This is a genomic window from Sulfurisphaera sp. (assembly GCF_059755235.1).
Genome location: NZ_DBPRYF010000020.1, coordinates 1 through 57,671, shown reverse-complemented (window position 1 = coordinate 57,671; position 57,671 = coordinate 1). Strand labels below are relative to the sequence as shown.

Annotated in this window: 55 protein-coding genes, 1 tRNA gene and 1 pseudogene; 28 read left to right on the top strand and 29 right to left on the bottom strand. The window is 33.8% G+C overall.

Going from position 1 to position 57,671, the window contains the following annotated elements:
- The first annotated feature begins 87 nt into the window (after positions 1-87).
- The 3 genes from AC3OCB_RS02460 to AC3OCB_RS02450 are packed head-to-tail and all read left to right on the top strand — an operon-like array spanning position 88 to position 4,922.
- Positions 88-948 (top strand): heterodisulfide reductase-related iron-sulfur binding cluster, encoded by an 861-nt coding sequence (locus tag AC3OCB_RS02460; protein ID WP_498340611.1) that lies wholly within the window; start codon positions 88-90, stop codon positions 946-948.
- Positions 945-2,081, top strand: coding sequence for an LUD domain-containing protein (locus tag AC3OCB_RS02455; protein WP_498340610.1), 1,137 nt, complete (start codon positions 945-947; stop codon positions 2,079-2,081). Before AC3OCB_RS02460 ends, AC3OCB_RS02455 begins: the two co-directional genes overlap by 4 nt.
- A 30-nt stretch (positions 2,082-2,111) precedes the next feature.
- Positions 2,112-4,922: a hypothetical protein gene (locus AC3OCB_RS02450; protein WP_498340609.1), complete on the top strand. Its 2,811-nt coding sequence runs from the start codon at positions 2,112-2,114 to the stop codon at positions 4,920-4,922.
- Between the two features lie 137 nt (positions 4,923-5,059).
- On the opposite strand, the gene AC3OCB_RS02445 is transcribed toward AC3OCB_RS02450, so the two are convergent.
- Genes AC3OCB_RS02445 through AC3OCB_RS02435 form a run of 3 tightly spaced genes read right to left on the bottom strand, consistent with a single transcriptional unit; the run spans position 5,060 to position 7,107 of the window.
- Entirely contained in the window at positions 5,060-5,530 is a 471-nt protein-coding gene (locus AC3OCB_RS02445; protein ID WP_498340608.1) for a DUF973 family protein, read from the bottom strand.
- A 28-nt stretch (positions 5,531-5,558) separates the two neighbouring features.
- Complete coding sequence (locus AC3OCB_RS02440; RefSeq protein ID WP_498340607.1) at positions 5,559-6,188, bottom strand: DUF973 family protein; 630 nt, start codon at positions 6,186-6,188, stop codon at positions 5,559-5,561.
- Positions 6,189-6,222: 34 nt separating this feature from the next.
- Complete coding sequence (locus tag AC3OCB_RS02435; protein WP_498340606.1) at positions 6,223-7,107, bottom strand: DUF973 family protein; 885 nt, start codon at positions 7,105-7,107, stop codon at positions 6,223-6,225.
- A 115-nt stretch (positions 7,108-7,222) separates the two neighbouring features.
- On the opposite strand from AC3OCB_RS02435, the gene AC3OCB_RS02430 reads away from it, so the two are divergent.
- The gene (locus tag AC3OCB_RS02430; RefSeq protein WP_498340605.1) at positions 7,223-8,734 is read left to right on the top strand and encodes a 4-hydroxyphenylacetate 3-hydroxylase N-terminal domain-containing protein; all 1,512 of its coding nucleotides are present in this window, start codon (positions 7,223-7,225) and stop codon (positions 8,732-8,734) included.
- 34 nt (positions 8,735-8,768) lie between these two features.
- Positions 8,769-10,208, top strand: coding sequence for a hypothetical protein (locus tag AC3OCB_RS02425; protein WP_498340604.1), 1,440 nt, complete (start codon positions 8,769-8,771; stop codon positions 10,206-10,208).
- Here AC3OCB_RS02425 and AC3OCB_RS02420 read toward each other — a convergent pair.
- Positions 10,186-10,473: a hypothetical protein gene (locus AC3OCB_RS02420; protein ID WP_498340603.1), complete on the bottom strand. Its 288-nt coding sequence runs from the start codon at positions 10,471-10,473 to the stop codon at positions 10,186-10,188. The genes AC3OCB_RS02425 and AC3OCB_RS02420 overlap by 23 nt on opposite strands.
- A gap of 111 nt (positions 10,474-10,584) precedes the next feature.
- On the opposite strand from AC3OCB_RS02420, the gene AC3OCB_RS02415 reads away from it, so the two are divergent.
- Positions 10,585-11,991 (top strand): MFS transporter, encoded by a 1,407-nt coding sequence (locus AC3OCB_RS02415; RefSeq protein WP_498340602.1) that lies wholly within the window; start codon positions 10,585-10,587, stop codon positions 11,989-11,991.
- Between the two features lie 349 nt (positions 11,992-12,340).
- A complete protein-coding gene (locus AC3OCB_RS02410) occupies positions 12,341-12,610 on the top strand; it encodes a transposase (protein ID WP_498340621.1) in 270 nt (89 codons plus the stop codon).
- A gap of 204 nt (positions 12,611-12,814) precedes the next feature.
- Here the strand turns inward: AC3OCB_RS02410 and AC3OCB_RS02405 are convergent, their stop codons facing one another.
- Entirely contained in the window at positions 12,815-13,432 is a 618-nt protein-coding gene (locus AC3OCB_RS02405) for a PaREP1 family protein (RefSeq protein WP_498340600.1), read from the bottom strand.
- Between the two features lie 665 nt (positions 13,433-14,097).
- Entirely contained in the window at positions 14,098-14,319 is a 222-nt protein-coding gene (locus AC3OCB_RS02400) for a hypothetical protein (protein WP_498340599.1), read from the bottom strand.
- Positions 14,320-15,520: 1,201 nt separating this feature from the next.
- Here AC3OCB_RS02400 and AC3OCB_RS02395 point away from each other — a divergent pair.
- On the top strand, positions 15,521-15,748 hold the full coding sequence (locus AC3OCB_RS02395) for a zinc ribbon domain-containing protein (protein WP_498340598.1): 228 nt from the start codon (positions 15,521-15,523) through the stop codon (positions 15,746-15,748).
- A 97-nt stretch (positions 15,749-15,845) separates the two neighbouring features.
- Here the strand turns inward: AC3OCB_RS02395 and AC3OCB_RS02390 are convergent, their stop codons facing one another.
- Entirely contained in the window at positions 15,846-16,172 is a 327-nt protein-coding gene (locus AC3OCB_RS02390) for a hypothetical protein (RefSeq protein ID WP_498340597.1), read from the bottom strand.
- Between the two features lie 37 nt (positions 16,173-16,209).
- Between AC3OCB_RS02390 and AC3OCB_RS02385 the strand changes: the two genes are divergently transcribed.
- Positions 16,210-16,605, top strand: a complete 396-nt coding sequence (locus AC3OCB_RS02385; RefSeq protein ID WP_498340596.1) for a hypothetical protein — start codon at positions 16,210-16,212, stop codon at positions 16,603-16,605.
- Positions 16,605-17,339, top strand: coding sequence for a zinc ribbon domain-containing protein (locus AC3OCB_RS02380; RefSeq protein ID WP_498340595.1), 735 nt, complete (start codon positions 16,605-16,607; stop codon positions 17,337-17,339). The genes AC3OCB_RS02385 and AC3OCB_RS02380 overlap by 1 nt, the downstream gene beginning before the upstream one ends.
- On the opposite strand, the gene AC3OCB_RS02375 is transcribed toward AC3OCB_RS02380, so the two are convergent.
- Complete coding sequence (locus AC3OCB_RS02375) at positions 17,325-19,088, bottom strand: hypothetical protein (protein WP_498340594.1); 1,764 nt, start codon at positions 19,086-19,088, stop codon at positions 17,325-17,327. The two genes, AC3OCB_RS02380 and AC3OCB_RS02375, sit on opposite strands and share 15 nt — an antisense overlap.
- Positions 19,089-19,161: 73 nt before the next feature.
- On the bottom strand, positions 19,162-21,672 hold the full coding sequence (locus tag AC3OCB_RS02370; RefSeq protein ID WP_498340592.1) for an MMPL family transporter: 2,511 nt from the start codon (positions 21,670-21,672) through the stop codon (positions 19,162-19,164).
- 186 nt (positions 21,673-21,858) lie between these two features.
- Between AC3OCB_RS02370 and AC3OCB_RS02365 the strand changes: the two genes are divergently transcribed.
- Positions 21,859-22,071 carry a hypothetical protein gene (locus AC3OCB_RS02365; protein ID WP_498340591.1) on the top strand — a complete coding sequence of 71 codons (213 nt, stop codon included), beginning with the start codon at positions 21,859-21,861 and terminating at the stop codon, positions 22,069-22,071.
- 14 nt (positions 22,072-22,085) lie between these two features.
- Positions 22,086-22,373, top strand: a complete 288-nt coding sequence (locus AC3OCB_RS02360) for a hypothetical protein (protein ID WP_498340590.1) — start codon at positions 22,086-22,088, stop codon at positions 22,371-22,373.
- Here AC3OCB_RS02360 and AC3OCB_RS02355 read toward each other — a convergent pair.
- Positions 22,345-25,866, bottom strand: coding sequence for a S53 family peptidase (locus AC3OCB_RS02355; RefSeq protein WP_498340589.1), 3,522 nt, complete (start codon positions 25,864-25,866; stop codon positions 22,345-22,347). The two genes, AC3OCB_RS02360 and AC3OCB_RS02355, sit on opposite strands and share 29 nt — an antisense overlap.
- 25 nt (positions 25,867-25,891) lie before the next feature.
- Complete coding sequence (locus tag AC3OCB_RS02350; protein WP_498340587.1) at positions 25,892-26,332, bottom strand: phosphate-starvation-inducible PsiE family protein; 441 nt, start codon at positions 26,330-26,332, stop codon at positions 25,892-25,894.
- A 29-nt stretch (positions 26,333-26,361) separates the two neighbouring features.
- Here AC3OCB_RS02350 and AC3OCB_RS02345 point away from each other — a divergent pair, with 29 nt between their 5' ends.
- Positions 26,362-26,889 (top strand): class I SAM-dependent methyltransferase, encoded by a 528-nt coding sequence (locus AC3OCB_RS02345; RefSeq protein ID WP_498340586.1) that lies wholly within the window; start codon positions 26,362-26,364, stop codon positions 26,887-26,889.
- Here the strand turns inward: AC3OCB_RS02345 and AC3OCB_RS02340 are convergent.
- From AC3OCB_RS02340 to AC3OCB_RS02325, 4 genes are all read right to left on the bottom strand, one after another.
- The gene (locus tag AC3OCB_RS02340; protein WP_498340585.1) at positions 26,884-27,186 is read right to left on the bottom strand and encodes a hypothetical protein; all 303 of its coding nucleotides are present in this window, start codon (positions 27,184-27,186) and stop codon (positions 26,884-26,886) included. The genes AC3OCB_RS02345 and AC3OCB_RS02340 overlap by 6 nt on opposite strands.
- Positions 27,187-27,197: 11 nt before the next feature.
- The gene (locus tag AC3OCB_RS02335; protein WP_498340584.1) at positions 27,198-27,353 is read right to left on the bottom strand and encodes a hypothetical protein; all 156 of its coding nucleotides are present in this window, start codon (positions 27,351-27,353) and stop codon (positions 27,198-27,200) included.
- Positions 27,354-27,383: 30 nt separating this feature from the next.
- Positions 27,384-27,665: a hypothetical protein gene (locus AC3OCB_RS02330; protein WP_498340583.1), complete on the bottom strand. Its 282-nt coding sequence runs from the start codon at positions 27,663-27,665 to the stop codon at positions 27,384-27,386.
- Positions 27,666-27,728: 63 nt separating this feature from the next.
- Complete coding sequence (locus AC3OCB_RS02325) at positions 27,729-28,331, bottom strand: hypothetical protein (RefSeq protein ID WP_498340582.1); 603 nt, start codon at positions 28,329-28,331, stop codon at positions 27,729-27,731.
- A 121-nt stretch (positions 28,332-28,452) separates the two neighbouring features.
- Between AC3OCB_RS02325 and AC3OCB_RS02320 the strand changes: the two genes are divergently transcribed.
- Positions 28,453-29,346 (top strand): DUF929 domain-containing protein, encoded by an 894-nt coding sequence (locus AC3OCB_RS02320; protein ID WP_498340581.1) that lies wholly within the window; start codon positions 28,453-28,455, stop codon positions 29,344-29,346.
- Positions 29,347-29,746: 400 nt separating this feature from the next.
- A complete protein-coding gene (locus AC3OCB_RS02315) occupies positions 29,747-30,631 on the top strand; it encodes a DUF929 family protein (RefSeq protein ID WP_498340580.1) in 885 nt (294 codons plus the stop codon).
- 37 nt (positions 30,632-30,668) lie between these two features.
- Here AC3OCB_RS02315 and AC3OCB_RS02310 read toward each other — a convergent pair.
- The 4 genes and pseudogenes from AC3OCB_RS02310 to AC3OCB_RS02295 form a co-directional block, all read right to left on the bottom strand.
- Positions 30,669-32,635: pseudogene (locus AC3OCB_RS02310) on the bottom strand (4Fe-4S binding protein).
- Positions 32,636-32,759: 124 nt separating this feature from the next.
- Positions 32,760-33,971, bottom strand: coding sequence for a hypothetical protein (locus AC3OCB_RS02305; RefSeq protein WP_498340579.1), 1,212 nt, complete (start codon positions 33,969-33,971; stop codon positions 32,760-32,762).
- 213 nt (positions 33,972-34,184) lie between these two features.
- Positions 34,185-34,274, bottom strand: a complete 90-nt coding sequence (locus AC3OCB_RS02300; RefSeq protein ID WP_498340620.1) for a hypothetical protein — start codon at positions 34,272-34,274, stop codon at positions 34,185-34,187.
- On the bottom strand, positions 34,259-34,741 hold the full coding sequence (locus AC3OCB_RS02295; RefSeq protein ID WP_498340578.1) for a DUF1404 domain-containing protein: 483 nt from the start codon (positions 34,739-34,741) through the stop codon (positions 34,259-34,261). Before AC3OCB_RS02295 ends, AC3OCB_RS02300 begins: the two co-directional genes overlap by 16 nt.
- 58 nt (positions 34,742-34,799) lie before the next feature.
- On the opposite strand from AC3OCB_RS02295, the gene AC3OCB_RS02290 reads away from it, so the two are divergent.
- Complete coding sequence (locus AC3OCB_RS02290) at positions 34,800-35,879, top strand: glucose 1-dehydrogenase (RefSeq protein ID WP_498340577.1); 1,080 nt, start codon at positions 34,800-34,802, stop codon at positions 35,877-35,879.
- Between the two features lie 205 nt (positions 35,880-36,084).
- On the opposite strand, the gene AC3OCB_RS02285 is transcribed toward AC3OCB_RS02290, so the two are convergent.
- Together AC3OCB_RS02285 and AC3OCB_RS02280 are read right to left on the bottom strand one after the other, a co-directional pair.
- Positions 36,085-36,324 (bottom strand): hypothetical protein, encoded by a 240-nt coding sequence (locus tag AC3OCB_RS02285; protein WP_498340576.1) that lies wholly within the window; start codon positions 36,322-36,324, stop codon positions 36,085-36,087.
- A gap of 7 nt (positions 36,325-36,331) precedes the next feature.
- Positions 36,332-36,757, bottom strand: a complete 426-nt coding sequence (locus AC3OCB_RS02280; protein ID WP_498340574.1) for a transposase — start codon at positions 36,755-36,757, stop codon at positions 36,332-36,334.
- A 417-nt stretch (positions 36,758-37,174) separates the two neighbouring features.
- On the opposite strand from AC3OCB_RS02280, the gene AC3OCB_RS02275 reads away from it, so the two are divergent.
- Together AC3OCB_RS02275 and AC3OCB_RS02270 are read left to right on the top strand one after the other, a co-directional pair.
- Complete coding sequence (locus tag AC3OCB_RS02275) at positions 37,175-37,909, top strand: STK_08120 family protein (protein WP_498340572.1); 735 nt, start codon at positions 37,175-37,177, stop codon at positions 37,907-37,909.
- Between the two features lie 146 nt (positions 37,910-38,055).
- Positions 38,056-39,156, top strand: coding sequence for an ABC transporter ATP-binding protein (locus AC3OCB_RS02270; RefSeq protein ID WP_498340571.1), 1,101 nt, complete (start codon positions 38,056-38,058; stop codon positions 39,154-39,156).
- Positions 39,157-39,185: 29 nt separating this feature from the next.
- Here AC3OCB_RS02270 and AC3OCB_RS02265 read toward each other — a convergent pair whose 3' ends face one another.
- The gene (locus tag AC3OCB_RS02265; protein ID WP_498340570.1) at positions 39,186-39,761 is read right to left on the bottom strand and encodes a hypothetical protein; all 576 of its coding nucleotides are present in this window, start codon (positions 39,759-39,761) and stop codon (positions 39,186-39,188) included.
- Positions 39,762-39,764: 3 nt separating this feature from the next.
- On the bottom strand, positions 39,765-40,295 hold the full coding sequence (locus AC3OCB_RS02260) for a hypothetical protein (RefSeq protein ID WP_498340569.1): 531 nt from the start codon (positions 40,293-40,295) through the stop codon (positions 39,765-39,767).
- Between the two features lie 131 nt (positions 40,296-40,426).
- Here AC3OCB_RS02260 and AC3OCB_RS02255 point away from each other — a divergent pair, with 131 nt between their 5' ends.
- From AC3OCB_RS02255 to AC3OCB_RS02235, 5 genes are all read left to right on the top strand, one after another.
- Entirely contained in the window at positions 40,427-42,079 is a 1,653-nt protein-coding gene (locus tag AC3OCB_RS02255) for an MFS transporter (protein WP_498340568.1), read from the top strand.
- Complete coding sequence (locus AC3OCB_RS02250; protein ID WP_498340567.1) at positions 42,066-42,500, top strand: MarR family winged helix-turn-helix transcriptional regulator; 435 nt, start codon at positions 42,066-42,068, stop codon at positions 42,498-42,500. Before AC3OCB_RS02255 ends, AC3OCB_RS02250 begins: the two co-directional genes overlap by 14 nt.
- Positions 42,501-42,881: 381 nt before the next feature.
- Entirely contained in the window at positions 42,882-44,657 is a 1,776-nt protein-coding gene (locus AC3OCB_RS02245) for an AAA family ATPase (protein WP_498340566.1), read from the top strand.
- Positions 44,658-44,801: 144 nt separating this feature from the next.
- Positions 44,802-44,903 (top strand): TRASH domain-containing protein, encoded by a 102-nt coding sequence (locus AC3OCB_RS02240; RefSeq protein ID WP_498340565.1) that lies wholly within the window; start codon positions 44,802-44,804, stop codon positions 44,901-44,903.
- Between the two features lie 23 nt (positions 44,904-44,926).
- A tRNA-Gly gene (locus AC3OCB_RS02235) sits at positions 44,927-45,002 on the top strand.
- Between the two features lie 650 nt (positions 45,003-45,652).
- Here the strand turns inward: AC3OCB_RS02235 and AC3OCB_RS02230 are convergent.
- The 5 genes from AC3OCB_RS02230 to AC3OCB_RS02210 form a co-directional block, all read right to left on the bottom strand.
- Complete coding sequence (locus AC3OCB_RS02230) at positions 45,653-46,222, bottom strand: PaREP1 family protein (RefSeq protein WP_498340564.1); 570 nt, start codon at positions 46,220-46,222, stop codon at positions 45,653-45,655.
- Between the two features lie 119 nt (positions 46,223-46,341).
- Complete coding sequence (locus tag AC3OCB_RS02225) at positions 46,342-46,545, bottom strand: hypothetical protein (protein ID WP_498340563.1); 204 nt, start codon at positions 46,543-46,545, stop codon at positions 46,342-46,344.
- 285 nt (positions 46,546-46,830) lie between these two features.
- Entirely contained in the window at positions 46,831-47,985 is a 1,155-nt protein-coding gene (locus AC3OCB_RS02220; RefSeq protein ID WP_498340562.1) for an AAA family ATPase, read from the bottom strand.
- An 83-nt stretch (positions 47,986-48,068) separates the two neighbouring features.
- On the bottom strand, positions 48,069-48,230 hold the full coding sequence (locus tag AC3OCB_RS02215; RefSeq protein ID WP_498340561.1) for a hypothetical protein: 162 nt from the start codon (positions 48,228-48,230) through the stop codon (positions 48,069-48,071).
- 73 nt (positions 48,231-48,303) lie between these two features.
- A complete protein-coding gene (locus tag AC3OCB_RS02210; RefSeq protein WP_498340560.1) occupies positions 48,304-48,912 on the bottom strand; it encodes a hypothetical protein in 609 nt (202 codons plus the stop codon).
- A gap of 419 nt (positions 48,913-49,331) precedes the next feature.
- On the opposite strand from AC3OCB_RS02210, the gene AC3OCB_RS02205 reads away from it, so the two are divergent.
- Positions 49,332-49,757 carry a nucleotidyltransferase family protein gene (locus AC3OCB_RS02205; RefSeq protein ID WP_498340619.1) on the top strand — a complete coding sequence of 142 codons (426 nt, stop codon included), beginning with the start codon at positions 49,332-49,334 and terminating at the stop codon, positions 49,755-49,757.
- Positions 49,741-50,145, top strand: a complete 405-nt coding sequence (hepT, locus tag AC3OCB_RS02200) for a type VII toxin-antitoxin system HepT family RNase toxin (protein ID WP_498340559.1) — start codon at positions 49,741-49,743, stop codon at positions 50,143-50,145. Before AC3OCB_RS02205 ends, hepT begins: the two co-directional genes overlap by 17 nt.
- 315 nt (positions 50,146-50,460) lie before the next feature.
- Here hepT and AC3OCB_RS02195 read toward each other — a convergent pair whose 3' ends face one another.
- The gene (locus tag AC3OCB_RS02195; protein ID WP_498340558.1) at positions 50,461-51,561 is read right to left on the bottom strand and encodes an AAA family ATPase; all 1,101 of its coding nucleotides are present in this window, start codon (positions 51,559-51,561) and stop codon (positions 50,461-50,463) included.
- Between the two features lie 415 nt (positions 51,562-51,976).
- Between AC3OCB_RS02195 and AC3OCB_RS02190 the strand changes: the two genes are divergently transcribed.
- The 3 genes from AC3OCB_RS02190 to AC3OCB_RS02180 form a co-directional block, all read left to right on the top strand.
- The gene (locus tag AC3OCB_RS02190; protein WP_498340557.1) at positions 51,977-53,422 is read left to right on the top strand and encodes a hypothetical protein; all 1,446 of its coding nucleotides are present in this window, start codon (positions 51,977-51,979) and stop codon (positions 53,420-53,422) included.
- Positions 53,401-56,454: a DEAD/DEAH box helicase gene (locus tag AC3OCB_RS02185; protein WP_498340556.1), complete on the top strand. Its 3,054-nt coding sequence runs from the start codon at positions 53,401-53,403 to the stop codon at positions 56,452-56,454. Before AC3OCB_RS02190 ends, AC3OCB_RS02185 begins: the two co-directional genes overlap by 22 nt.
- A partial coding sequence (locus AC3OCB_RS02180) for a hypothetical protein (RefSeq protein ID WP_498340554.1) occupies positions 56,447-57,671 on the top strand: 1,225 nt, incomplete at its 3' end. The genes AC3OCB_RS02185 and AC3OCB_RS02180, both read left to right, overlap by 8 nt.

Below are 57,671 nucleotides of genomic sequence, written 5' to 3'. Positions count from 1 at the left end.
CTTATCCACGTTAATATATTTTTGTACTAAAAGTAACGGTGTACTATGATGTTGTAAGTATATTTACCTAAAAGTGATAATTAAATTATGTTAGGCAAACTCATCTACGAAAACCTCCAAAAGTACGATTTTCCTTACCCTTTAGATAAGAAGATCTGTTCTGGTTGGGCTAAGGATATTCCAAAGAACGGCTCTACAATAATTTATACCTCTTGTATGCATCAAACTGCATCGTTAAGTGATGTTTACTCAAAATTCATTCCTTATGCCGAAAAACTTTCTTCACTCTCCTTTCTAGGTAAATTTGTAAAACCAAAAAAGGAAGAACTAGATAGAGCCTATTTAGTTTTAAATAAGATAGCTAATTTATTGAAAAAGAATGGCATAGAGTTTGGATATCTTTATGAAGATGAACCTTATAGTGGCGCTATTTTACTAGAACTTGGATATCTAGATGAGTTTAAGATCCATGCTAAACATGTTTATGAATTTTTCAAAAATAGGGGGGTAAAGAAAATAATTACAGTAGATCCTCATACTCATAACGCTCTAACGAGGTACTCTGAATTCATAAACTTTGATATAGAGGTTGTGAATTACCTTGAGCTGATCAAAGATGCTAAAGGCTTGACAAATGATACTTTTGTAATTCATGATTCTTGTCTCTATTCCCGCTTCCTTAATTTAAGAGACACTTATAGAAACATAATAAATAAGAGCGGTATAAAAACAGTTGAAGATGAGCTTGTGACTGGGAAAGATACTTCATACTGTTGTGGTTCACCAATAAAACCGGTAAATCCAGAGCTAAGTGATAAGATTGCTAAAGCTAGGGCAGAGCAACTCACACGTTTAAGTAAGAATGTCGTAGTTGTTTGCCCAATGTGTTATGCGAATCTTTCAAAACACGTAGAAAATGTAAAAGATTTAGCAGAGGTGATTGAATGAGTTGGGATATAGCAATTCAAAGGACAATAAACAACAACGTCCCTAGAGTTTATAAAATTTTGAAAGAACATCCTTACATACTTGATTTAGCCAAAAGCCTCAGAGAAGCTAAGATGAAAGTCTTATCTAACTTAGAGGAGTATGTAGAACAGACGTTAGAATCAGTGAAGAGAACTGGCGGAAATGCATATTTTGTTAAAGACGCAAATGAAGCTAGGGAAATTGTTGGAAAGATAGTAGGAAAAGGAAAGACCGTTGTGATGGGTAAGTCAATGGTCGCTTATGAACTAGGAATTAGGAAGTACTTGGCAAGTTTAGGGAATGAGGTGTGGGAAACTGACCTTGGCGAATTTTTAATTCAGCTTTCAGATGAGCCTCCATCTCACATAATAGCCCCTGCAATTCACCTTACGAAAGAGAGAGTAGCTAAACTGTTGAAAGAGAAGTTAGGGTTTGATGTTTCAGAGAATTCTACTCACGAGGAGTTAGTACAAAAAGTCAGAGAATTTCTAAGGACGAAGTTTCTTTCAGCTGATGTAGGTATTACTGGGGCTAATGCTGTTGCAGCTGATGTAGGTTCTATAGTTCTTGTAGAAAATGAGGGAAACATAAGGATGAGCACTGTTGTTCCCCCTACTCATATTGCAATTGCTGGAGTTGAGAAAATTGTTCCTACCTTGCAAGATGCCATGAATGAGGCTTTAGTTCAAGCAGCTTATGCTGGTCTTTATCCGCCAACTTATGTTAATGTAACATCTGGCCCTAGTTCCACTGGGGATATAGAAATGAAAAGAGTCTCCCCTGCACATGGTCCTAAGGAGTTTCACTTAATCCTTGTAGATAACGGGAGGATTAATGCTAGTAAAGACGAATCTCTCAAAGAAGCTTTACTTTGTATAAGATGTGGAAGATGTCATCTTCACTGTCCAGTCTATAGGGTTTTAGACGGTTCTTGGGGTGATCCTCCTTATTCCGGCCCAATGGGTGCTATGTGGTCTTATATTATTAACAAGGACTCAAAACCCGCGATGTATTGTACTCATTCTGGAAACTGCAAAGAAGTATGCCCAATGAAGATAAATATACCTAAGGTGTTAGAATATATAAAGTATTTAGGGAATAAATCAGCTTAGCTTTTATTGCTCCTTTTTATCTCAAATATAATGAAAATTGGAGTCTTGCTTTTACTAGCTCTAGTACTTTTATCATTTTTATCTCAATCCACCTTTGTAATTAATCAAGTCTCAAGTCCAAGTGTTTTTGCAGTACAACCACTTGGAATTTCTGCGAGTGGCAACTACTTGTATGTAACGACCTTAAATGGAGTATTAACGTTATCATTAAACCTTACACTGCTTAATTTTACTGAGGATTATGGTGCTGTCATTCCTTTAGCTGTAGGCAACACGGTTTTTGTAACAAACTATGTTAATGATACACTAGAAGTTATAAGCAACGGAGTTATTACACAAACTATAACTTTAGGAGGAAATTTTGAGCCAATTTCTTCTGCTCCTTCATTGCCAAGGATGTTTTATGGATACAGTATGGCTTATGATCCTCAGAATAATTTGCTATACGTTACAGATAGTTACCTTGGTTATGTGGTTGTAATAAATTTAGCTACTGGAGAAAAGACTACAGTTTACGGTTTTTATGCTCCAACGGATGCAATTTATGATCCTAATAATGGCAATGTGTTCATACTAAGCTATTACAGCAATAACATAACAGTAATGAAAGGAACATCAATAAATAAGGTTCTATCGGCAAATTTCCCTCCCTCTATGGGTGTAGTTGCAGGAGACCTTCTTTATATAGCTTCCTTTAACTACAACTTGATCGATGTTTATAATCTAACTTCTAATACACAAAAGGTGATACAAACTGGTAATGATCCTTATTTTTTAACTTATGACCCAGAAAATAATGAGGTTTATGTAACCGAGTTTGGTTCAAATAGCATTCTTGTGCTTAGCAACGGTAATGTGGTGGGAAATTACACAATAGGTTCTCAGCCAGCTGGTATTTTATATTATAATGGTCTTCTTTACGTAGCGCTTTATGGCGAAGATAAAATAATAGCTTTAAACCCCAACACTATGCAAACTGTTTACAGCTTGACTTTGGACAATTACTACACTGGAATTATATCGTCTTCTGGGAACCTCTACGTTACAGAGTATTACAACAACAAAATAGTAGAACTAAACTCTAATGGAGAAATAATCAGATCATTGACTTTGATTAATCCCTATGCAATCGCCTCTGGAAATAATGAGATCTTTGTAACTTGTCCTACAAATAACAGAATTGCTATAATTTCATCGAATTTATCTGTGATTAGTTATATAAAAATACCAGATCCTAGCCACGTAATTTACTATAATGGCTTAGTTTACGTTACCAGCTTTAGCACGAACAGACTTTATATAATTTCTCCTAATGGATATATAATAAATAATATATCAGTTAATGGTAAAGGTCCTTCTTCGATTGCAGTGTATGGTAATAGTATTGTTATTTCTGATACAATTTCTAAACAACTCTCCATATATAACGGCTCTGTGTACGAGTATAACTTGACATTCTCACCGTTGGCTGTGTTTAGTTATAATGACTTTCTTTACGTGATAGGAAACGGAACTGTGACAATTTTCAAAGATTTTCAGCTAGTAAATGAGACGTATTCTAACTATTTACCGAACATGTATCTACTTCCAATCATAAACGGCATGGTCTACAACGACTTAGTTTATATTCCCTATGGAAATCAAATCTACATATTTAATGGCTCCACCTTGAGTAATTCAATTAAACTGAATAAAACTATCATTGGCTTAGCTGAGTTAAATGGACATATATATGCAATTTCTCCTTTCTCTTCAATATTTAATCTTCAACAAGAGTTTACTGTGACTTTTGAAGAACATGGTTTGCCCAACGGTACTAAGTGGGGAGTTGTAGTTAATGGTAGCGTATATTATTCAAATTCGTCAAGCTTAACACTAAATTTAGTTCAAGGGGTATACAACTTTTCTATCTTGAGTGTTACCGGTTACAACTCTAATATAACGTCAAGGGTTTTTAATGTCACCAAGAACTTGATAGTGCCCGTTAACTTCACTCCCATTATGCATTCAATAATCTTTCATGAAGTGGGATTACCTAAAGTCACTAGATGGGGAATCATTGTTAATGGATCAACTTATTACTCAACAAATAGTAGCTTAACAATAACTTTACCTTATGGAACATACAAATTTTCAGTGCTGAATATTTCTGGTTATTACTCAAATATCTCTGAAGGCATATTGGTTATTCCAAATACCTCCACAATATATATCAAATTTACTCCGATTACACATATTGTGACTTTTGAAGAACATGGTTTGCCCAACGGTACTAAGTGGGGAGTTGTAGTTAATGGCTCGACTTATTTAACTAATACTAATATTCTGACGCTAAATCTCACACAAGGTGTTTATACACTCTCAATATCTAATGTTTCTGGTTATAATTCTAATATATCCCATGAAATCTTAATAGTAAACTCCAGTAAGATAGTGTATATTAATTTCTCTCCAATTTTATATTCAGTCAAAATAGAACTGATAGGCTTACCGAATGGAGTTATATGGGAAATCTTGATTGGTAATCATACCCAAACTTTTAACTCTTCTACAGCTACTATCAAATTACCTTATGGTAATTACACATATGAGATAGAGTTACCTAAAGGATATAACTCTTCTCAAAGTAAAGGGACTATCACAGTCGATAAAAACCTAACTATTACTGTTTCTGTAAATAAAGTGGCTATCTCAACATTAAGCTCAACATTTAGTGAAACTTCTACTTCCTCAGTTATTTCTTCGTCGCCTAAATCTGCTATTTTATATAGAGAAATTGGTGTTATTATCATAATAGTAATAGCTATAGTATTAGCAATATTTATAGTAAAAAAGAGATAGTTGTAGAAGACTCGATTAAATAGATTTTATTTTTCTTCTCTTATTTATCGGTTAAATGCGCAAGAAACTAAAATAAGAAAAAACACAATTAATGGTTAATCTCACATGGGATATATAAACATGGAAAAGAAAGTGATTCAACTGGGTTCGTATCTTATTTTTATTATTTGGTCTGGAGCAGAATTATTTTCTACCTTTACGGTTAGATAAAAATCGTATTCCTTTCCCTTAAGAAGTCCTAGTAAGGCTATTTTATCGAACTTAATAATAACTTGTTGATTTGCATTAGCTTGTAAATTCTGGAGTTGTATGCTTACTGGGGGATAGGGAAGGCTATCAATTTTAGCAGATACTATTGTACAAGGTAGATTAGTTGTTATGTTTAGATATACTGTCCCATCACCCTTTAAAATTCCGTTACCTAAAACCTTAACTGAGTGAACGGGTTGATAACTTGGCTGAATATATGGTTTAGGTAGCGGAGTATATATACTTGGTTTCTGTTCGTTAGTTTGTTGTGGATTATATATTTGGTTATTTTTAGGTACTTCAAGTGATGGATCAGGATTTAGAGTTTTATTAGTTTCAATAGGTTGTTTACTGCTCATAACTTGTGAATTTTGTTGTAAAGGATTATTAATTACTTGTGGTGGAAGGTAATTCTTCTTGTTTAGGATTTTTCAATTTATTCGTTTTTCTTATACCAATGTATGCTAGTATATAACCAATATAGGAAAGTATAACTGATATTATGAGTATGGCTCCATTTTTTATTTGGTTATTTTGGTATAGGTTTCCCAAGTTTCGAAATTCTAGTCCTAACAGCAAGGTACCAGCTATTCCAAAGACTATAGAAACACTCATGAATGCTACCCATGCCAAAACTACTATATTAGTTATGGAAGATAAAAACCCTGACAAAAGTAACCCGACATTTCCAAAAAGTAAGAATACCGAAGAGATTATTAATAGCGATAAGCCTGCTGTACCATAATGAGATTCTAGGTTTAACATCCTAAATCCATCTCTTAATCTATAAAATGCTGAAAGATCTAAAATACTTATAAATATAAAACTTAATGTCAACGGGGAAAATTCATAAAGAGGAATTGTAACAAGGTTATTTATGACAATCTCTATATCAGAAGGAGGATAAGCTTTCGTTAATAGTGACACAAAATAGACCAGTATGCCGAGAATTAAAGACAGAATTATAGCTAATAAACTAACTTCAAAATCCCTAAGTACCCTATTTTCAATAGACATAGTAATGCTCTAGTAAGAAAAGATAAAAAACTTTTCACGTGAAGGTTACATATACCTTTATAGATTGCCCATTCGATAAGGTTAAGGTTATAGTATATATATTTTGCTTTATAAAACCTAAATTGGTCAGTGGTGGAAATTGTATTGTGACGTTATTGTTACCCTGAATCAAGGTTTGAGGCATAATTTTATCTGGAGCGACGGCGATAGTTGTATTGTCAATACTAGCACTCAATATTTGTATTTGTCCAGTTGAGTATAAGCTAAATACTGCTCTACCGTCTTCTGTCAATTGACCACTTCCAGTTTGATATACAGTCACAAACTGTTGTGGAGTTGGTTGCGGAGAGTACTGATAAGGTTGCGGATACGCTGGTTGCATAGGCATAAACCCTCCTCTAATCTTGTTAACTACGTCATCAATACTAATATAAAGCAAAATCCAGCCTATGAAGTTTATACCAGGGATCATGATAAGGATTCCGCTTATCCACATCATATCTGAGCTGTAAAATCTGCCCAAATTATATACTGCTAAACCTATTAGGATTCCTGCAACAAGCTCTAATAACCCTGCTAATAGTAGTACAATACCTCCAAGTTCCGCTAAAACAAAATTTCGTACAAAAAATCCTGCGATAGCGATTATTCCACCAATAAATACTAATAGATATGCCCACGGTAAGATATTTGCTCCAGTTATACCATTACCTACATTTTTACCAGTTTGCAAGAAGCCTTGAAATGCACTTCTTAATTGAGGCAAAGCCAAAAATAAGATTAATATAAATGAAACTATTGCTATTACCGCGGCTAGCTCAGACACAATTCCTACAAAACCTAATAATGCTGCTATAATAAACCATAGCGATGCTTGTTTTAGGGCGTTGAATGAATAAATATCTGGATTAGTACTCATATGCTCTTAATTAGTAACCTAATATAAAAGGTTTATCTTCTAGTGATTACCTTGAAATTAATGACAAACTGAAACATATACTAAAGTTTAAAAACTTTAAACACTATTTAACCATATGACAATTAGAACTGGGGAGCAGTACCTAGATTCAATAAGAAACAGAAGTAAAGTTGAAATTTATGTAATGGGGAAAGAAGTAAAAGACGTAACAACACACCCATTTTTGAAACCTTCTGTTATGGCATTTAAAGCTACCTATGACGCTGCTTGGGAGGAAGACACTAAAGATTTAGCTAGGGCTTGGAGCCCCTTCATAAATGATGAAGTAAATAGATTTACTCATATACATAGGTCGCCAGAAGATTTAGCTGCAAAAGTAAAATTACTTAGAAAATTAAGTCACAAAACTGGTGCATGTTTCCAAAGATGTGTAGGCTGGGATTCATTAAACACATTATGGATTATAACAAATATAATGGCACAAAAAGGTAAGACAGAATACAGGGATAGGTTTGTCGAGTATCTAAAGTATGCACAGAAAAATGATCTGGCACTAGCAGGGGCCATGACAGATGCTAGGGGTGTTAGGTCGTTAAGACCACATCAGCAACCCAACAAAAACGCTTATGTGAGGATTGAAGAAGTTATAAAAGATGGTATTTATGTTTCAGGTGCTAAAGCCAACATTACTGGAGTTGCTGCAACAGAGGAAATGATAGTACTACCAACAAGAGCTATGGGACCGGAAGATAAGGATTATGCAGTAGCTTTTTCACTTCCTACCGATAGCGAAGGAGTTAAAATAGTGGTAGGCAGACAATTAAATGATTCTAGAAGATTAGAAGGTGGTGACATAGACGCTCTGCCTTATTTCTATAATCATGAAGGTTTAATTATATTTGACCACGTATTTGTACCAATGGAAAGAGTGTTCTTAATGGGTGAATATCAATATGCCGCTTCATTGGTCGAAGTATTTTCAGCTTTCCATAGACAAGGGTATGGAGGTTGTAAAGCAGGATTAGGAGATGTTATTATAGGAGCATCACAAAACTTAGCTAAGCAAATTGGCGTTGAGAAGGCACCCCATATTCAAGACAAACTTACTGAGATGATATTCCTTACAGAAACAATGTATTCAGCTGGAATAGCAGCAAGTTTAAACGGAATACAAGTGTGTGAAAATTGCTGGTGGGTAAATCCTATGCATGCTAATGTAACTAAGCACTTAGTAGCAAGGTTCCCATCACAGATTTCACAATTAGCAATTGATATAGCAGGTGGGATAATTGGTACTGCACCAAGCGAGTGGGACTTGAAGAATCCAAAACTTAAGGAATATATTGCAAAATATTTGCAAGGAGTAGAAGATTATACGGCAGAAGATAGATTAAGAATGGTAAGATTAGTTGAAAACGTAAGCCTGGGTGTTGCGTTCCAGATAGAGTCTGTACACGGAGCAGGGAGTCCTGCTACGCAACGTATAGTAATTTCAAGGCTCTATGACTTGAACTATACTGAAGAGATTGCAAAAAGATTGGTAGGAAAGAAAACTGATTTGAAGTTTAAACCGCAAGCAGAACCGTGGAGAGAGAGTGAAACACAAAAATTGGCTAAAGGAAGCTAAAGCTTTTTATAATCTTTTTAATTCTCTTTCCTTTGTGTTTATCAGAAAAACTAGCGGTCTATTAAAGGAACTCGGTCCTTTAGATACAACTTTATTAAACTTATCTTTTATGGGTGCTATAGCAGGATTAGATTATCCTCTTTTTATAGCCTCAACAATCCCTAATGCTAGTTGGCTATTATCGGTCTTGTTAGGTGCTCTCTTCACATTACCTTTGGTTATAATATATTACATTCTCTCTGTGGAATATAAGAGAGCCTCCGCTGATTACGTCTTTGTCTCCAGAAATTTAAACGGTTTTAGTGGAGTATTAATGGCGATATCACTTTTTGTAAGCTTTTCAATGGGTTTCCCGGTTCTAAGCATGTTAGAAATAATCTATGTTATAGTACCTGGATTGCAGAGTATAGGATATGTAGCAGGGAATCAAAATCTAATAAATATTGCAACACAGATACTTAACTCTCCTTTAGATTTATTTCTTCTCTCTCTACTTTTCTCGTTTATAACTTTGCTTCTCTCGCTTTCAGTCAAAGTTTACTTTAAGGCTATAAGATATCTGACGATTGCTGAAATTATAAGTACTTTTCTTATCGTCTTTTCTTTATTTCACTTTAGACACACGGTAGATCCATTACCTCACATAGATACTTTACAAACTTTAGCCTTATCGCAAATAATGATCTTAAGTTACTTTGCATTTGTAAACTCACCAGCTTATTTCGCCGGCGAAGTAAAGAAACCTAAAAAGTCGATGCTTTATGGATATTTTGGTGGCTGGACATTAAACCTCCTTCTTAGCTTAATTATTGTCTTAACAATTGAGTTTACTGTTGGTAAATTAAGTTATATAAGCATAGAGCAATCAGGCTGGAATTACCCAATAATACCAAACAGTTTAATCTCGTTTGCAGCAGTAGCCTTCCCTAATTCTTACGTGGTCTATCTTATATTTGCAACGTCATTGAGCTGGTACTTACTATATGCTATGCAGAATTTTGTGATGTCTTCCCGTCTTCTTTTTTCACTTTCATTTGATAGAATTTTACCATCGTTTTTTGCTGATGTGTGGAAGGGTACTCCCATAAAAGCCCTTCTTTTTTCCTTTTCTCTTTCCATTTTCTTTGCATTGATTGAGGTCTACCAAGGTCTTTCCATAAGCTTTGCGATTGACGGTATTTGGTTTATATTATGGAGTTATCTCCTTGTAAGCATTGCAATGATTAAAAAACATAAGGTCTTAGGATTTATTTCCACGATTACAATGTTATTTACTGCTGTTTTTACTTTGTTCTATGGTTTTATAAATCCTCAATTTGGTAACTTAATTTTTGCAGGTAACCAGTTTTTTGATGTAACAACTATTATGATACCACCAATTGTTGCTACAGTAATTTATCTTTTCTCTAAAAAGTATAGAATGAAGGAAGGTATAAACATATCAGAGATTTTTAAAGAGATTCCACCAGAATAAAGAACAAGGATATCAAGTAAATAACATCTCCAATACCCTTCAGCAAAGCAAAGCTAAGTATTAATCCTATAAGGAAAAGTACTGCTAATATGTTATACCTCGAATCATTAAACAATTTGGATAGCTGATAATTTCCTAAAACTAAGGCGGTAAGTATTCCAATATCTACAAACAACGCGCCAATTAGAACTAACGTCAGACCCAATAGATGAACAAAAGAGAGAAACGATAACGGTATGCCAATTATTATTCCCAGATAAGGCACTTAATTAAAATCTTTTTTGACTCTACGTTGTTTCTATCCAATTTATCATTATCAATTCTAAAAGTGTTTAATAATAAATTTTTTAGCAGCCGAACTAAACTCTTATCCGCAATGAATACTAAATTAATACTCTTAGTCTTGTCCTTAGGTACTCTAATGGCAGCAGTCGACACTACAATAGTCCTCTTAGCATTACCAACAATTACTTTGGATTTGCACACTAATCTATTAGATTCGATATGGGTACTTTTATCGTATCTCCTTGTCTTAGCAGTTTTAACAACGCAGACTGGTAGAATTGGTGATATAGTGGGGAGAAGCAGGATTTACAATTCGGGCTTTATTATTTTTACTCTAGCCTCAGCTTTAGCAGGAGCTTCGACTAACGTGTATGAATTAATTAGTTTTAGAATACTTCAAGCTATTGGAGGTGCAATGCTAACAGCAAACAGCAACGCAATTATTGCTGACGTTTTTCCGCCAAACGAAAGAGGAAAAGCTTACGGGATAACGGCTTTAGGATGGAATATAGGAGCACTCTTAGGCATAGTGTTAGGAGGTATTTTAACAACTTTCTTCGGCTGGAGGTTTATCTTTTACATCAATGTACCTATCGGCATAGTCGCTGTTATACTTGGGCTAAAACAGTTAAAAGATATGAATAAAGTTAAGGCATCTTTAGATGTATCTGGTGCTGTTCTTTTAGGCATTTCCTTAACTTTAATTTCAATTTCTGTAATGTTTATGGCTGCTGATGGAATAACTATGGAATATTTGGCTGAACTTATAATAGGTTTGTTGTTCTTACCAGCTTTTATCGTTAATGAAATGAAAGTTAAAATGCCAATAATTAATCTATCAATATTTAAGATAAGACTTCTATCATTTTCTTTAATTTCAAGTTTTCTGCAAGGTGTTGGGGCATTGGCAATATCATTCCTTTTGATTATGTACTTACAAGGAGTTAGAGGTCTGTCTCCTTTAGACTCATCTTTGTTGTTAACTCCAAGTTATATAATAGCTAGTGTACTAGCACCACTCATGGGGAGAAGAGCAGACAGAGGTTCTCCCGGAGTAATTGCGGGTATTGGTCTGCTTTTCATCTTTGCGTCTCTTATGTTATATTATGCCCTACTTACGCCTTCTACTCCGTTATATGATATTCTCTGGATTTCAGCAATTACTGGGATAGGTTCATCGATGTTTTGGCCTTCTAATGCTGCTGCAATAATGTTTCTCGCTCCTAAACAATATTATGGTGCAGTATCTGGAATATCAAGGACATTAGGAAGCATAGGAACTGTGTTAAGTTATGTATTAAGTATTTCAGTAGCAACTTTAAGTATACCAAGGTATGTTGCATTTGAGATTCTTTTAGGTACAAATGCTTTAGACCCAAAAACTGGAGCCGTTTTCGTAAACGGTTTACATTTTGCTTTTCTCATTTCGGCAGCAATTATAGTAGTAGCAGCGATATTCTCATTTATGAGCGGAATGAAGAGTAGAGTTAAAGAGTAAGAGAAAACATTTTTACTCGTTAAACTTAGAACAGCTCTATGGAAAATCCTTAGTCATGCATTTATTTAAAGAAACTTTGCTGAATTTAAGACTTGCCAAATTATGGCAAAATTCTCTAAATACGTTATTGAATTAGAAGGGTACAAGTTGGTCAAACAAGCAGGAATTATATCAAAAAGGATTATTCTTCCTTATTCCTCCAAGTTCTTAAAAAAGTATAAGTAGATATCAGCTCCTTGTTTATAACCATAATTGACACTGGTTTTTCCATTCAATTATCACTCATTACGGTAAAAGAGCTTAATGATTCGGGAAGAGGGTAAGAAAGAAATACGTATAAACAACTACAATTGTTGATGAGAAATCACAGATAATCGTTGCATTCAGTGTTCATTTCGGCAAAGTTCACGATTCAAAGGAGTTAAAGAAGACGTTGGAAAACATGGATAGGGAAATAGTTGGTAAATTCAAAATTATAGTTAGTGACAAGGGGTATGACTCAGAGGAAAATCACGTTATTGCCAAAAGATATGACCTCTTTGCAATAATATCTGCTAGCAAAAAGGATGTCACAATATATATAAGGGTAAACAGAAAGAGGATAAAAAGACATTACTGAAGAGAACAAAAGAGGGTCAATAGTTAAAACAACACATTCAGTAATAAAAAGAAGAATTTGCCATTGTTAGGTCGGGGATTCCAGAATTAGTTGAAAAGCAAATTGCATTAGAGATAATAGCATAAAACATAAGGATAATAATAATCATGAATAATTCTAATTTTATTTTCATCATTTTAAGTTTTTACAGGTCATTTACAAAGATTATTTTTCAACAACGATTTTCTTAATCGCATCTATTAACTCTGTAGCGGTTCCAAAATATTCATTAAAAGATTTCTCATCTAGATCGTTCTCATAAAAGTTTTTATGTAGCATATTTCCGTTGGAAAGTAAATTGTAAAAGGCTTTTCTAAGAGAGGTTTTTGATCCATCTGGGAGTATAATTGGTTCGTCACTTACATTATTACTAATAAACTTAAACAACTTTGCATGATCCCAAACTTCTATAGGAATCTCTTTTTTAGCAACGTATAGCTTAATTAAAGCTGTAATAGCACCCCAGAGTTTCTCTCCTGCTTGTTTATAGTCTTTTTTCTCCTTAAGTTGTTTCGCTTCCTTATAATATTCTTCAAAGATTTTCCGATATTTTTCAACACGGCTTGATGGCTCCTTATCAAAGTTTTTGATTTCATCCATGACTGCATCAGGGCTCCAGCCAATTTCTTTAGAAAGCTCATCAATCCATTCCATATCAAGAGTATTAAGAGTTTCGCCTCTATTCAACTTCTCATAAATTCTGAAAATTTCTGGCCATTCTCTTTTTAGCTCAGACAAATGATCCTCGGCCTCTAATTTTCTTTGGTGATTTACTTGTTCCATTTTTTTGCTACTGTTATACTTTTAGCTAAAGTGTTATTTAAACTTTATAGTCTACTAGAATTGAAGGTGTAATGTATCTTAAATAAAAAGAGTTATCCTATATAATCTACTGTGAAATTGAAAGCTAACCTATAATGAAAGTAGTAATACTGAATAAGACTTCCATGTTAATCCCATATAACATAGAAAGCTGAGAAATTAATTTTTCCTCATAAATGTTTGTCAGATGAATAAGTAGGCACAAAGATGTTTTAAAACAAAGATAAGAGGAAAATACCATACTTTCTGAAAGAGAACAAAGAAGAACGTAATAGGGAACGATAAAGATTCCGGTACAATTTTAATGAGGAGATTGTGTTAAAGATAGTAGTATCCAACATAAGGTGGATAATAAGTCTAAATTTTTCTATATTTATTTATTATTTTTAGGTTTACTGCAGAGCTACTTAGAACTCAAACTCTTTCAGTCAGATAAATAAAATTTCAAAGCCATCCTCTTATATATTAGCTAGATAAAAATGAGATTTATTCAAGCCCTTAATGGGCTTATGATTAACTCGCGTTTAATAATAATTGTTCTTATAGTAGCAATCATAGGTGCAATAGTTACTGGAATTATATCTTTCTTTTTAGGAGTAGGTGTTTCCATTTCCTCTATTGTTGGCTTAAATTCTCATGTCTACAAACTCTTCATCTTCTTCCTTTTCGTTAAATCTTGGTAGATCTTCAACTTTTACATCTAATTTGTCATAGAATTCACTGAGTAAACTCTTAGCATGGAAAGCTAGCTCATGCATTTGTATCATCTTAATGTTGTTAATGCTAAATACAGCATTGACTAAATTTGCTATTTTTTGATATGTCTTTATTATTACTAGGTATACCATTTAATTCAGCAAGCCCTTTACAAATCTCTTCATTAAGTATAAAAAGTATCCATATTTCACTATTAATTTCTTTCTTTTTAGCAGAATATCTGATTGATGTAAGATGTGATTTGCGGAAATCAATAGATATCCTCTTCGAATTTAAATCTTCCTTTATGTTTAATTCAATATACAAGTCCTGGGATTGATAGTCTTTTATTTCTTTATTTCTATACACTCTTATTATGTCCTTGTTAGTACAAAATCTTATTATTTTGTGTTTGGTTTTGTTTCCATCCTTCTTTCTCATCTTGAAGCTTTTCACATATTTTTCTCTATTTTTGAACAGCTTTTCTCTTTTAAATCCTCTGCTGTTGCCAAGGCTAGCACGAAGTTCTTTCGGCTTCTCTTTACTTTCTTTTTAAAAGAATTCTGTATTCATCTTCTGAAACTTATATCTCTATGTGTCTTAGTTCTGTTTTCGACTCTTTACCACCCATCCACCGATTCACAAACTTATAACCGTATACTCCTGGTTTAAAATCCCTCAGCTGTAAAATCTTACGATAGCTGTATATAACAAAGTCGAAAGTACTCTTAGTTGTTTGGATCTTTACAAAGGGTGATTTCTGTCAATCACATTTATTTTGTAAATTGATAGCCCTTCCATTTCCGTCAAAGCCATAAATGCTTCAGGGTAATCCTAATGTGATCATTAGATCAGCTCTGTAGAAATCCTTAATGAAATATTTGCTCGATTAGTCTATATTACTTTGATTTCATAACGACTTGGGGGATTCTGTCATATTATAGTAAGTCATAAATCCGACAAAACTTCCATAAATTAATGTTATACTGAAGATTTCTACAGAGCTTATTAGATCTTCTAACAATAAATAGAAACGCTTATTAGAGCAAATTGACAAAGAATAAATTGATGGAGCGGGGGATTCAGAAGAGCGGACTCGCATCACCTTCAGCTTGACAACCATTCAACATGTCCCCCGCCCCAGCTACTATTTTGTTGTCTCAGATTTAAAAACCTTTGCTCCTTCTATAATTCCTAGATGATAATTTATAAAAACAAGATTTTATTAGCTATGTTACTTATAGCAAATGTTTTAGTGCTAGAAGAATTGAATAGTATGATTTATAACGTTAATTAGCTAAGAAAAAACTATAGGTTGAAGTTGTATCTGATGCAATATAGCAGAATACAAAAGTGGTAGAATGGCAGGCTAAACAATATAGTTTGAAGGTAATTAAGGTTAATCCAGGATACTCTTCAATCAGTTGTCCTAAGTGTGGAACATTAATGAAAGAGAGTGATTATAAAACTTTCTGTTGTCCAAATTGTAGCTTTGAGGAAAACCGTGATTATATTGCAGTCCTCAATTTGTATGGGAGGGGGTACTCTGCACCTCTAGACTGCTCACGGAGTGAAGGGTAGAAGAAACCACTCAGATTGTGGGAACTCCCGCTCGTGAGAGCGAGGAGAAGTCAGACCAATACTCAACATATTTATAATCCCATATGTTGCTATACTTTCAAGGATGTTGACCTGACAAGACTCTATTTATTTTTTCATATAGTTCCATGTTTTTAGCTTTAATTACTTCTTCGTTTATTTTTCTTTTCTGATTTATAATTTCCTCTGGTTTAGCTAATTCATGTTGCCCTATCGGGGTTTCTACATATACTTTTCCTCCCTTTATTACTAGCTGTATTTTACCTAATTGGCTTCCAATTGCTACTTCATAGCTTATCTCTTCTGCAATTCTTATTTCGTCTTGTTTCACATTCATTACTATCCAACTTCCTTGATAGCAGAAACCTATCCCGTCCTTTCTTACCTCAACTCTCTGAAAAGACATAATTTAATTTATTTTTTCTTGGTTAAAATATTTTTCAATGACAAAGTCAGTAATTAAAAATGATGATGGAACAATCTTAATAGAATTAAACAAGAAAGGAATTAACGCGATACTTGTTAAGGGTAATGATATAAAGATTGGTGAGTATGATGGCGTTGATTTTATAGAGAGAAATATGAAAAAAGAAGACTTCGTTATTAGAATTGTTGATGAGGTTAAACAGCTACTTTCTTCATGTTCTTTTGTCTCTTCCATAATTATGTCCGATATGTTTTATGTGAAGTTTAGCTATCAAGGCGAATATGTCATAGCTTTTATCTCCGAAGACGGAATGATAACTTTTGATAAAGATTTAGATATACCAGAAGAAATAAAGAAAGAATTACTTTTGTGTGTGAAAAGATTTAAGGATATATTCCTATTAAATGGTTAATGAAAATTTGCCCTAGATGTGGTTACGAGAACCCGGATGATGCTCAGTTTTGTCTTAAATGCCATTATCCTTTGTTTATGCTATCTAATCAGAGTAACGTGAATAGTAATGCTTCAGTAAAAATTTGTCCTAGATGTGGATATCAAAATCCTCCTAATGCATTTTTCTGTGAAAAATGCCATTATCCCTTATTTCAAATAAGGGAGACCAATGTCACCTTAGAGGAAAGGAAGGAAACGGTAAAGCAAGAAAGGAAGGAAACTAAAATAGATACGATAGTTTTTGAGTATCTTCTAACATCTTCAATAATTTACATAATAAGCTTCAACTTCTTTTCATTTTTCCCAATCTATATGGCGGTTTTGAACGCTTTAGCTACTATGTTTCTCTCTCTAGGTATAGATAAGGTAAAAATAAAATGGTACTATCATTTAGTCAATTTATCACCTATAGGATTATTTCTAGTGACTATAAATCCCTCTATCGGTTTTCTAATATTTTCAGCGTCTGGTATTTTTATAAGTGATTTAATGAGGATATTTTTCCTAATAGAAAAGGATGAAATATTTAGGGTCGCTTATATTATCTTTATAATCGGCTATATTGGTGGTATACTATTTTCCGTCGCATATGAAATGATCTCAGTAGGCTATCTTGTTTTAATAATGGAAAGCATAATGAGAATAAATGAGGATAGAAAGAAAAGAAAAAATGATGTGTTACTTTCTTCTTAAAGCGACTACTAGACCTACAACAATAATGATAACTGCTATGGCTATTCCTATATATAATGTGTTACTTGATGAAGAGGTAGACGAAGTTTCAGAAGATAATAGTGGCGTTACTGTTGCATTAATAGATGAGGTTTGAGGTGAACTCGTTGTCGAAGAAGATTGTGAGACTGCGGATTGTGATGTCGATGTTGTGGACGATGTAATTTGTGAAGAAGTGGTAGTAGAGGTTGCTGTTTGTGAAGAAGACGATGTAGTAGTACTTGTTTGTGTTGTAGTAGTAGTTTGTACAGTTTCATTTGGATATACAATATAGTATACAGTTGATGGATCATCAAACACCACTACCTTGCCATTAACAATGAAGTAATTTGAGGAATTCAATTGAACCAACTGACCATCAACTACCTTATATACCGTTACTGCACTGTTATTGACAAGGACACTAACGTTGAATAGTATATATTGTGAAGCATTAACATTAACAACTACTTTCTGTGAAACGTAAGCCTTTCCTTGAATTTGTACTGTAGCATTACTAACATTTTCCGGTTTTACTGTAGTAACATTTACTGTTTCATTATCACTTGCTACGGCTATGAACTTTGAAGTTGAGTTAATCGAAATTTGAACTAGGACACCAGTTCTATGATGCACATCAACTACGTGAGTGAAGTTAACATAAGCAGTGGATGTAACATTCCCAGTGCTATTTCCTGCTACTATAACCTCTTGTCCATTTACATACGCTTTTCCCACAAACTGTGGGTGTATAGGCTTAACACCTTTAACTGTAACAATCTTTACCTCAGAGAACTGCATATCTGCTTTGTGCTGTGAGCTACCCATAAAGCTGTTTGACATACTTCTTTCTACACTAACGATATGGACGTATCCTAATACTGTACCATTTACACCATAAAACTCAATTGTCTCTGCACTTATGTTCATTCCACCGCCACCAAAAGGTCCTTGAACGCCTATAACTCCTAGTCCTTTCCATACAAGTGCTGGAGTAAATGTACCATTGAAGTAAGCCATGGTAACATTGTAGCCACTTGAATTTGTCCAAGAGGTTCCATTATAATTTACATTAAACATGAAGGGAGCATATCTTCTCGGTATTTGGTTTTGAATGCTAATTTGTCCTTCTTGTGTTGCCTGTATTTTAACATTAGTTATTTCCTCAAGATTTAAACTCTCTTGAACAGTCGCAGTTGAGTTCACTTTTACATTTAATGTGACGTTTGATATGCTACTGCCATTAGCAAATTCAAGTATCACTTTTCCAGTGCCGTTGATGTAAGCTAAAGCGTTTATAGTTGTTGTGTTAGAGGAGCTGTAGCCAGCCCATACTAATTCATTTTCATTTGCACTTTCAACAACGACTCTAATGAGGTTTGGAATTGTTGAATAGACTGTTATTGTATTGTTTGTATGAGCTGTAACTTTTATTTCGCCAGAGTATGTTTTAATGTTACCAAAAGTAAATAAGTAAATGGTTCTGTTATAAGTAGCATGTAAGGCTTGGTTATTTCCACTAACTGTATTATTATATATGGTGGAAGTGACAGAATATATAGTAGCATTAGAAGATAGCATCCCAAATGAAGGGAATGCAGAAGTTGAATACACACTATCGTACCTCGAATAGTATATATTTATAGTTGTAGGCGTATTATTATTTGCAAAAGGAATTATTGAAAAAATTGGTATTAATAATGTTATTAGTAAGATTATTCCCTTTTTCATCAAAGGAAAGATGTCGTTTCATTTATAAAAACTTAATCCGAAACAAACGAGATTGTTCTGAAAAAAATTGAATTTATCTTGCTGTTTCACGCTTTTTTACTATTGATAACTTCAAAATTGCCGGATAAGCTATAGTTCTAACTATAAAAGTATCTATAATAGCTGCTAGAGCTATTGCTATACCAATCTCTTGAATACTCTTTATTGGGGTTATTGCTAGAGCTCCGAAAGAGAAAGCTAAAATAAGACCAAGAGCAGTTACTGTTCCCGCAGACATTGACAGACCTTTAACAATGGGGTTTTCACCCCCCTTTTCGATTTCTTCTTTAACTCTAGATAGTATGAAAATACTGTAGTCATTACCTAATCCCATCATTAAGACATATACAATTATTGGTATTAGAAAGAGTATACCTATGTCTCTTGAAACGCCAAAGAGTATGTAAACAATTGAGAGAGAAGAGACTACACTAAATACTATTGTTAAAGCAACCCCTAAACCAACTCTTATAGACCTCATAAATATTGAGACTACAACAGCCAAGACTAAAGGTAAGACAATCAATAGAGTGTAATAGTAAGGGAATAAGTAGTCTATGAAAGCCAAATAGCTAGCAGTAGTCCCACCAACATAGCCGTTAGTTAACTCTTGAATTTCTTTAACTAAGTTGTAAGCTTGAACAGAGTCGTACTTATAAGAGGGAATTATTGTAACTAATAACGTCCTGTTATTTTCTCCTACGTTTGCCTTGTACATGCTAAGTACTGAAGGAGTTATAGTACCGTTAAAATCAAGTGGTACTGGGCCAAATATCTCATCAATACCAGATAAATTATCAACTCTTGCCTCAAACTGAGCTACAGCTTCAAGATCTTTTACGGTAATTGGATGGCTGTAATTAAATACAACAAGGATGGGGTTAAGGTAGTTCTCACCGAACGCTTTATAAATCGCATTTAACCCTTGTACCGACGGGGTATTTGGTAGGTAAGACTCGAAGTTCAAGTTAAGTGGGGTTGAAAAAACGTAAATCCCTGCTACAATACCTACGATTAGAAAGGCAGTAAGTACAATACCGGGTTTTGAAGTAGAGAACTTAGCAAATTTTTCAAAGCTTGGTTTAGCCTTGAAGTTTTTAGATGGCCAGAACGTTTTTTCCCCTAAAGCTCCGTAGATTAACGGGAGCAAAGTGGTAGCTATTGCTACAGTAAAGGGAATTGAGAGACCTATTATTAGTCCCCATTGACTTGCGAATGGTATAAAGGCTAGAGACAAAAACACAAGCGTAACTGAAGTACCGCTTATCAGAATAGCCTTCCCCGAAGTCCTAACTGAAATTTCCATAGCCTTCCATTTTTCGATGCCATTACCGAGTTCTTCTCTATAACGTGAAAGAAGGAATATACTGTAGTCTGTTCCCACTCCCATAATTACAGCTATGAGTGGTTCTACAACTTGAAAGTTAATCTGCTGTTTTGTAACTATGCTTACTAGAGTAATAAGAGAAAAGCTCGAAAGCAAAGAAAGACTAATTGTGACCAGTGTTACTAAAGGCGCTATAATACTCCTAAAGTAAATTGCTGTTACTGCAAAGAGAAAGACAAAAATTAACAAAAAGGTAATTGCATCGTATTCATTCTGAAGGTTGGAGAGGTCAACAAAGAGTGGTGTCTCTCCAGTAACGTAAAATTTACCATGAAAAACATGTGATATTTCACTCTTTATTTGAGGTAAAATCACTTCATCTGCAAATGTACCGTTTGGATAAACGTAAGTTGCTTGATACTTTGTATAAACCAGTATTACGTCAGTATGGTTTTTGGAGTAGACCGCTAATAGCGAAGATGGAGGATTGATTAAAGAAAAGAAAGACTGTGAAGAGGTGTTTAAAGCCTCGTTTATGCTGTGGAAAAGAAGCAATGAAGTTAGCTGACTCGAGATGTTTAGAAGCTTAGAAGTCGCGTTAGGAAGTTGGGCAGTTATATTTCCAGGCTTAATATAGGCTAGAGCTATTAGCTGAGATTTATTTAGCGTTTGCTCACCTGCTAGGAAAGCTAACGTAGAGTTGTGAGTTTCAGAAAATACCTCTGAATACTTTGTATAGAAAGAGGAATATGAAAGTGGCATTCCTTTTTCTGCTTCATGAAGCGATAAAGTAGCGTTGTGAGTTTGGTTATAGAAGAAATTAAACTTTGCTGGGAAAACATAAAGCGCATAGGCACTTTGGTTTAGGAGTTCTCCAGTCTCATTAACTATCTTTCCTAGGAAGTTAGCGTAAGTTATGTAAACGTTTGGAACTCCACTTACGTTAGTTATTAAAGGTATTTTAAGGAGTATTTGCTCAACTAGATAGTCTTGATAAGGAGTTGAATTCACTAGAACGATGTCAATAGAGTTGTTTCCACTCCCAGAAGGAAAATATTTAGAAAGCAATTCATTTGCTATATAGGCCTTACTATTGGATGGAAGTGTGTAGTTCTCATTGTAGGAAAGGTGAGCAAAGGACTGGGATGCAGAAAATAAAGAGAAGAGAATAATGAAAGCCCAAATAACTACAGTAACAATGATCCTTTTCTTGTCCATAAATGAAATTAAATGTTGGAGTTAAAAAACGTAATTCAATAGTGAATTATTACAAATCCGTTTTCTTTTAGAAATTAATACGGTTTAATTTATCTTTAAAAATATATAGACATATAAAGTAGCTTGTTTATCTTAAAAAAAAATATATAGAAAAGAATATAAATATTAGTTAAAATATACTAATTGATGCAATCAACTGTAATGGTCAAAGTTGGAAGACGAGAAATTATGGGAATGTTTGCTGATCCTTTTAAGCTTTCTGGTATTATTAACCATATAGACATTTTACAAGTTTATGATGAAAATAATAATAGCTACGTTACCTTAGATAAAATTGAAAAATTCCCTAAAAAATTAGAGTATTATACATATTCGGTACACCAGATACAAAGCTCATAACCTTCCCCGGCTATATGGAGGGCCTACAAATCATACCCTCTGGAGTTAAATACACGGGCAATAGCGATGATGAGACGTTTTATTGGGTTTTAGAAATCTTTGTTAAAGAAAGGCAAGAAGGTTCTGAAATATTCTTTAACATGAACAGTTTATATAAACCTTCGTTTACTCAAAAAATCCTGGGGAAAGAAGTGAAAATGCTAAAAGATTTTTCATTTGTTGAACACGTACTTAGCGCCCATATTCTCCCTTACTTTAAGTTTTACGGATATATTAGCGACGAAGGTATTTCAGAGCAATAAGAACTAAAGCGATAATAGCAATCAATAAAGCTACTAATCCTAATGTCTGTTGTTGCTCTTCTACGTAAGCTGAAAACTCTTTAGTGTAAACTTCGCCATCATATTGATATACCTTAATGAGAATTTGATTATAGCCAAAGTTTAACTTTAAAGGAATCATAACAGAACTTCCGTTATAAATCATTTTTCCATTTAGATAAACTTCTACTTTTTCAATTTGACTTCCGTTTACTAAAACATCCTTTCCATTAAAGGAAACAGAAGGAAGAGGCGGAGCAAGATACTGAATCACCGAAGAAGCATTATGTATTTTTGAGTTAGAAAGAAACACGTTATTTACTTTAGAATTTATAAGCGTAATTGTAGAGTTTATCGCTTCAATCTCGTTACCATCGACATTTATTAATGTCACATTAGAATTTTCTATTACAACTTTGTCAAACTGAGAGTTAGAAATAGTTAGTTCACTATTAGCTATTTCATCATTAATAAAGACATCTGAAGTTAAGTTCCCATTCATTTCTATTAGATCGTTCTTGAAAATGGAGTAAAACTGTTGAGCAAAAGTAACAGTTTGATTGCTTATTAAAGTGTAAGGTTGAACTATGAATTCTCTTTGCGCATTTAAGTTATTTGTAGTTGGGTAACCATCAGCAGAAACACCAGCAATAAATACCCCAAAAGGTCCATAATAGGTTCCGGATAAGAAAGTGAGGTTCCCTTGAGTGTAAGTCGAAGGCAAAGTAAAATTACCCACCCAAACTGTCCCGTTAAACCATAGTGGTATTTCAAATATTTCTGTATAATATTCGTAATTTGATTGAAGTTGAATAGGGTAGACTGTTGCAGAAAACATCCCAAACTTTACCTCACTCCCATTAGGATAAGTAATATTTGCGATGACTTTCACATTATTTCCTCCTGCCAATAATCCAGAAAGTTTAACAGAATATGTCAAATTATTAGGCACTACGTATATTTGAGAATAATATCTGCCTTCAAGAATGCTTGAGTTACCGAATTCGGAATACTCGTTTAGTATAATTGTATAATAACCAGGGCTTACTTGATTCGGTATTTTTAAATATCCTATATATGCATAAGCCAACAACCCGTCCTCTGGTACTAGAATCCATGATAAGTTTGCATAAGAGACTGCTCTACCCTCTTGATTATACAGAACTGCTGAAATATTGATATTCCCTATAGGTAAATTAGAAGGTTCAATGAAAAGCAGTGAACCCGGCGTTACAACTCCAGGTTCAACAACTACTGGTGGTATTATTAATGTGTTTAAAAGTAATGAACTCCCTACAAAAGTTGGAATATAACCATAAACGTTATTGCCGACAAGCAGAATTGATCCTGCTGTCAAGTTTCTGTCCAAAAGTGCAAATCCGTTCCTCAAAATTACGTCTTGGATTTTGACATAAGAATTGTTCAAGGGATCATACTGATAAAGGGTTATGTTCGCGTCACTAAGATTAATGCTCTCTCCATACAAGTTATAAAATTGAGCTCTTATTATAGGTAAAATCACGTTAAGATTTCCTTTAATTTGCATTATATATCCTATAAAAGCTGTCGTAAACCCTTCTGAGTTATTCCCTTTTACCATCACCTCTATTGGTCCGTTAATATCTGGAGGTACTATGTAATTTGCTGTCCATTTACTTCCATTAAAGTGGAGTTCAATATCAGCAACTTCTCCTTGGAAAGTATAAACATATGCAAAGAACTGACCGGAAGTTACCTCTTTTCCTCCATTACTTATATTAGCTACTATTGTCATTGTCTCTAAGGGTAAGAAGTAAAAAGTAGAATTCCCAGTCGAATTATACAAAGAAACGGTAATTTCTGTCTTTGAAGTTTCTTTGACATATTGAACTAGTTTTGATATTTCTCCTATGTTTGGTGCTCCTAAACCAGTAACCAAGTTATAGCCATAGTGGGCTGTCCAAGGAATGTTGTAACCAAAGGTTATCGGGTAATAAGCCTCATTGTAGTACTTTTGCCCAAAGTAATAAAGGAGTGGATTAATAAGTCCAAAGGTAGTGTTGTCTTTTTGCATAATTAATGTAAGAAGACCAGCAAATAGAGGCGAAGACTCGCTAGTCCCTCCAGTCACATATGTTACATTACCCGGAAAAATAACCTGAATGCCGGGAAAAACGTTAGCGTTCAAGGAAACATCTGGCACCATTCTTCCTTCAGGGTAAGATGGAGGAGTTTGCAAGTAAGACTGATACCATGGTTTTACAAAGACTACACTAACACCTCCAGTAGAACCTCCGTAATTAATATAATATGGAATGAAACCGTAGTTTGACCATGCGGTTTGATAACTCTCATTTCCACTTATGTAAGTGGTTGTTCCACCTACTGCAGTTACGAAAGGAGAGGATGAAGGAAAATTAACAGAACCAATTGGAGAAGTACTATATCCGCTACCTCCAGTATCACCAGAAGAGGCTAAGAAAGTAATTCCCTCAAGCGAGCCTAAAGCATAATACAAGTTCGCCTCATATACTGTAAGTAAGTTAGAAGGATTATCAACGATTCCAGATTCTGGTATTCCCCAACTTTGAGATAAAACATTTACTTTATCCTCTTGAACAATTTTTGCCAAGACGTAAGGTAATGGAACGTTAGGATTAGTCATATAAAGTATTATGTTAGCTCCAGGTGCAACTGCGTGAGAGACTTCAACATCTAAACTAATTTCCAAGTTCCACCCTGTTAAAATACCATCAAATGGATCAGGCTGTCCAATATACTCTATCTTGAAAGACGGTGGCGGAGGGATATGATATACCTTGTCAAAATAAGCTAATTGTTGAACTATTGACGGATCCCCATAAAAGTCCAAAATGCCTATCGTATAACCTTTTCCAGTCGTATTTAATACAGTTGCATTATATGCCTTTAACAACTCTGTAACTGGGTAAGATTCATCAGCATATGTAAAGTTCAAAGTTATTGCCTTATTTTCCATCTGTGAGATTAGGTTTGGAGTTACTAAATCCGTAGGCTTATTTAATATGGCAGAGGTAAAATTGCTTGCAATTACGAGATTGCCTTCAAATGTTCCAACGCCTTGATAGTACGTATAATTGTTGTAATTATTGAACGAAACAGTAGTGTTCAAAAGTTCCTCAAGTTGTAAAATACTTGTATTTATTACAATTATTGAATCTAAAGCAGTGCCCACAATCTGAATATTATTAGATCTTAGATAGTTAATAACTTCTTCATATTTATAAGTATTAAAAAATTTTTGAATTTCAGTATAATTCAGAAAGTGGTGATATAAAGGAGATTGAGGGTTTGAGATGGAATAAGCCAAGGAGTAGATCTCTCCTATGTTTTTAGGTGGGATAAAAATAGTAGAGATCACATATTTGTTTTCAGCTGATGAGGAAATGGAAGGGGATGTAATACCTACGAGAATAGAAATCAAAAGAAGAAATATAAAGAGTAATACTTTCTTCATGGTTGAAAGTAGTACTGTCTGTTATTTAAAATTGCTCGTATCCTTTTCTTTCAACCTTTCTCTCAGAAGTAATTAAGAATCTACCAACTGCGATCGCTAGTATTATCCCGGCATAAGTTAATAGTGTCTGGTAATTTGAAGTCCCCGTAAATATCTCAATTATTATTTCCCTCAAAAGAAAAGAAATGGTAGCATCCATAACGTAGATAACACTTCTTCCTCTTCCCTTCCCGAAATCCACAATGCTTTGGAAGATCTCTAGAAGTACTATAAGAAGGAAAGCGTTACCTACTAAACCCACTACCTCTACTATAAAGCCTTGAGAAATTGTAACAATAAGTTCATAAATTGTATAAATAATTATAGCTACAATAGAAATAAATAAAATTGCTTCAATAACCTTAATTGTGGTAGAAACAATTTTCTCCTCTTTTAATTCCTTTCTTATAAACTCTAAAAATTTCATTTAAATAATAGTAGGATAACAAAGAAATTATGATTAACGAAAATGACTTTCAACCAATCTTAAGAATGGGTATAACAGTAGATGAGGAAGTATTTTTAGCAAAAAAGATTGCTAACATTTTGAAAAATGTAAATAGCAGAATATTGGATTATGCTTGCGGAAATTGTTTAATTCCTATTTATATCTCTTTAACTAACAACAAAGAGATATTTGCCGTTGATGACTGGAAATATACAAAAAAGGATGAAATGCAAAGTATAATTCAGAAATATAACGCAAAAGTGACACTTTTTGATAATTTAGAGAAACTCCCATTTGAGGATAGATATTTTGACTATATTTACTCAGTAATGTATTTTTACAATTTGAAAAAAGAAAAGCTGAGAGAAAATCTAAATGAAGTAGTCAGAGTGCTAAAAAATGATGGGAGACTACTAATAGTTGATATGATAATGATAAGAGGAAAAATAAAGAAAGAAATGGAAGAAAGAAAATATTCCCTTGAACACTATGAACAAACAAACGGACTTTTTGTTTCAATTTGGAAAAAATCATAGTCTATATGCCATAGTCGACTTAGAAGAAAAGAGGAATGCTATACCAGCAATTATTAACATTGTTGGTATGAAATACCTCGGTTCCGGTGCCAACCAATTCATATAAGGTGTGAAAGCTAGACCATACAACACTATAGAAATAGCAGTGATCACAATACCAATAATAGGCAGGCTTAAAGAGTATGTATAATATGTAAATAACTCTTGCCAATCAGCTTCTTTTGTATTCACCATAACTCCTAAATCTTTCATAAATGCTAATGAGTAGTTGCTACCAAACATAGCGAATCCGTTCATCCTACTAAATCCTAGTTCCTTAGCTTCTTCATTCCTTTTTTCAAGTTAGAAAAGATAACCTTTGCCCACTCCTCCTTGTTTTCCACGTTTTCAGCTTGTACTGCATTACCTTGTTCGTCAATCTTGACATAACCGTAATATCCTTTTAGTTCCTTAACTTCTTTCATACACTCTCACTTCCCTTAAGAGAGTTTTTATTAAAAACTCCAATTAGTTTTTTTAGCTTCAGTAAAAACCACGTATCCATTTATATATGTTAATCCCATATCATCTACAATCATTGAGAAACCTAAAAAGGGTTGTATCAGCTTTAATTTCTCAGCCTCTTCTTCTCCTATTCTCATGTTTTCCATTATCATATCCCTTAGTTTATTGAGATCGACTTTGACATCTTTTCCATAAACTTTCGTCATTTGACTATCTGTAATCCTATATACAGCAATTAAACCAGGTATTCTATCAAAATTTATTTGTGACATCAAATTAATTATCTTTTAGCTAATTAATAAACTTTTTACCATTTACTTTAAAAATAATGAAATTTAAGTAAATCGGACTAATATATCTAGCAATTCTTTTATTATATTTTTCACAATTTCGGAATTTTGAAAATCTGAAAGAGAATCGAAAATTGGAATAGAAAAGATTTTCACAAATAAGCCTTCGTTATATACATAATCCAAAAGATCACTTACTATACTCTCATTAGAGAAGTTAACAATCAAAACTCTAGGGCCTTCCCACTTTCTTGCGTAATTTATTGTTTCGTTTACAGTAATTTTATCAGTAAGAAAGACGTTCAAATTTTTGTCTGTAATCTTATTTTGAAATATTATTGCTTCATTGTCAGGACTTATATTCGTGTAAGTATCTGAAATAGCTATTAGCCATCTTCCTAAATATTGTCTTTCTAATTTTTTCTCATCTATTTTTAGCCTATTATATAAGAAATCATTCGTGCTATAGTATTTGATTATCCAGTAGTCTTCACTGCATGAGGTAAGAACACAAATTGTTTCAAGAGGATCTAACTCCTCAATAACAAAAGGAAGTTCAATTTCTTTTAGATAATTAGCTATTTGTAAGGCTAATACAGATTTTCCAACACCTCCTTTTACGCTTAGAAGTCTAATCCGTTTTTGCAAGCTTAATCACACTTAAACCTTGTTACGTTTATGTAATTATAGAATTTTAAATTTAGCTGACCCTTTGAGATATAATTTAGTTCGGAAAAAGATTATATCTTAATTCATCATAGTTACCACAATGACTTCAAAAAAGAAAAAGAAACAGTCGAATGAGAGCAAACTTATTTATATTCCGTTTATTGCATTAGTTGTAGTAGCCGTTGTATTTTTCACTCTTCCCTTACTACATTCTTCAAACAATTCAACAAATTCGCCAAATAATTCTTCTACAAATCAACCATCCCCTTTTTTCCAATTAGCTAAAGTTTCCGATACCAATTACGCTGGAAATAATACAGTTCAAGTCTATTTCATCAGTTGGTATGGGTGTCCTTACGGAGCTTCAGATTCATGGGGACTATATATCGCACTAACAAAATATGGAATACTAAATGTAACACCGAACTATTCTGATTTTGAAGCTATTCGAATTTCACAAAGTAACTCAATTCAAGGAGAAGTACCTGGACTGATATTTAATTCATTTATACCAAAGTCCAACGTATACTTTCATCCAATTTACCTACTTGGAAGGATATTTAATTCTAATTCGACAGCTTCTTTGCCGAATGGGACAATTGTATCTTACAGTGGAAATAGCCTAGTTAACTTGGAATTAAACGAGCTACAAAAGGAAGCTCCAAGCTGGGTATATAACCTTATTTATCAGTACCAAATACAGACACCTTTTGAACAAGGAGAAGGAATAGCTTATCTTGGAAATCCTCCTCATATAGCATCTACGATTATAATTACTGGTCCCAACGGAACTTGGATGATGATTGGTTATGACCAACAAGTAAACTCTGGGGCTCCAGGGTTGTTAGCTCAGTATGCCTCGACATCAAATTATAGTCCTAATGTTCCCGAGCAATTACTTCAAAACATACAAGCAGGAATTATTCCTCCTAGCTTAGAATTCATTAAAGAAGAAGGTATTCAAATATCAACTATAATTCAAGAAGCAATGTAACAACTTTTTATGACCACTTTACAGAATAACTATTAAGTTTTAAATTCTATTGTTTATTATCTTACTTGTCATATCCTGAATTGACTGCTAGTAAATACTTTTAATTTTAATTGTGATTAGAGGGTATTAATGTTTAATTAATAAGATTAAAATTTTTAAAACTTTTAGTTTGTTAAACACTGTTTGATTAAATATTATAAAAAACTTAACATAATTATTTTTCTTTATAATTTATTTACTTAATCATAGATATTATTATCTTTTTTTTATTTATAGTATTATTAAGGTATTACACAAGACTTAAAATAGAGTAATTTCTATTAGAAAAACCTAGAGGTGAAGAGATCTGAGTAAAGCTCTAAAGGGTGTCTCAACTTCCGTTGTAGCAATAATAGCAGTTTTGATTATAGTAATAGCTATTCTAGGAGTATATGCAGCCATGGAATCACATCAGAAAACAACTGTTGTAACCTCAACCTACACAACTACTACAACTTCAACTTATACAATGACATATACAGCTCCAGTCCCACAGACTGCAAATATATCATATCCTTTCCATCATTTCGTTAAAATTTCCAATGTTGATTATGCCGGAAATAATAGCGTTGAAATATACTTTATCAGCTGGTATGGATGCCTAGACGGAGCAACTAATTCATGGGCTTTATATATGGTGTTAAGCCATTATGGAACCTTAAATGTTTCGCCAAACTACTCTGACTATAAACCACAACCTTTAACTCCAACAAAGAAAATAATGGGTATGGTACCTGGGTTAATCTTTAATTCATTTAAACCGAATTCTACCATCTTGTTCCATCCGATATACTTAATGGGCAAGTTTTATCCTAACAAGACAATGACACTAATTAATGGGACAATGTTGAACTATACTAAGATTAATCTTGTTGAACTAGAACTGCATGAGTTAAAGAATGAGGCACTAAGCTGGGTATATAATATAATCTATGAATACGAGGTAAATATGACATTCGAAGATGGAAAAGCTCTAGTGTGGTTTAAGGCTCCAGCTCCTCATATACCTACTACTACTATTATAACTGGACCTAATGGTACTTGGATGATGATAGGATATCCAGAATACATATGCTATGGCGCACCAGGGTTATTAGCAGAGTATGCTGCACATTATAACTACAGTATGAGTGTTCCAATGAATATACTGAATGATATTAAAACAAATAACTTACCTTCGAACCTAGACTTCCTTGAGCTATTCGGGATATACTTCCAAGTAATAATTCAAGAAGCAATGGGATAAAAAACAAGTTTTTCTTTTTTCTTTCTTTTTTAGATTTTTATAACTTTACTCCCTTTTTACCTAGATAACTTGTTATATCAACAATCTCTAAATTGTTGTAAGTACAGCCTTCCACACAGTCTCCACATCCTACACAGCTAATCCTATTTGTAAATCCTTTCTTTAATATATCAGAGCTTATTGGTATTTTGACTGGACAAGCAGACTCACAAGCCTTAGTTTCACAAGTCCTGCAAGTATCAACGCTCTTTGCTTTAACCTTGAAGAGCACTTTATTAAATATCCCAGTGAATGTACCAAACCCACACCATCCTTGTCTTGCACAGCTGTAAGCGCCAAATACTGGGGTTAGGAAGTAAAATATCACCATATGTAGTTAAGTGTGAACATTCCGTAGAAGTTTAATGGGTCTATTGTGGTCATTCCTATCTTTGGTGGCATCCACATTTTCAGCTCCATTGCTACATATAGTGAAAACGCTATAACCATGAAAGCTACAAACACCCATCTTAGATAGTCCCACACCTTACTGCTCTTTTTAGGTTTAAATTGATCATAAAACACGTTAGTCCACATGTGGGCTGACATACATACAGTGTTGCAGTAAGCTCTTCTTCCGAATAGCGTTGATGCTACCACTATAGCTATAAGAGATAGTATAAATGGAACAAGCGTAACTTTGAATATCATTCCGCTCATTCCAAATACGTAGAAATTAGTGTAGTATGGAATTAGTACTACAAAAATTGGAATTCCAATAAGTATCACTAAAGCCCATCTCTTCACTCCTAAGTTCTTTGCATGTTTATATCTTTCGTAAACTAGGTAGCTCATCTCTGCCCCCATCATAATAACGTAGAAAGGTGCCATTGTTGTTCCCATAACAAACATGTATGGGGTCATGATCAAGTTTGTTAATAAGGAAGTATGGGTGAACATCATTCCCATAGCTAAAGGATTATACGGGAACAACCACCATAATGGATTGGTAAAAGGACTCCTCATCATCATGTGCATTGATGACATTCCCTTCATTCCGGAAGACATACTACCACTCATAGGATCTGACATACTGTGCATTGACGACATGCCACTACCCATATTACTCATGTGAGTCATTGTGTGAGGAACCAATACCGAATTACTTATTATAAAACCTAAGACTGATTCTCCAAATCCCATTGTTAGTTCTGTTAAGTTAATCAAGACTAAGAAGAGGAAAGGATACCTTAGTTTCATCTCAATCCTAGTATTTGGAAATTCATGTAAAATTAACAGGAAGTACCAGACCATTGATACTACTATAGAAATCGAAATTAACCACATATCATTAAACGAAGCAAAAGTCGTTAGACCAAGCATCATAAAGAAATCGAAGAAAGCTAGAGATATAGAAAACAGCTGACCGTGAAAGGTGACTCTTCTCATCTCAATTAAATACAAGGTAATGATGTTGACTACCATGATGATAGTGGAAATTAATGATGCTGTAAGCTCAGTTATTTTTCCTAATTCCATATAAAGTGATGGTAGAAAGGCCATAGAAACTGCGAATGTTGCTAATGACCATTCTACAATATCCTTAACACGTGATATAGCAAGGAAGAAAATCCCATCTGCTAACATCATTAATCCAAAAGCTATGTTGCTTACGGCATCAATAAACGGGTTAAACATATGAGGTCCGAATGCCGCTGCATATAAATATCCCATAGCGACCTCATCAAACACTACTGAAAATGCTAACAAAAGCGAAGAAATGTTGTCTTTCTTTACTTTTACAACTTCACTTTTCACAGTAACAGACAGTATCAGCGGAATAGAGGCAATTAACAAGAGCAATGGTTCTGCAAATATATCACCATGATAGTATATTATATAACCAAACGCTAGGCTCTCTACTCCCATGTAGAGTATAATCGACGTAAAGAAAAATACTGCCCTCTTATTGACATATTCCTTTCTTAAAATAAAGCCTAGAATAAAAAAGTCTATGACCATCATTAATACTATATACGTTAGAGCCCGTAGTCAACTATACTTATCATGATTAATTATTCTAACATGAAGTTTAAAAACTTTGTAATTATAGTAAACAATTAAGCAAAAAAAGATGTTAAAGTTATTTTTATAATAAAAATTCTCTGTAAAAGTTCTTAATTATTCGGTTCCAAAGATTAACTTTATCTTTAACATCACAAGTATCACAAGGTTTGACTTCCTCTCCTTTACTCTTATAGTACCAGAAAGAGATAGGATCTACTATTGAAATTGAGTTACCAGAAACACTTCTAACAAGTTGGATATCATATATTAAGTTCTCTAGTTCAAATATGTCTTTGACGTACTTCGCTCCTACACCTTTAGAAATTACGGTGTTTACAAAATTGCTTAATACTCTATCAAAAGCTTGATAGTCAACAACAAAGTCTTTTTGAGCCACTGTGAACGAGGAAAACAAGTAAGCGTTTATACTGAATAAATTCTTTTCATGATATCCTAGTAAGTCAATTGAGTTAAGTTTAATGAACTTCTCTCCATCATGAACAAAATAGCCAACATTCAAGCCTTTCTTTAGTTCCTTATTTAAATCAAGGTACTCTAGAGGAAGAGGTTTTAGAGAGCCTTTTGGAGTTGTTGTATAAAACTTTCCTTGTTTTTTATACATTTTTCGACTCAAGAACTCCCCTTCTCCAATATTATTCATATCAATGTAAAGCGCTGTAAAGAATGTGTATTTGTCATAGGACGAGAATGGATTTCCTTTTTGTAAGTCAAATTTTAACGTGGAAAGAACGTAGAGTAAGGTAGTTGGGTCAACATTTATTGGAGATACATTTTCGCCAGAAACTCTCGATATTGTCTTTACAACTCTGTCAAATGCTATAAGGGAGAGATTTTCTAAAACTAGAGAGATAAGCTTTCCATTATCAGTAAAGAGTGGTATTAATTCGTACTGAGGAGGTAGTTTTTTCATCTCCTCTATTAATGATTTAAAGTTTTCAGCAGATCTCTTTTTCGGAGGAGCTTGTTTCTTTTCCTGCTTTTTAGGAAGACATTCCTCAAACTTCACGTTATTGCTAATATTTAGTTCCTCAATATTTTCCCCTAAATACTCAGAGATGTTTCGAAGAAGTTCTAGTACAGCTCTATGTATAGTCGGTTTATCAAATATTATATGAAACTTTTTAACATTTTCATCTTTACAAACATACACTGATATTTCATAATCTGAATCTTTGGATAACATAAGGGGTATATTCCCAGCTGTAATTAGCCCAGCGATTGAGCCTGCTTCTAGATGTTCAAACATGTATGCTAGGAGGTCAAAGGCTTTCATTTTATTGTTTTATGTATTTGGGGTTTATACATCTTAGCGTTTCCTAGATCATGGAAAAGAGAATAACCGGGATAGCATGAGCTAGGTCAAGGCTAACTCCATGAGCCTCCCATTTGAGTTTAGACATATTATTGCCCCTCTCAAAGCAGAGTGAATCACATAGGGATTTTACTTCTTGACTGTCAATTTCCAAGGATATATGATACACTAGGATTAGCCAAAAATATGAAGGTTCTTAAACGCCTTGAAAATAAAGAAACCAAGGATAATAGTCATTGCAATTATCATCACATACCCGGTAATTGGCTCTTCGTAAGCAGGATAAGGGAAAAAGGCAAGGGTGGAGATGTATAGAATGGATAAGCAATAACTAAAACAACTGCTAAAGTGGTGTCTCCCAACATCCATAGTACGAAAAGAAGTATTTTCTCAATCAACTTCATATTTTGAACTGCTGTACCTATTAAAAAACCACCAGCAAATATTGAAATTTCGTCTAATGCTCTGAAAAGAATATCCCCTCCACCTAAAACATAGAGTTCTGGAAGATGCCAAAGGACAATTAAAAGCGCTCCTATATAAGCAAAGTAGTTTTTCCCGGAGAAATAATAATAACCTATAAGTCCTCCAGCAAAAGCTAATGCGTAATGTGATGCCATAAAGACTCCTTCTTGGTTAAACATTATTTCTTCAACAACGGGGTTAACAAAAGCTAAAATGAGGATTATTGGTGGTATTAAGTAAGTTTTAGAATTATTAACTCTCTTCATAAATGTGAATATAAGGAAGTACAATAAAAAATTTTATTCTGAACAGCAATAGAAAGCTATGAAAGCTGTAGTAGTAGTTCCTAAGAAAGTTGGAGTCGAAGTTAAGGATGTAGATTTAAAAGAGGAATTGGGAAAAGGGCAAGTGAGGGTGAAAACACTATACACTGGAATTTGTGGTACTGATAGAGGGATAGCAAATGCTAAATTAACTTTTTCATACCCTCAGAGAGGTTTTGATTTTCTGATTTTAGGTCATGAAGGACTAGGAGTAGTGGAAGAAGTTGGTGAAGGGGTAAATACTCTAAAAAGAGGTGACTATGTAGTTCCAGTTGTGAGAAGAGGTTGCGGAGTCTGCCTTAACTGTAAGATAGGAAGACAAGACTTCTGTGAGACCGGAAAATTTGTTGAAGCTGGGATTAGAGGTAAAAACGGTTTCATGAGGGAAGAATTCGTTGATGACGAAATGTGGTTGGTTAAAGTACCAGACAGCTTAAAGGACTTTGCAGTACTAACAGAACCATTGTCAAACGTCGTAAAAGCTATTGATGAGCTAGTTTTTGTTCAAAGGAGAATGATCTGGACCTGTGAGGATTCGACATTTGGGTGTAGAAATGCGGTTATAATAGGCAGTGGGCCTATAGGGACATTCTTTTCTTTACTTCTTACTACTTTAGGCTTTAATGTCTACATAGTTAATAAGAGAGAGCCAAACACCTTTGAAGCTTATATTGCTGAAAGAATAGGAGCGACTTTCATAGACTCTTCTAAAGAGAAGGATAGAATCCCAGAGGCTGACTTAATAGTAGATACAAGTGGTTATCCATCAGCGTTTATTCCTTTATTGCCGAAGATGAAGCATAATTCGGCCTTAGTTTTATTTGGTACAGTTGGCGGAGAAAAAGATGAGATCACCTCAGACTTAATAACTTCAATTGTTGAAAAGAACATCTTAATCGTGGGTACTGTAAATGCAAGTAAAAGAGATTTTGAAGGAGCCTTAAACTATCTTAGCATTTGGAAGGACAGATATCATAGTGTCTTAGATAAAATAATTACATCAAAAGTACCAGTTGAAAAAGCACCTGAAGTTATTCTCAAAAAACCTGCTAATGAAATAAAAACAGTTATACAATGGTAATAAGGAGGGAAAGTTTAGATATTTATAATCAAGTTTTAGAGGATAAAACTGGTCATCATAGTCATAATAAAAATAGAAATAACATAATAATTTAATTTTCTATATTTTATTTTATTTTTTTTTCATCAATTTTTATATTAGACTTATTGGAAGCTATCTTCCTTTACTTTTTTTTTTTAAAAAAAAAAAGAAACGTATTGTACATTTATATAAATGCTTTTACCAAATAGCTTTGTAGAAAATCTATAATAACAATAATAAATATAGAATTATTTAGGATTACTGCTCTCCTTATATTGTACGTTATTATCTTTAACACAATCTCCTTTTCAGCTAGCTCTGGAGTCCTTGACGTATCAAACGAACCGCTCTTCCTCTTTATTACTGAATGCATAGTTTCAACTATTGACCTCCTTTTGTACTCTTCTGGCAAGTGCTTTTTCATCCTCTTCCTATACTCCCCTTTTGTTTGGTATATCGGGACGTCCTTTTCCCTGGCAGGTATTATTGGAAAAAGACCATATTTTGGCAATAACATGGTTCTTCTCTGAGTCATATCCATTATTACAAATTATGATATTGAACTTGTTAATTATCTTCCTGTCCATTTTTTCAAACGTCTTCTTAAACTCCTTTGAGTAGTGGATCTCATCAAAATGAACGTCGTATGCAATGATTATCTGCGATTTATCATCAACAATTACTGTTGCTTTAACGTACTTCTTCCTCACCCTCCTACCAAAATCGTTAAGCCTTTTGTCGTAATAAAACGAGTGATAATTCAAGGAGAAACCGGTGCTGTCGATTAACGTTATGTTACCCAGTAAACCTAGGAAAGACTTCACAACTTTGTTAAAGACAGAAGCAACGAGTTTCACGCTAACCCTCTTACAAAACTTCTGTATCGTTGTAAAGTGAGGTATTTCTGAAAGGGGCAAAAGGGCAATGAACGAGGGATAAAAAGATATTACTTAAATGACGTAACGATAACTTATATTAACCAGACCCTGTGTAGAGGAATGGAAAAGAGCTGACACCGCTTGTACTTCCCCTTTGAGAATTCAGAGGAATAAGCGGGAAGAATCCTTTTGGAAATAATTACACCTTGTTTTACCAGCTTGTACCCTTCTGATTCAATGAAAAATTGGGGTATTTTGCTACAATACGGTAGATCACAAATTCAGCAAAATTTTCCCTAAATAAATGCTTTACCGAGGATGTATACAGAGCTTAATGATTTCTATAGAATTATTTATAATGATAGATTTAAATACTAATTTGGCCCATATGTTCATATGGAAATTATACGTGAATTTGAAATAGATGTTCCGGAATCTGTGGCTATGGAATACTTCTCTAATCCTCAAAATCTATTACGTCACATTCCTGCTTTTAGAGGCATAAAACAGATAGACGAAAATACATGGGAAATGGATCTGAAATGGTTAATCAATCTAAAACTTATCGTAAAAAGAGAGATATTTAGTGATGAAGTAAACTACACTATAAAGAAAACTGAAGGAAGAATTAAAATTTCCGGTTATCTAAGACATATATTACTTCAAAAGGGACCCAACAAAACGTTAGTAAGAATTAACTACCTCTATCACGGCCCATTTGAAAACAGTATAGCAAAGAGACAAGCAGAAGAATACTTTGAGAAAGGAATGATATTTTTTGAACAAGATTTAAAGAAAATGAAAGAAAAACTACAGAACGCTCAAGAATATGGGAAGGGAGGGAATAGAATAGAGATAAAAGAAGATTTTCTAAAAATGGAAACAATAATGGCAAAGGAAGTAGATAAAAGTGAACTAGATAATATAATAGCAAAAGCAATGATAGAAAGTGTAAATTACGAGATATTACTTTTAGTTAGTGACGGAGAAAATATAGTCCAACTAAAATTTAAAGACGGTTCATTGGAAGAATCAAAAGGAAATATAAATGAGCTAGGAAATAGAGTAAAAGTGTTAATGAAACGTAAAGCTATCAAGGCTGTTACCACCAATGATGACTCGAAAACTTAGTTACTTTAAATTAAGTGAAAACTCACGACTTAGAATATTCTATTTTATTATTTTAATTAAGTCAATTTTATTCTGACAATGGACGTTAAAGTATACCGAGCATATATAGAGTAAAAGCTATTTTCAATTGTTCCTCAATTTTATTTGTGTTAATAATAAACGATAAACTGAAGGTTTATGATGATGAAATAGTAGGCTTAATCGGGAAAAACGGCAGTGGAAAGACTACTTTAATAAAATCTGCTCTCTGCCTTTATGACAATTCTAACACCGTTCTTGATGGAGAAGATTTCTGTAAAAGCAAGGACTATTCGAAGCTCTCCGCAGTATTTCAAGAGTCTTCAACACAAATTCTTTCGTTAACTTGCAAAGACGAACTAAAACTACAATCCCTTTTTCATCCAGTTGACGAAAAAATAGCAAAGGATATTATGGGAGAGTATTATGATAAGGATTTTTACATACTCTCTGACGGTTATAAAAAGAGGTTTGTTATTTCAAGTGTTTTAGCCTCTAAGCCTAAACACATCCTCTTTGATGAACCTTTTGCGAATCTTGACAAGTACGCTGTTAAACTTGTGAAAAGCGTAATACCTAAAGGTAGCCTAATAGCTGAACACAGAATAAGAGAGATCAGAGAGCTAGTAGATAGAGTTTATCTAATAAACAAGGAAGATATGAAAGAGATTGAAAAAGAAAAACTGTATGACGAGGATTTTTTAAAAAAGGAGGGATTAAGAGGATTTTCTTTACCTAAAATTGAAACTGAGTTAGGGAGAGAGTTATTGAATTATAAAGGGATTAAAGTTAGGGAGAGCGAAATACTTTGCTTAGTTGGTAGAAATGGAGTTGGCAAAACTACAAAGCTTAAGAGTTTAGTAGGGAAAGTCTATCTAGTCCTCCAAAACCCAGATTTACAGTTCTTTGAAGAAACGGTGGAAAAGGAGATTAAAGACGAGACCGTTCTTTCCCTTTTTAAATTGCAAGATAAAAAAGACAAGAGTCCCTTTACCTTGAGTTATGGGCAAAAAATGAGGGTTTTAATAGCTTCAGCTTTTGCTTCCCCTTACAAAGTTATTGCATTAGATGAGCCTTCTGTTGGCATGGACGGAGAAGCACTTCTCTCTTTTTATGAAGCTTTAAAGATACTAAAAGAGGAGAAGAGAGGAATAATAATTGCTACTCACGATGAAGACTTAATCCCTGTTTGTGACTCCATAATTAATATGGATCAGAATCCTGCGTGATCCTCATCTTTCAGTAGCAAGGTTAATCATCACGGGAAAAAGAAATTTAAAACTACAAGAATAAATGAAAGGGTGAGGAGTATTAAATCCATCTTTGTGGGTCTAAAATCCCTTCTGCCTTGAAATTTTCCATAGAGCTTTATTGTGTAAGCCGTATACAAGTCTTCAGCTACTTTAACCATTTGTACAACTAGAGGTAAAACCAATTTGCCTAAATGAAAGCCTATCTTTCTTGCTCTAGCGTTGAAACTTATTTCAGAACCTATTCTATAAAAAAGAGGGTAATAAGCAAAACCTACAACTAAAGGAACACCTTTTTCACCAAAGAGGTTTAAGATTGAAGAGTAATCAACATATTCGCTCATAATAAAATAAAGGTTAATATATGTAAGGGTTCTTAGTGTATAAATAAAGAGGTATTCCTTGTTAAATAAGTGCAAAACTAGAAAAGAGGCTATTACAATTGCTGCTTCAATTACCAATATTTTCCATCTTTTGTATATCAAGCCAGCAGTAAGCACAAGTGAATAAAAAGTAGAGTATAGTGTCGTTTCTACAACTGTAATTGCAAGAAAAATCAAGGAATAAAGAAAAGTTGACTTCAATTTTTATCCCTTAATAATTCCGCTCTTTATTAAATATGAGCCTAGTTTGTAAGATATATAGCCCATGATAGCACTTTCAACCAAGTATATCACGGTAAATATTATGCCTGCTAAAATTAGATTATTAAATGGAATTGTTTTAGGCATGCCTAGCATAAGTATACCAAAAATAACACTACCTACCCCAGTTATTGTACCTACTACGGTAGTATTTGTCATCACTGCCTTAAAACTTCTATAACCAATAAACCATGTTATTAATTCATCGACTACTCCTGCAATAATTAGCGTTGGTACCATAAAAGGAATTGGTATGTAAAGCACAGCACTTATTAAAGCAAGGAGTAAGACACTATATTTTTCGTTCATCGCTTGTAATCCAATAGATATTATAATAAGAGGAATTGTTAGAGTCACTATAGGATCGGTAAATACGTTAATGGCATAAGCTGCTGTTCCAAGGGCTAGAGCTGCTGCTGTTGCATAAGAAGCTATTGAAAAAACTACTCCATAAATTATTGTTCTCCTTTTCATGTATTGATTCTCTCATTTTTCTTTTTTAAAGTTGAGTTGTAATTTTTTCTTGATAAGTTAATTCTTTAAAAATTGGGCGTTGATCATTTTAGATCGAAAAAGTTAAAAAGTAAAAAGTTAAGCTACTATACATGCAGTACAAATGGATTGCATTGAGTAACACCACAGTAGGAATATTAATGGCATCCATAAATGGTACAATAACAATTATATCTTTACCTGCAATCTTTCGAGGTATTAATATCAATCCCTTTACGTCTTTTCAATATCTCTTATGGATATTGATGAGTTACAACATTGTTACTGCTACTCTCTTAGTTTCATTTGGTAAACTTTCAGATATATACGGCAGGGTAAGGCTTTACAACCTTGGGTTCCTGATTTTCACAATTGGATCAATACTTCTCTCAATAACACCTAATACTGGTGACCTAGGTGCAATGGAATTAATTATATTCCGTGTAGTTCAAGGAATAGGCGGAGCCTTCTTGATGGCTAACAGTACTGCAATCTTAACTGACGCATTTCCACCTAACGAAAGAGGAAAAGCGTTGGGAATAAATCAAGTATCTGCGTTAGCTGGTTCTCTAATAGGTTTAATCCTAGGAGGAATATTAGCTACAATAAATTGGAGGTATGTGTTTCTAGTTAGTGTGCCAGTAGGCATTTTTGGTACAATCTGGAGCTACGCAAAGCTAAGAGAACTCTCGACTCCAAGTAGGACAGAAAAGATCGACTGGATAGGGAATGCACTTTTCGCATCTGGCTTGATCCTAGTTTTAATAGGAATAACCTACGGTCTTATGCCTTATGGTTCTTCTCAATTAGGATGGGGGAATCCATACGTAATAGCCTCATTGGTCTCTGGAACTGGTTTACTAGCAGCTTTTGTTTATGCTGAGACTAAGGTTAAGTATCCTATGTTCAGGCTCGAACTTTTTAAGATAAGAGTGTTTGCAGCAGCTAATATAGCAAGCTTCTTGAGGTCAATTGCCTACGGTGGACTTATGATAATGTTAGTCATATTTCTTCAAGGCATTTGGTTACCGTTACACGGAGTTCCATATTCAGAAACACCATTCTGGGCTGGAGTTTATACCACTCCGCTGATGTTGGGGTTTGTAACCATGGGGCCAATAAGCGGTTGGCTATCTGACAGATATGGTAGCAGAATACTTGCAACTTTAGGTATGGTGATAGTTGGTGTTGGATTTCTCTTGCTAACTACTTTACCTTACGATTTCAATTACTTAGAGTTCGCTTTAATGATATTTCTCATTGGTATGGGGAACGGAATGTTTGCTTCACCCAATACTGCGTCAATAATGAACAGTGTCCCTCCACAGCATAGAGGTGTTGCATCTGGAATGAGAGCAACGTTGCAAAATGCTGGACAAACCATGAGTATAGCTATATTCTTTACAATAGTAATAATCTCTTTAACTTCTTCATTACCTTCGGCTCTTCAAAACGCATTTATACAAGCAGGAGCACCACAGTTAGCACCATTAGCCCAACACATCCCAGTTACTGGGGCACTGTTTGCAGCGTTTTTAGGTTATGATCCAGTAAAGACAATGTTATCATCATTACCTCCCGGAGTTACTGTGCCGCCTAGTGTTGTAGCTGTTATGGAACAGAGGGCATGGTTCCCTACTGCTATTGCACCGGCTTTCATGTATGCTTTAAGAAATGCATTTTATATAAGTGTTGTATTAGTATTCATAGCTGCAATCGCTTCTGCATTGAGAGGTACGGAGGTGAAACAAAGTGTTAGAAAATGAAAATAGGATACAAGTAATGTCAACTGTTGCCAAGATATACCGAGCTATGAGTAGAGAATTAAATAGGAGACTTTCTCAGTTAGGGCTTTCTTACCTAGACTTTCTAGTGTTAAGGGCTACGAGTGAAGGGAAAAAGACGATGGCTTACTTAGCTAACAGATACTTCGTAACGCAATCTGCAATAACAGCATCTGTAGATAAGCTAGAGGAGATGGGACTAGTAAGAAGAGTTAGAGACACTGAAGACAGGAGGAAAATAATGATTGAGATCACAGAAAAAGGACTAGAAACGTTTAACAAGGGTATTGAGATTTACAAACAACTTGCTGATGAGGTGACAAAAGACTTGAAGGAGGACGAAGTGATACTCTTGCTCGATAAACTCTCAATAATATTGCAAAAGTTGGAGGAATTAAGTTAAAAATTTTATTAGGTAGTTAAAATTTCTATAGATCGTATTACTTCTTGCTCTTGACCTACAGCAGAGAGTAGTAAGATTTCATTATGCAAGAAATTGAAGGTTATGTACAAAACTAGAAGATCCCACGAATTCTTTTAGTCTTTAAGAAATGACTATCATATGTGATAATAATTATTTCTTCATCAGCTAGGATAACGCATTATAATCCAAAATTTATTGCCCTTATGATAGTTCGTTCTTAATATTATAATTATAAACAGTTAATCTTGTAGATTCCCCGAATCTTTAAGAGCAAGTCAGTTGGGTAACCGCCTTATCACCGATCTATCTCCCCTAAAACTCATCATCAATCCTTAATAACTTAACCACGAAGTAATTTTTATGAGTATCGCTAACACAACAACAACTACTACTCAGTCTTTTCTTTCTAATTATATTAATTGGATAGAGATAGGGATCTTTATCCTTACTTTTATCTTACCTTTAGTCTATTTCATTTACTTCACGCGAAGGGTGAGAATTGGGAGTCATTCACAACAGAAAAAATTAGAAAGGAAAATGTTAAGGGTACCAACTATAACTTGGGATCAAATATATGATATGGAAAGCATAAAAGCTAGGCTGGACGAAATTGCTGAATACGTTAAAAATAAGGGAAAAGCTTACGGAGTAATCCTCTTTGGCCCACCGGGTACTGGAAAAACTAGTATAGCAAAAGCATTAGCAAATAAACTAAAGTGGAACTATTTTGAGCTAAGATCTGCTGACATCCTGAGTAAGTGGTATGGTGAAAGCGAGTTTCTTCTTGAGAACTTCTTTGACACTGTTGAGTTAAACACTCCAGCAGTTGTTGTAATTGACGAAATAGATGGTTTTACGTTGAAGAGGGAAGAAGATATACATGAGGTTACTCACAGATTGATTAATATCTTGCTAATGAGGTTGCAAGACTTACACGACAAAAACTTGCCCGTCATCATCATAGGTACAACAAATATACCGCAAGAGATTGACGAAGCTCTTCTTAGACCAGGTAGATTTGATGAAGTCATATATGTTCCTTTGCCAAATGAGAACGCTAGGGAGAGAATATGGTGCGGCTACACTCAAGGATTAAACGTTGACTGTAAAGAGTTAGCTAAGAGAAGTAACAGACTGTCACCGGCTGATATAAAAGAGATAGTTGAAGAGGTTAAGATAGAGTCAGAGAGACAAGGTAAAATTCCTACAACAGAGGATTTTCTTCACGAGATGGAAAATTATAAGCCTTCTGTACCAATCTCTACTCTCATAAAGTTTGAAAATATAGCTAAAAAGTACTCGAGGCATAAACTTGGAGAAAGACCTTTTGGAGTTCCAGATGTAAAGTGGGATGATCTAGGAGACTTAGAAGAAGTTAAAAAAGTAATTAGAGAGGCAATAGAGTTGCCTTTGAAGAATAGAAAAATAGCGGAACAACTAGGAATAAAGCCAGTTAAGGGTGTTTTACTTTATGGCCCCCCGGGAACCGGGAAGACAAGTATAGCAAAAGCCTTAGCAAACGAGTTAAATGCTTCCTTTATTATTCTTTCTGGTGAAGAGATTTCCTCTGCCGGCCCATTTAATGCTGGTGAAATTATTGCAGAGAAGTTTCATATTGCTAGAGACAACACACCAGCAATACTCTTCATTGATGAAATAGACATGATTGCAAGGGCAAGAGGGGAAAATGAGTGGAGAACAGCTCTTACTGAATTGCTAAGCCAAATGGATGGGGTAAGGGAAAATGAGGAAATTATTGTTATTGGAGCTACAAATAGACCTTGGGATCTAGACCCTGCAATTTTAAGGCCAGGGAGATTTGATAAAATAGTGTACGTGCCACCTCCGGATGAGATGGGAAGAGTAGAAGTGCTAAGAGTGCTTTGCAAAGGCTTGACTGTTGATGATAACACTCTCTTAAATGTTGCTAAAATTACAAATGGTTACACACCAGCTGATTTAAAATTAGTAGTTGATGAAGTGAGAAGAAATTTGCTAAAGGAAGCTGTAAGTGGAAATGCGGTAAGAACTACAGTCACTTTCAACGATTTTGTGAAGGTTTTAACAAATATAAAGCCAAGTGTTGATCTACAGATGCTTAGAATGTATGAAGAATTTAAGGTTCATAGATTATAAACAAGGATTTTATAAACACTTCTAGTTTGTTCTGTAGAATAGTAATTTCTCATTTTCCTTTTCTATTTATCTAACTGAATTTAACTCAAAATTTTTGAAGCTCTATATTTATCGCACAAGACTCCACTAAATTACACCTATAGGTTGTCCTTATTGATAAAATGGAATAAAAAAGTTTACTACACATGCATCAAAACTTGTCAAACTCAATTAAGGAAGAGATTGGAGAAAACTATAAATACCTAATGAGATTTTATTATTATTGCAGTGCGGCCGTAGTCTAGCCTGGATTAGGACGCCGGCCTGCCACGCCGGAGGTCCCGGGTTCAAATCCCGGCGGTCGCACTCCTTTTATAAAGAATGATTTAAGAGGTACTCTAAGTTAAAGGACAAGGTAAATGTATCATTGTAATGTTAGGAATATAATCTCATATTCGAGAGTTCGGCAAAGTCCCTAAGGGAGAATTTAAACGATAAAAATAAAATATTGATCAAAAATCCTCTGAGGAATAAACGGAGATATATTTCTTATGTTAGATATTGAGAGAAATGTTTTTAGTCTTTTGAGCTAATAATATTATTGAGATGAAGGGGAGGGAGGGTCAGAACGCTTGTTCCCTATCATAGTTCAATTACCACGCCGTTCATCATCCCCCCTAATCTAATCTAACTCTAAAATTAATAAAGATGAGTTTTCCATATCTAAGAAAATTGTTTGGCTATTGTTACAACTGAAAGCTTGCTTTAAAGGCAAGAATGAGCTTTATAGAAAACCTATAAATAACTATGATAAATAATGAAAGCGTATTTAGAGTCAATAAGGACTAATATTTACTTGAAATTGTGTACCACTATTTTTAATTCAATCTTCTTAAAAAATGAGAGTTTGCATATTTTCTAGTTTAAGAAATTTAGCAGAAAACCAGGATAAAAATTAAATAAGCCGTTGAACATTCGGATCTTGATCGATATAAAATTTACTACTAAAACTACATTCAAACAATTTCCTTAACCTTCTCCATTAATCTTACTACCTTATTAAATATCATTTTAAAAGCGTCATCTGGCAAATCTCCTTCATAGAAGTTGTCATGTAATGCCCTAGCCTCGATAAGAAGTTCATAAAAGGTTTCTCTAGGGGAGATCTCAGATCCATCTGAAAGTCTAATTGGCTTTTTATCTATATTATTTTTAATAAATTGGAATAGCTTCCCATGACTCCAATGCATAACTGTGATGTTTCTCTTGCTTGCGTATAGCTTTATTAAAGCCGTAACAGCACCCCATAACTTCTCTCCAGCTTGAATATATTCTCCTTTCTCTTTTAATTCAAGAGCTTCGTTGAAGTATTTTTCAAACAGTTTTTGATACTTATCAACTGAAGTTGAGGGTTCTTTATCAAGGTCTTTAATTTCGTCCATTATATCCTTAACGCTCCAACCAGTCTCTTTAGAGAGTTCATCAATCAACTGTAGATCTCTGGCATTAAGACTTTCCCTTCTAGTTAGCTTCTCGTAAATAGCAATCACTTCTGAGAATTCACTTAATTGCTTTACTAGAGCCACAGTTTAATTTCTCCTTGCAAATATTAAACCTTAGTTAAAGAGCAAGGTTTCCCCTTATATCTCTCTTGCATTTACTTCATAACTCGTTGCTTATAATAAAGTCTATGAAAGTTTGAACATTAAGGATCATTTAAAGCTTCCAAAAATTCTTTAAAGCTTCGTAAATTCGTCAATTTAGGATCATCAAAATCAACTTTATTTACATAATTTGGTAACATATGTTTCTCATATTTTTCCTTTCTTCTTAATTCATCTGAGGGCTTATCTTGAGTAGAGAGAGTAATCCATTCCTCAATTTCTTGGTCGAAAATTATTTCTTTCACCTTTTGAGGATATTTAATATTTCTTTTTAGCATCTCTAACTTCTGCCTTATTTTATCTACTGGTTTTCCGTCAGCATCAACGAATACAAGGATTTTATCCGTTTCCTTTTCCCAAAATTTAATTATCTCTAAAATTTTACCGGTAAAAATCTTTCCCGCACCTTTAGTGCTTATACTTTTTTGTACTTCTATCTCTGAAGGGATTTTTCCAGTAGTTTTTAGCCTTTTTATTACTCCATCTAAGAAATCTACAGCATAAGTATCTTCAGTAATTATTCTTATTTTTTAGGGGTTGGTTGGGTTTGTCGAATAGAAGACCCACCCACTAAGCGTCAACCCCTCCTCAACTAGTTTATCTTTCAATTTCTCTGGATCTTTAATCCTTTCAGCCTTTGTCTCTCCTTTTTCTTTGTAAAACAGTATTATATCTTCTGGGTCAAACATATCAATCACCATTGGCGAATGAGTAGTTACAATGAATTGAGGTGAAGAATAAGATATTACACTGGCTAACTCCTCTATGAACTTCAGGTGAAGCGAGTTCTCTACCTCGTCAATTACCACTAAAGAGGGTAAGGGTTCTAAAGCATATATTGCAAAAAGTATAGTAATCATCTTTATTATACCTGCAGGCACATTTATAGGACGTAAAGGAAGGGTCTTATTAAGATCTGGGATTAGCTCTCTAGTTATTAAGACAATGTTCCCGCTATCTTGTGATGTATATCTATCTATGCTCAAATTGTTTTCTTTCAAAAACATGCTAATTGGCTCTGGTAAGCCTTTATATGCTAATAAATTGTCAATAACTCTAGCTAATCCATAACCATCAACCTCTAGTTTTGGAGGATAAGAGTAATGTACCGGAGCGAAAGCCCTTTCCGGATTTATTCTTAGAGGAATGAAACTGTTGGCAAAGCTATGCATGAATTCAAATAACTCGTTAAACTCATTAGGAGGTACTGGTGTTATTAGAAAAGAGTTGAAAAACAATGAGCTAGGTTTTTTACTAAGAGAAAATATGCTTGCGGATGAGTCTAAATCTGTTTTTAGGACTGTTCCCGTTTTTGCATTTTTCATTTCAACGTTATTAAAAGTTCTAGCAAAGAGAAAGTCTTTATATTCTAGCGTTTCCCTATTTATTGTAAGCCCATTTTTACCGGTGATATCTGCAGAATAGTGGAAATTTTCACCATAAATTTCAAATGAAATAGGAAGGGAGGTGTCACGAAGGAATACAACGTCCTCGTAAATTCCAAATGTTTGAAAAGGATTAGAAGGAAAAGAAGAAGGATTTATTAACTCTTTTAGAAAGATGAAGAAGTCGACTAGATTTGATTTTCCACTGCCATTGGGGCCAACTATAACATTTACTTTATGTAATTCAAGGTCAATATCACGAAGGCTTTTAAAATTTCCAATTCTTATCCTCTTAATCATGATTAAAGATACTCAACTGAGAATAATTAAACTTGATGAGAGTATAAAATTAAAAAAGTAGTAACTTTTTGATATAGAAATTGTCACCCTATTTTGTGCTTCCTTAAAAAGTCATATAAGGCAACCAGTAAAACACCAATAATCAAAAGCATATCAATAGAGGCATACTTACCAAAGCCATATCCAAGCCAACCAAGCCAATCTTGGTTAGGAATTCCATTACCATATGCTAAGTAGAAGTTCAAAACACCGGTATGCGCTATTAAGTTAGAGTGATAATTGGGAAACATTGACATGAAGAGTTCTTTATTTATGTTACTAATGGGAGTTAGGTATAAATAATGAAAGGACGTACTGAGACCCATATAATACGTAATAAATATTTGTAAACGTAAATGCAGGTATCGTAGGGTAAATTTGAACATCAGCTTGATAGTAGTCTGTATACCCAAGGAAGGGATATGGGGATAATGGGGTCGGCCAATTGGTTGTTGAACTTGATATACTGAGATTTAGTATGTTTGTTTTAACTACGTTACTCTGCGGGAATAGTATTTGAAGCAAAGTCGAACTATTAATGTTCAAGACTTCTGAATAATTATAAATTTCTTCTACTCTTGAAGCTTTAAAAGGTGGGTTTGAATGGTCATTAAATAAGACTTCACCACCAGATAGTAAATAAAGTTTAGATTGAACTAAGTAGTAGCTAGCGTTAAGTTTAGTTACATTAGTAACAAAACCATGGCTACAATTTAAAGATGGCCCTGGGGAGTATGTTCCAATATAGACAAGCCACAACCCATTAGAGAAACTACCTTGATATTTCTCATGTAACGCTGTTCCAAAGTAGTAAGCAGACACGGGGATGAAGTTAATAAAAACGCTTGCAAGTAGAAGAATCAGCGCGACTATTGTTAATATCCTCATTTCTACACCTCTTAGTTGAATATTTAATTTTCTTATATAAAAACCTTTTCGTAAGTTCTTATCGAATTTAATTTTAATCGGAAAAATTCACAAAGATTATATATGAGTGTATAGTACTATTTAGATATATCTAGTTTATATTTGGAAAAATAGCAGAAGTTCTTCAATATTTAACTTAAGCGCTGGTAATGTTATTTTCTTCACCTCAAATAGATTACTTTATTATAGATATAGTCGTTGTTTTAGCTTTACCAATGTGTATGAAAACGTTTCTCCATGATAAAAGAGATTGTATTACTGACTTTGAGGATAGGATATTTAATAATTAATAAGATATAATGAATGAAAGGGAATAGTGATTGGAAAACACTCGTAAAAAAGACAATTAATATATCCTTCTCTCCACTATTTATTATGTGATGTTTGATAAAGGTGTCCTTGATAAGTTGAAAATGTTTGATTGGAAAGCTTATCAAGTGTTATACGCAATCCTTTTTGGCTCTATAGCTAGAAGAGGGAAAGGGAGAGACATTGATATTGCCGTAGAATTTGAGAATTATAACCTTGATTTACACCTAAAGTTGTTGAACGACTTGCAAGACTATTTGGACACAGATTTAGTTGACCTAGTCGCAATAACTGATGACACAAGTTGTTACCTTATTCATGAGGTTTTTAATAACACTAGGATAATTTACATTAGAGACGATGAAGCTTGGTTTAAAATGAACAATAGGATAAACGAGTGTGAGGATTTCTTAATTGATGCAAAAAAACTTAACGAAGTAGAAAACGCTGCATTAGCAATAATGAATAGGTGGAAGGAAAGTGGCAGTACTAGATAAACTACTTAAGTTGGTTGAGGAATACACTTTGAAACTTGATGAAATAAATGATGTTGATGATTGGATAACTTACCAAGCGACACTTCATATGCTTCAAATACAAGCTCAAGCACTTATAGACCTTATCAGGAGGCTTCTTTCCAACATGGGTATTACTGCTGACTCATATAAGGAGAGCGTGAGGAAATTATTTGAGAACAAATTACTGACAGAAGAAGAGTTCCGTTTTCTAAATTCAGTTATTTCATTTAGGAACATTCTAGTTCACGCTTATGCTACTGTGAATGAAGACATTGTGAAGAAGATTATAAAGGAAAGAAGTTATAGGAGATTGCTTGAAATTGCTATTAACTTAAAGAGAAGAGCTGAAAAATATTGGGACCCTTAGTTTGATAAGGTTGCTAAAGACATTAGACTTTGTTACTTAAAATGACAGTGAGAGCTGAATTATTTCTTTAGGCTAGAGAAATTTTTTAGTCTTTTGAGCTAATAATACTATTGAGATGAATGGGAGTGGTCAGAACGCAAGTTCTCTATTATAGTTCAACTGACACGCCGTTCATCATTCCCCCCAATCTAACCCTAAATAAATAAAGATGAGTTTTCTGTCTATGAAAGGTAACATTATATGCGTGGAGAGATCATACTACTAAATAATAATATTGACCACTAATCCTAGTAAGACGTTTTATAAAGAGAATATTTAAAATAGTTCTGCAAGTAATTTGTCACTTAACGCGTACTTTTTCTCTTCTTTAATCAAAAAGGAGTAATCAAGCAGGTTGTTGATTAGAGTGTAAACAGTTCTATCGTTAACCTTTTTACCCTCGAGACTCTCTAGCGAGAGCTTTATATCACTCCAAGTACAACCATCTTTACAAGTCTTAATAATTCTTATATATCTGTCTTTGGCAATCATTCTACTGTACAAAAAGTTCATAAACTCCTCCTTTAACAAACCCTTAGCGATCTCCTTAGTCCTCTCGATAGCCCTATCGAAATCTTTTGTGGTAACTGCTGTATGACCGTATAAAGTCAACCAGCCTGGATTACCACCAAACTCTTCATAAACCTTGTCTCCATACTTGAAATCAATTCCAAACTCCTCAAACCCTTTCTTTAAAAATGAAATGGCAGTGTCTTTGTCAAAGGGCTTCAATTGAATCTCTGAAAAGCCCCTGCCGTAAAGTGGAGATTTCGCGTCTTTAATCCTTAAGAACTTAGAGAAAACTCTTATCTCAGAACCAGTGATGATAAAGGAGAGGTTATCTAAGTGATCAAATGCATAAGCAATTGCTGGTAACAAATCATAATCCCTCATATTCTCTAGCTCTTGTGCTTCGTCAATAACGATTATCACTCTCTGGCTTTTGTCCTCACCCCATTCATTTAGCTTTTCTAGTAAGTTAATAAATTCGGTTCTTTCTTCTTTGTTCCATGAGAAAGAGACAGAAATACCCTCAGAATTAATTGTAACACCTTTAATCCTTTTCAAATAACTAATAAATTCCCCATATTTACCTTTTTTAAGTTTCTTATTTATCTCTCCTTCTAACAACGAAAGGAAGTCCTTATAGTAAATATGACTCTTTTGCTTGGCTATCTCTCTTATGTCTAAGAAAAGGTAATCAGATTTGAGATTGTTTAAGCTAGAAAGTATTAGTGAGGTCTTTCCCATCCTTCTTAGTCCATAGACTAATATAAGTGGCTCAGCGGAGTTTAAGAAATTCTTTAGCGTTTCTATTTCCTCTTTTCTGTCAAAGATGTCACTAATTTCCTTTTTTGGCTTTGGGTCAAACAGCATAAAACTTGTACCCCCCCAAGTAACTTGGGGGGGTACAAGTAAATAAGGTTTTTAGGGCGTGGAATTAACGTAAGCTCAAGGGAAAAATTAGGAAGACGTTAATTTTTATCTTTATGATAAAGATTTGCGAGTTAATTTAGGCAAAAACTAATGGCTTTTCCCTGCTCAAGTATTTAGGAATTAAAAAAAAAACTTGTGTATTTAAACTCGCTTAAGCCTAGAAAGTTAGACAATGTAAGGCTAGTTTTTCAAGAAGTAACTTAGTAAAACCAAATATTTTATTAGGAGTCAAACGGGCCATCTAATAGTAAAAACAGATATGTAACATTTTGATTTTCGAATTTTCATTCTAATGAAATCCCTAATGAGTTCTTATGATGATAAAGTTAATAAATTCTAATGCTAAGTATTATGTATGGGATCAAAAAAGGATGACATAGAAAATCACATCCTTAAACTAGTTAAGCTAAATCCTTTGTTATATAAGGGGTACACAGAGTTTAAATCAGAAATTGAAAGTCTTATAAACAATAAGAATGAAAAATCCTTCCTCATTTCTACAGTGGGAGATAACAAAGAATATTTTCGCTTAAAATCTATTTCTTCAGCTTACGATTCCCTTTATTACTTTTTTGAAATAGAAAAAATATTAACCTCAAAATTTGGGGTTAGATACAAGTATAAGGATCTTATTCCTCTTACTTTTAAATTTCGCATTTTTCCATTATTTAGTTTTACACTAGACAGCTTAACATTTTCAATATATTGGAGAGCGAAAGAAGAAGATAACTATGATTTTTTTGATTTTCTTAAATTATTAAAGAAAATTAATTGGTCTAGTACTAAAGATAAAGAAAAAGATAAACCAATTATTTTGCTTAAAGCTAAAGATTCGACAAAGGTTCAAATTTCATCACTTAAATTTATAGAATCAAGGCATCAATTATGGCCTGAAAAATCAGATGACATAAGTAAGCTAGGAAGTTTCTACCTATTCAATTGGTTATATCCCCCTAAGAACCCAGAAAAATTGGAAGAGATCTGGTGGGATTCGCCCTTTATTTTCTTTGATGATGGTGAATTGTCACCATATTTTGAAATACTCTTAGTTAATAAGACGATATCCTATTCAAATGGAAACCACGTTAAAATTCTAAATAGTGATCTGAAATGGATAGTTGTAAGTGATTTGTGTGAAACAAAAGCCAGAGGACTTAATGCTTCAATAATGATTAGAAAGTTCACTTATGATCAAGGACTAAAAGAAGAGTGCAGGATTCTAGCTATGGACTCAATTAAACTTAGCGATAATGAAGTATTAGGAAGTGGCGATGAAATACCATACACCTTAATATCTATAATTCTCCGTAAACAATATCTTTCTTCTACTCATCCTTTTAAAATCGATAAAAGGGACGTAGCAAATAAAATGAGGGAACTTTTAAGCGATCCTATACTTAAGTCATATCTTCGAAGTTCTACACTCAATCAATTAGGTTGGCGTTTATTAGATCCTAATAATATTGATTTTATGATAAAAGCATTGGGAGTTTACGAGGCTAATAAAGACTCTATTATATATCTGCATCCTGCATTATATGAAGTTTTAGAATATCTGAGAGCTAACGGTGTTATAACAACTGCAGATAAATTGATAGAATTTGTCAATTGCATAGCAGATAATAAGGATTTGACTTCTGACGTAAATGAGCTTAATAAAAAAGTAAGAAATTACTTTAATATTAGTGTAGCGAAAAATGGTATAATGAATGTGAGTGTGGCAATAACGCATTTACCCAAAGTAATTAGCTTTTCGAAGAAAATAAAAGGTGAGCCGTTATGGGTCTTAACGAGGATTTAGAAAGATTAGCAGCTGCTTATCAAGAACTACTAAAAAGAGAATTAGAGCCTTTCTTAGGTGATAAGGATAAAAGCGAGCCTTTAAATGATGTGAATTTTAAGAAGTATATGTTAAAAGATAAGGATATTAATGAAGTTTGTAACAAATATAGTATCAAAGATTGTGATGAGTTAAAGTCTCATTTAATAGATTATAGCCAGTATGGAGGATATCACACACCTCACTTTGACCTCATCTATAGGATAGTAAACATAAAAAACTGGGAAACTCAGCCACCCCTTCCTTTAGAATATCGTATAGAGGTGAAGGAAGAACTTGCACCCGATTTTGGTAGATGGTTACTTAGTAAGGATATATTAAATAATGATATACTGAAAAATCTAGGTATTATGCAAGAAGACATAGATTTACTCGAAAAAGCTTTAGGTAAGAATGCAAGGGTCTCTACGTTTCAAAAGGACGTAATACGCGAAATTCTTAAAGTTTCCAACAGCTCAAGGGATCAAGCAGTAGGCATAGGCATAATAGCACCAACAGCTTCAGGGAAGACCCTTTCTTTCCTAATACCTGTTCTGATTAAAGCATTAGAAAGAGTCAAAAAACGTGAGACGGGAGTTTCTGCTCTCTTGGTTTATCCAAGAAAAGCCTTAGAAAGAGATCAACTAAAAAGAATCCTAGAAATAATAGATAGACTTAATGAAACGCTAAATTGGAATAATAAAGGGAATATAGATAAAATTTATATTACTATAGGAATTGATGACGGTGATACCCTAAGGAAAAAGAAAGTACAGGATGGTGATAGCTTTAGAGACTTGAAATGTGTAAAGAGTGGATGTGATGGTAAGCTAGTCTATTCAGTAGATAAGAGTGGTAAAGTGATGGTAAAATGTGAAAAATGCGGTAAAGTGTATGACTATATTATTGCAACAAAAGACGACATATGGAGCAATAAACCAACAATATTAATCTCTAACATCCATACCGTATATAGAAGATTAATGCATAAAGATAGAGTAAAAATGTACTCCAATTTAGACTATGTAGTGCTCGATGAAGCTCATGTTTATATAGACTATCATGGTGGGCATGTATATTATATCCTTCAAATGCTAAAATATGTAGCAAGAAAATCTAACCCTATATTTATATTCTCATCGGCTACAATACCTAACCCAAAAAAATTTATTGAAGCTTTGTTTGGTCAACCAGTAGAAATTAAACGATTTGGAAAAGATGACAAAGACGAAAAAGGGGAAAACGAGTCAAGCGAAATTGGTCCTAGTGAAATGAAATATAAAAGACTTATAATTAGACTTTATCTTCTTCCAAACCCGCTCAGAAGCATAGAAACTTTGTATGAAGCAACAGCTTCAGCGGTAACCTTATGGGCTCACAAATATAATCAGAAAGTAATAACATTCATAGACAGTATAGCTGAAATAGCAACACTTGGAGATTATATTAAAAGTGTAATTCTGGGGACTAGACAAGGTCGAGAAATAGTGGATCATGTGAAGGAGAAAGACCCTAATATTAGAGATCCGTTAAACGACTATAGCTGGATTACTATAGCACCAAGTAATGCTAACGACGTAAATTTTCTAACAGGAAAATTCAAAAATAGTATAGGGATGCATCACGGTGGACTAGGAAAAGACAAAAGATCAGAAATAGAAGCTGCTTTTCAAGAAGGTAAAATAAGACACTTAATGTCGACTTCTACTCTAGAATTAGGTATTGATATATCTGATGTCGCAATAGTAATTCAATATAAATTGCCTATGACTCCTGAGGGTGTTATTCAAAGAATAGGTAGAGCCGGTAGAGATACCAACTCCTTTAGAATTGCATTAGGAATTATATTATTGCCTTCCTCACCAATAGGAACTCTCTATATGCATAATCCAAAATTGCGTAAACGATTTGCCGATATAAAGGCTAATAGACCTTATGTAGTGGGCTATAATAGTGACGTTATTAAGTTACAAGCACTTATTAGTTCCGTCTTATTCAAAAGAGCTCTTGAAGGTAAAGAGACCTATATTACAGAAACAAGAGAATGGAATACTGATAAGATATCTTCAGCGATCAAAGAAATACTAAATGAACTGAAAGACAATAATTTAGATAGTTTAATCTCTCAGATTGGTCTGTTGGACTTAAATGAACTAAGAGATAAAAAAGCTCAATTACAGAAACTTCTAGAAAATATACTTGATAGGATTAATAACTATATTGCTAATAGCAACACCAGAAACGTGGACATAGATGAAATCACAGATAAATTAGATTCGTATATAAAGAAAATAAGCAATCTGCTTTGGAGGATATCAGAATTTGAAAAGAAGATGTCAGGCAAGAATATAAATCTTAGCTCTCTCAAAGTAAAATTCATATACTATAATAAAGATAAAACCCAAGAAATAGATCCAATTAGTTTTCATAGATATACTCTTATTGATGCTCTTGAACTTTTGAGCTCATTGAGAGAAGAGATCATATATGCGGGAGCCTCCTCAAACAAACTGAATATTGAGAATTGGATTAAACAGAATGAAATTAAAATAAATAACTTAAAGAAAAATCTAAATCAAATTAGTATGGTTAAGGAAGGCAGTAAATTACAGAATAAGATATGGGAGCTTGTTAATGAAATATTCCAGAAAACAAAATCATTAAGACTCGTAAATATGCTATCCTCAATATTTAATGAAATAATTCCAGAAGAAGGCGAAGAAACAAAAGACAAACTTTTACTTTTACAGATCATTAACTTTTTGTTAGGCGTAGACAATACTAGCAATAGTTTAGATAATATTTTAAATGTGCTGAAAAACATAGATGTGAATGTGTACTATATTGATAAGAGCATACAACGTCTAAAAGGGGCTTTAGGAAAGCGAAAATTTACTATTTTTGATATAATAAATAGGTTATCTAACAACAAAGTGAAGTTCTCATTAATGTTACTACCTCCGTTCCATGAAATAGAAGTGAAAGAAATAGAAAAGGTGGGATTAAATGAGTGAGAACAGGTTTTCAACTTCTAGGTCTAGGCATGGTAGAGAAGCATTATATGCACTTACACCATTCAAAATACAAAACGTTGAGTTTAGTCGTAGTACTGGTGCCAAAAATTACAGCCTAATATTGGCCCCAATAGCATTTATGAAACTTAATATAGACTCGCTTACATGGTATAAAGGTTATTTGGACAAATTCAAGGTACATCCGCCAATGCTAATTACTAAAACAATTACTAAAACAGTTATTCAGCCGATCAGATTATATACATGGGTTTTTAAAAATAATAGTCCGCTGAAAATTATTTATCAGCCTTCTAAGGGAAAAAAGATTCCCTACTATTATTCGCGGTATATCGAATATAGTTACGATTCGCTTAGCAACGGCCACTATTGTGAACTAGGAATAGTTTTACTATCGTCTACTCAAACATGCCCATTAGCAGGACAATGTAATCTACAAGAACGAATAGACGAAAAAGATAAATTCTATTGCAATCACTATATGGGGCCTAGTCCCTATACTGCTATATATACGGTATTTCCTTATGTCATGAGTATATATGAAGAATATAGCATGGGAGATAAGGAAGAAATAATTTCTCTTCCTCTATTTAAGATGTATTACATACCGGCTGGTCAACATAAAGTTTTTATTAATGGTGTCTATTTTACACCAAAGAAAGATAAGGATATGCTTCCTAGACTTCTATTTCTTAATCCCACTATAGGTTATAGAATTAATAACGCTCCTGCGATAAAATTCGAATTCGATTACTCTAAGTTGAAGGAATCAATAAAGGAAGTACTAAATAGTGATGATAAGGTAAGAATGTGGATAAAGATTAAGTATAAACTTTATATAGGTAGTGGTGTGTTTAACGCTTATAAGACTTTTTATAAAAAAACTCCCTTCACTAAACTTGCTGATTATTTATTAGACGAGCAAAAGAAACAAAAGCTGTTGAAGGAGATTGATAACACTAATATAACTGATGATGAGATTGAATTCGCTAGTTTTCTATTCTTGCATAGCCTAGCACATATATTCTTGAGCTGGATTTCTACAAAGTATAACTATTGGGGCGAGGGAATTTCCTACTATATTACTCATCCTCTTTTAAGGAATATCAGTGAACGTGAAAATAAAGTAGCTGTTTATATAGTTGAAGAAGCAATAGGTGGGCTAGGATATCTAAAAAGTTTCAAAGACGAAGTTAAAA

What these genes read in the sequence shown, in the direction of transcription:
- AC3OCB_RS02335 (WP_498340584.1), bottom strand. Translation starts at nt 27,353, where the DNA reads ATGAAAGAAGTTAAGGAACTAAAAGGATATTACGGTTATGTCAAGATT.
- AC3OCB_RS02460 (WP_498340611.1), top strand. Translation starts at nt 88, where the DNA reads ATGTTAGGCAAACTCATCTACGAAAACCTCCAAAAGTACGATTTTCCT.
- AC3OCB_RS02430 (WP_498340605.1), top strand. Translation starts at nt 7,223, where the DNA reads ATGACAATTAGAACTGGGGAGCAGTACCTAGATTCAATAAGAAACAGA.
- AC3OCB_RS02455 (WP_498340610.1), top strand. Translation starts at nt 945, where the DNA reads ATGAGTTGGGATATAGCAATTCAAAGGACAATAAACAACAACGTCCCT.
- AC3OCB_RS02290 (WP_498340577.1), top strand. Translation starts at nt 34,800, where the DNA reads ATGAAAGCTGTAGTAGTAGTTCCTAAGAAAGTTGGAGTCGAAGTTAAG.
- AC3OCB_RS02380 (WP_498340595.1), top strand. Translation starts at nt 16,605, where the DNA reads ATGAAAATTTGCCCTAGATGTGGTTACGAGAACCCGGATGATGCTCAG.
- AC3OCB_RS02260 (WP_498340569.1), bottom strand. Translation starts at nt 40,295, where the DNA reads ATGAAAAGGAGAACAATAATTTATGGAGTAGTTTTTTCAATAGCTTCT.
- AC3OCB_RS02295 (WP_498340578.1), bottom strand. Translation starts at nt 34,741, where the DNA reads ATGAAGAGAGTTAATAATTCTAAAACTTACTTAATACCACCAATAATC.
- AC3OCB_RS02360 (WP_498340590.1), top strand. Translation starts at nt 22,086, where the DNA reads ATGGAGGGCCTACAAATCATACCCTCTGGAGTTAAATACACGGGCAAT.
- AC3OCB_RS02185 (WP_498340556.1), top strand. Translation starts at nt 53,401, where the DNA reads ATGGGTCTTAACGAGGATTTAGAAAGATTAGCAGCTGCTTATCAAGAA.
- AC3OCB_RS02195 (WP_498340558.1), bottom strand. Translation starts at nt 51,561, where the DNA reads ATGCTGTTTGACCCAAAGCCAAAAAAGGAAATTAGTGACATCTTTGAC.
- AC3OCB_RS02365 (WP_498340591.1), top strand. Translation starts at nt 21,859, where the DNA reads ATGCAATCAACTGTAATGGTCAAAGTTGGAAGACGAGAAATTATGGGA.
- AC3OCB_RS02210 (WP_498340560.1), bottom strand. Translation starts at nt 48,912, where the DNA reads ATGAGGATATTAACAATAGTCGCGCTGATTCTTCTACTTGCAAGCGTT.
- AC3OCB_RS02245 (WP_498340566.1), top strand. Translation starts at nt 42,882, where the DNA reads ATGAGTATCGCTAACACAACAACAACTACTACTCAGTCTTTTCTTTCT.
- AC3OCB_RS02355 (WP_498340589.1), bottom strand. Translation starts at nt 25,866, where the DNA reads ATGAAGAAAGTATTACTCTTTATATTTCTTCTTTTGATTTCTATTCTC.
- AC3OCB_RS02305 (WP_498340579.1), bottom strand. Translation starts at nt 33,971, where the DNA reads ATGAAAGCCTTTGACCTCCTAGCATACATGTTTGAACATCTAGAAGCA.
- AC3OCB_RS02400 (WP_498340599.1), bottom strand. Translation starts at nt 14,319, where the DNA reads ATGGTATACCTAGTAATAATAAAGACATATCAAAAAATAGCAAATTTA.
- AC3OCB_RS02330 (WP_498340583.1), bottom strand. Translation starts at nt 27,665, where the DNA reads ATGTCACAAATAAATTTTGATAGAATACCTGGTTTAATTGCTGTATAT.
- AC3OCB_RS02415 (WP_498340602.1), top strand. Translation starts at nt 10,585, where the DNA reads ATGAATACTAAATTAATACTCTTAGTCTTGTCCTTAGGTACTCTAATG.
- AC3OCB_RS02190 (WP_498340557.1), top strand. Translation starts at nt 51,977, where the DNA reads ATGGGATCAAAAAAGGATGACATAGAAAATCACATCCTTAAACTAGTT.
- AC3OCB_RS02205 (WP_498340619.1), top strand. Translation starts at nt 49,332, where the DNA reads ATGTTTGATAAAGGTGTCCTTGATAAGTTGAAAATGTTTGATTGGAAA.
- AC3OCB_RS02440 (WP_498340607.1), bottom strand. Translation starts at nt 6,188, where the DNA reads ATGTCTATTGAAAATAGGGTACTTAGGGATTTTGAAGTTAGTTTATTA.
- AC3OCB_RS02390 (WP_498340597.1), bottom strand. Translation starts at nt 16,172, where the DNA reads ATGTCTTTTCAGAGAGTTGAGGTAAGAAAGGACGGGATAGGTTTCTGC.
- AC3OCB_RS02450 (WP_498340609.1), top strand. Translation starts at nt 2,112, where the DNA reads ATGAAAATTGGAGTCTTGCTTTTACTAGCTCTAGTACTTTTATCATTT.
- AC3OCB_RS02275 (WP_498340572.1), top strand. Translation starts at nt 37,175, where the DNA reads ATGGAAATTATACGTGAATTTGAAATAGATGTTCCGGAATCTGTGGCT.
- AC3OCB_RS02370 (WP_498340592.1), bottom strand. Translation starts at nt 21,672, where the DNA reads ATGGACAAGAAAAGGATCATTGTTACTGTAGTTATTTGGGCTTTCATT.
- AC3OCB_RS02350 (WP_498340587.1), bottom strand. Translation starts at nt 26,332, where the DNA reads ATGAAATTTTTAGAGTTTATAAGAAAGGAATTAAAAGAGGAGAAAATT.
- AC3OCB_RS02345 (WP_498340586.1), top strand. Translation starts at nt 26,362, where the DNA reads ATGATTAACGAAAATGACTTTCAACCAATCTTAAGAATGGGTATAACA.
- AC3OCB_RS02220 (WP_498340562.1), bottom strand. Translation starts at nt 47,985, where the DNA reads ATGATTAAGAGGATAAGAATTGGAAATTTTAAAAGCCTTCGTGATATT.
- AC3OCB_RS02385 (WP_498340596.1), top strand. Translation starts at nt 16,210, where the DNA reads ATGACAAAGTCAGTAATTAAAAATGATGATGGAACAATCTTAATAGAA.
- AC3OCB_RS02320 (WP_498340581.1), top strand. Translation starts at nt 28,453, where the DNA reads ATGACTTCAAAAAAGAAAAAGAAACAGTCGAATGAGAGCAAACTTATT.
- AC3OCB_RS02445 (WP_498340608.1), bottom strand. Translation starts at nt 5,530, where the DNA reads ATGAGCAGTAAACAACCTATTGAAACTAATAAAACTCTAAATCCTGAT.
- AC3OCB_RS02435 (WP_498340606.1), bottom strand. Translation starts at nt 7,107, where the DNA reads ATGAGTACTAATCCAGATATTTATTCATTCAACGCCCTAAAACAAGCA.
- AC3OCB_RS02375 (WP_498340594.1), bottom strand. Translation starts at nt 19,088, where the DNA reads ATGAAAAAGGGAATAATCTTACTAATAACATTATTAATACCAATTTTT.
- AC3OCB_RS02285 (WP_498340576.1), bottom strand. Translation starts at nt 36,324, where the DNA reads ATGAAAAAGCACTTGCCAGAAGAGTACAAAAGGAGGTCAATAGTTGAA.
- AC3OCB_RS02255 (WP_498340568.1), top strand. Translation starts at nt 40,427, where the DNA reads ATGCAGTACAAATGGATTGCATTGAGTAACACCACAGTAGGAATATTA.
- AC3OCB_RS02340 (WP_498340585.1), bottom strand. Translation starts at nt 27,186, where the DNA reads ATGAACGGATTCGCTATGTTTGGTAGCAACTACTCATTAGCATTTATG.
- AC3OCB_RS02405 (WP_498340600.1), bottom strand. Translation starts at nt 13,432, where the DNA reads ATGGAACAAGTAAATCACCAAAGAAAATTAGAGGCCGAGGATCATTTG.